The sequence below is a fragment of the Microbulbifer elongatus genome, from assembly GCF_021165935.1.
Taxonomy (GTDB): Bacteria; Pseudomonadota; Gammaproteobacteria; order Pseudomonadales; family Cellvibrionaceae; genus Microbulbifer; species Microbulbifer elongatus.
Genome location: NZ_CP088953.1, coordinates 287154 through 344824 on the forward strand (window position 1 = coordinate 287154; position 57671 = coordinate 344824).

The 57671-nt window shown below is 55.5% G+C and carries 38 protein-coding genes and 1 pseudogene (2 of these 39 cut by a window edge); 20 read left to right on the forward strand and 19 right to left on the reverse strand.

The window, feature by feature from the left end:
• From xylB to LRR79_RS01260, 5 genes are all read left to right on the forward strand, one after another.
• Nucleotides 1–1205, forward strand: partial view of a xylulokinase gene (gene xylB, locus LRR79_RS01240; RefSeq protein ID WP_231758627.1) — the 3' portion only. It extends 289 nt beyond the left edge of the window; only the last 1205 of its 1494 coding nucleotides appear in the window; its start codon lies off the left edge, out of view; the stop codon is at nucleotides 1203–1205.
• A gap of 39 nt (nucleotides 1206–1244) precedes the next feature.
• Complete coding sequence (gene xylA, locus LRR79_RS01245) at nucleotides 1245–2579, forward strand: xylose isomerase (protein ID WP_231758628.1); 1335 nt, start codon at nucleotides 1245–1247, stop codon at nucleotides 2577–2579.
• A 249-nt stretch (nucleotides 2580–2828) separates the two neighbouring features.
• Nucleotides 2829–3347 carry an RNA polymerase sigma factor gene (locus LRR79_RS01250; RefSeq protein WP_231758629.1) on the forward strand — a complete coding sequence of 173 codons (519 nt, stop codon included), beginning with the start codon at nucleotides 2829–2831 and terminating at the stop codon, nucleotides 3345–3347.
• Nucleotides 3348–3452: 105 nt separating this feature from the next.
• Entirely contained in the window at nucleotides 3453–4460 is a 1008-nt protein-coding gene (locus LRR79_RS01255) for a FecR family protein (RefSeq protein WP_231758630.1), read from the forward strand.
• A gap of 241 nt (nucleotides 4461–4701) precedes the next feature.
• A complete protein-coding gene (locus LRR79_RS01260; protein ID WP_231758631.1) occupies nucleotides 4702–7524 on the forward strand; it encodes a TonB-dependent receptor in 2823 nt (940 codons plus the stop codon).
• Between the two features lie 25 nt (nucleotides 7525–7549).
• On the opposite strand, the gene LRR79_RS01265 is transcribed toward LRR79_RS01260, so the two are convergent.
• A complete protein-coding gene (locus LRR79_RS01265; RefSeq protein WP_231758632.1) occupies nucleotides 7550–8365 on the reverse strand; it encodes a hypothetical protein in 816 nt (271 codons plus the stop codon).
• 249 nt (nucleotides 8366–8614) lie between these two features.
• Nucleotides 8615–11341 (reverse strand): TonB-dependent receptor, encoded by a 2727-nt coding sequence (locus LRR79_RS01270; RefSeq protein WP_231758633.1) that lies wholly within the window; start codon nucleotides 11339–11341, stop codon nucleotides 8615–8617.
• A 429-nt stretch (nucleotides 11342–11770) separates the two neighbouring features.
• On the opposite strand from LRR79_RS01270, the gene LRR79_RS01275 reads away from it, so the two are divergent.
• The 4 genes from LRR79_RS01275 to LRR79_RS01290 all read left to right on the forward strand — a co-directional run bounded on the left by LRR79_RS01275 (nucleotide 11771) and on the right by LRR79_RS01290 (nucleotide 15806).
• The gene (locus LRR79_RS01275; RefSeq protein ID WP_231758634.1) at nucleotides 11771–13510 is read left to right on the forward strand and encodes a metallophosphoesterase family protein; all 1740 of its coding nucleotides are present in this window, start codon (nucleotides 11771–11773) and stop codon (nucleotides 13508–13510) included.
• Between the two features lie 243 nt (nucleotides 13511–13753).
• Complete coding sequence (locus LRR79_RS01280; protein ID WP_231758635.1) at nucleotides 13754–14770, forward strand: LacI family DNA-binding transcriptional regulator; 1017 nt, start codon at nucleotides 13754–13756, stop codon at nucleotides 14768–14770.
• A gap of 217 nt (nucleotides 14771–14987) precedes the next feature.
• Nucleotides 14988–15167, forward strand: coding sequence for a hypothetical protein (locus LRR79_RS01285; protein ID WP_231758636.1), 180 nt, complete (start codon nucleotides 14988–14990; stop codon nucleotides 15165–15167).
• 78 nt (nucleotides 15168–15245) lie between these two features.
• Complete coding sequence (locus LRR79_RS01290; protein WP_231758637.1) at nucleotides 15246–15806, forward strand: NADPH-dependent FMN reductase; 561 nt, start codon at nucleotides 15246–15248, stop codon at nucleotides 15804–15806.
• 14 nt (nucleotides 15807–15820) lie between these two features.
• Here LRR79_RS01290 and LRR79_RS01295 read toward each other — a convergent pair whose 3' ends face one another.
• The 13 genes from LRR79_RS01295 to uxuA all read right to left on the reverse strand — a co-directional run bounded on the left by LRR79_RS01295 (nucleotide 15821) and on the right by uxuA (nucleotide 36929).
• On the reverse strand, nucleotides 15821–16297 hold the full coding sequence (locus tag LRR79_RS01295) for an MgtC/SapB family protein (RefSeq protein WP_231758638.1): 477 nt from the start codon (nucleotides 16295–16297) through the stop codon (nucleotides 15821–15823).
• 61 nt (nucleotides 16298–16358) lie between these two features.
• Entirely contained in the window at nucleotides 16359–16559 is a 201-nt protein-coding gene (locus LRR79_RS01300; RefSeq protein ID WP_231758639.1) for a DUF2061 domain-containing protein, read from the reverse strand.
• Nucleotides 16560–16710: 151 nt separating this feature from the next.
• The gene (locus tag LRR79_RS01305; RefSeq protein ID WP_231758640.1) at nucleotides 16711–17385 is read right to left on the reverse strand and encodes a rhamnogalacturonan acetylesterase; all 675 of its coding nucleotides are present in this window, start codon (nucleotides 17383–17385) and stop codon (nucleotides 16711–16713) included.
• A gap of 105 nt (nucleotides 17386–17490) precedes the next feature.
• Nucleotides 17491–18726: a pectate lyase gene (gene pelA / locus LRR79_RS01310; RefSeq protein WP_231758641.1), complete on the reverse strand. Its 1236-nt coding sequence runs from the start codon at nucleotides 18724–18726 to the stop codon at nucleotides 17491–17493.
• A gap of 100 nt (nucleotides 18727–18826) precedes the next feature.
• Nucleotides 18827–21829: a TonB-dependent receptor gene (locus LRR79_RS01315; RefSeq protein WP_231758642.1), complete on the reverse strand. Its 3003-nt coding sequence runs from the start codon at nucleotides 21827–21829 to the stop codon at nucleotides 18827–18829.
• A 111-nt stretch (nucleotides 21830–21940) separates the two neighbouring features.
• Nucleotides 21941–24478 (reverse strand): fibronectin type III domain-containing protein, encoded by a 2538-nt coding sequence (locus LRR79_RS01320; protein WP_231758643.1) that lies wholly within the window; start codon nucleotides 24476–24478, stop codon nucleotides 21941–21943.
• A gap of 473 nt (nucleotides 24479–24951) precedes the next feature.
• A complete protein-coding gene (ltrA, locus tag LRR79_RS01325) occupies nucleotides 24952–26445 on the reverse strand; it encodes a group II intron reverse transcriptase/maturase (protein ID WP_231758644.1) in 1494 nt (497 codons plus the stop codon).
• 429 nt (nucleotides 26446–26874) lie between these two features.
• Nucleotides 26875–30759, reverse strand: a complete 3885-nt coding sequence (locus tag LRR79_RS01330; RefSeq protein WP_231758645.1) for a pectate lyase family protein — start codon at nucleotides 30757–30759, stop codon at nucleotides 26875–26877.
• A gap of 438 nt (nucleotides 30760–31197) precedes the next feature.
• Nucleotides 31198–32499 carry a TRAP transporter large permease gene (locus tag LRR79_RS01335; RefSeq protein WP_231758646.1) on the reverse strand — a complete coding sequence of 434 codons (1302 nt, stop codon included), beginning with the start codon at nucleotides 32497–32499 and terminating at the stop codon, nucleotides 31198–31200.
• A gap of 15 nt (nucleotides 32500–32514) precedes the next feature.
• Nucleotides 32515–33096, reverse strand: a complete 582-nt coding sequence (locus tag LRR79_RS01340; RefSeq protein WP_407665235.1) for a TRAP transporter small permease — start codon at nucleotides 33094–33096, stop codon at nucleotides 32515–32517.
• Between the two features lie 48 nt (nucleotides 33097–33144).
• A complete protein-coding gene (locus LRR79_RS01345; RefSeq protein WP_407665224.1) occupies nucleotides 33145–34143 on the reverse strand; it encodes a TRAP transporter substrate-binding protein in 999 nt (332 codons plus the stop codon).
• Between the two features lie 256 nt (nucleotides 34144–34399).
• Nucleotides 34400–35749, reverse strand: a complete 1350-nt coding sequence (locus LRR79_RS01350) for a sugar porter family MFS transporter (RefSeq protein ID WP_231758647.1) — start codon at nucleotides 35747–35749, stop codon at nucleotides 34400–34402.
• A 22-nt stretch (nucleotides 35750–35771) separates the two neighbouring features.
• Entirely contained in the window at nucleotides 35772–36929 is a 1158-nt protein-coding gene (gene uxuA / locus LRR79_RS01355; RefSeq protein ID WP_231758648.1) for a mannonate dehydratase, read from the reverse strand.
• A 533-nt stretch (nucleotides 36930–37462) separates the two neighbouring features.
• On the opposite strand from uxuA, the gene LRR79_RS01360 reads away from it, so the two are divergent.
• The 9 genes and pseudogenes from LRR79_RS01360 to LRR79_RS01400 all read left to right on the forward strand — a co-directional run bounded on the left by LRR79_RS01360 (nucleotide 37463) and on the right by LRR79_RS01400 (nucleotide 50762).
• Nucleotides 37463–40234 carry a TonB-dependent receptor gene (locus tag LRR79_RS01360; RefSeq protein WP_231758649.1) on the forward strand — a complete coding sequence of 924 codons (2772 nt, stop codon included), beginning with the start codon at nucleotides 37463–37465 and terminating at the stop codon, nucleotides 40232–40234.
• Between the two features lie 162 nt (nucleotides 40235–40396).
• Nucleotides 40397–41101, forward strand: a complete 705-nt coding sequence (locus LRR79_RS01365; RefSeq protein WP_231758650.1) for a FadR/GntR family transcriptional regulator — start codon at nucleotides 40397–40399, stop codon at nucleotides 41099–41101.
• A 188-nt stretch (nucleotides 41102–41289) separates the two neighbouring features.
• Nucleotides 41290–43596 carry a GH92 family glycosyl hydrolase gene (locus LRR79_RS01370; RefSeq protein WP_231758651.1) on the forward strand — a complete coding sequence of 769 codons (2307 nt, stop codon included), beginning with the start codon at nucleotides 41290–41292 and terminating at the stop codon, nucleotides 43594–43596.
• Nucleotides 43597–43606: 10 nt separating this feature from the next.
• Nucleotides 43607–44929, forward strand: coding sequence for a Gfo/Idh/MocA family oxidoreductase (locus LRR79_RS01375; RefSeq protein ID WP_231758652.1), 1323 nt, complete (start codon nucleotides 43607–43609; stop codon nucleotides 44927–44929).
• A 74-nt stretch (nucleotides 44930–45003) separates the two neighbouring features.
• Entirely contained in the window at nucleotides 45004–45828 is an 825-nt protein-coding gene (locus LRR79_RS01380) for an FAD:protein FMN transferase (protein ID WP_231759960.1), read from the forward strand.
• On the forward strand, nucleotides 45821–47143 hold the full coding sequence (locus LRR79_RS01385) for a Gfo/Idh/MocA family protein (protein ID WP_231758653.1): 1323 nt from the start codon (nucleotides 45821–45823) through the stop codon (nucleotides 47141–47143). Before LRR79_RS01380 ends, LRR79_RS01385 begins: the two co-directional genes overlap by 8 nt.
• A gap of 29 nt (nucleotides 47144–47172) precedes the next feature.
• A complete protein-coding gene (locus tag LRR79_RS01390) occupies nucleotides 47173–48552 on the forward strand; it encodes a 3-keto-disaccharide hydrolase (RefSeq protein WP_231758654.1) in 1380 nt (459 codons plus the stop codon).
• A gap of 76 nt (nucleotides 48553–48628) precedes the next feature.
• Nucleotides 48629–49594: pseudogene (locus tag LRR79_RS01395) on the forward strand (carbohydrate kinase family protein).
• Complete coding sequence (locus LRR79_RS01400) at nucleotides 49494–50762, forward strand: AGE family epimerase/isomerase (RefSeq protein WP_231759961.1); 1269 nt, start codon at nucleotides 49494–49496, stop codon at nucleotides 50760–50762. Before LRR79_RS01395 ends, LRR79_RS01400 begins: the two are co-directional and overlap by 101 nt.
• Before the next feature lie 92 nt (nucleotides 50763–50854).
• Here LRR79_RS01400 and LRR79_RS01405 read toward each other — a convergent pair whose 3' ends face one another.
• On the reverse strand, nucleotides 50855–51814 hold the full coding sequence (locus LRR79_RS01405; protein ID WP_231758655.1) for a sugar kinase: 960 nt from the start codon (nucleotides 51812–51814) through the stop codon (nucleotides 50855–50857).
• A 488-nt stretch (nucleotides 51815–52302) separates the two neighbouring features.
• Between LRR79_RS01405 and uxaC the strand changes: the two genes are divergently transcribed.
• Together uxaC and LRR79_RS01415 are read left to right on the forward strand one after the other, a co-directional pair.
• Nucleotides 52303–53718 (forward strand): glucuronate isomerase, encoded by a 1416-nt coding sequence (gene uxaC / locus LRR79_RS01410; protein ID WP_231758656.1) that lies wholly within the window; start codon nucleotides 52303–52305, stop codon nucleotides 53716–53718.
• 212 nt (nucleotides 53719–53930) lie between these two features.
• Nucleotides 53931–55433 (forward strand): mannitol dehydrogenase family protein, encoded by a 1503-nt coding sequence (locus LRR79_RS01415; RefSeq protein ID WP_231758657.1) that lies wholly within the window; start codon nucleotides 53931–53933, stop codon nucleotides 55431–55433.
• 150 nt (nucleotides 55434–55583) lie between these two features.
• Here the strand turns inward: LRR79_RS01415 and LRR79_RS01420 are convergent, their stop codons facing one another.
• The 3 genes from LRR79_RS01420 to LRR79_RS01430 all read right to left on the reverse strand — a co-directional run.
• The gene (locus LRR79_RS01420; RefSeq protein WP_231758658.1) at nucleotides 55584–56375 is read right to left on the reverse strand and encodes a gluconate 5-dehydrogenase; all 792 of its coding nucleotides are present in this window, start codon (nucleotides 56373–56375) and stop codon (nucleotides 55584–55586) included.
• Between the two features lie 149 nt (nucleotides 56376–56524).
• The gene (gene kduI / locus LRR79_RS01425) at nucleotides 56525–57367 is read right to left on the reverse strand and encodes a 5-dehydro-4-deoxy-D-glucuronate isomerase (protein ID WP_231758659.1); all 843 of its coding nucleotides are present in this window, start codon (nucleotides 57365–57367) and stop codon (nucleotides 56525–56527) included.
• 210 nt (nucleotides 57368–57577) lie between these two features.
• A protein-coding gene (locus LRR79_RS01430; protein WP_231758660.1) for a glycoside hydrolase family 88 protein crosses the window boundary here: on the reverse strand, nucleotides 57578–57671 show its final stretch. The gene runs 2411 nt beyond the window's last position; 94 of the gene's 2505 nt are visible here — the last part of the coding sequence; its start codon lies beyond the right edge, outside the window; it ends in the stop codon at nucleotides 57578–57580.

Below are 57671 nucleotides of genomic sequence, written 5' to 3' on the forward strand. Positions count from 1 at the left end.
TTGCGCCGGTAAAGCTGTGGTGTGATACCAGCACCATTGCCGAGTGCGATGAAATCACCGGACGTTTTGGCGGCGTTGATCGTTGCATCGACACGGTGGGCAATCCGATCCTGCCCGGCTACACGGCCCCCAAAATTCTATGGCTAAAAAAGAATAATCCGGAGGCCTACGCAACCCTGGCGCATATTCTTCTGCCCCACGACTACCTGAATTTTTTCCTGACCGGAAAAATCTTCACCGAGTACGGCGATGCCTCCGGCACCGGCTATCTGAATATTCTGCGCCGGGAATACGATCGCGACATGCTTGCGGCGATAGACCCGGATCGCGATCTGCTGCCGCTGCTTCCACCACTGGTAGAAGCCCACAACACCATCGCGCTGGCCGAGAACATTGCGCGGGAGTTTGACCTCCCTGCCGACGTTATGGTCTCCAGCGGCGGCGGCGACAATATGATGGCGGCCTTCGGTACCGGCTCCGTGACCCCTGGTGTACTGACCATGAGTCTCGGCACCTCGGGCACGCTATTCGCCTACAGCGACAAGCCGGCCATCGACCCCAACGGCGAACTCGCCGCTTTCTGTTCCTCCAGCGGTGGCTGGCTGCCCCTGCAGTGCACCATGAACTGCACCGTGGCCACGGAGCGCACCCGCATGGCCCTGGGCAAATCCATTCCGGAGTGTGAACAGTTGCTGGCGGATTCAGCCCCCGGCGCGGACGGCCTGGTGAGCCTGCCGTTCTATAACGGCGAGCGAACCCCCAACCTGCCCCATGCCCGCGCCAGCCTGCACGGCATGAACGACAGCAATACCACCGCGGCCAATCTTTACCGCGCGGCCATGGAAGGGGCGACCTTCACCCTGCGCCGCGGCCTGGATGCCTTCAATCGCGCCGGCCAACAATTTACCGCCATTCGCCTTACCGGCGGCGGAGCAAAAAGCCCCCACTGGCGGCAAATGGTGGCCGACGTATTCAACCTGCCGGTAGAAGTGCCGGCACAACAGGAAGGCGCGGCGTTTGGTGCGGCCATGCAGACGCTGTGGGCCTGCAGCGATGCCGGTGATCTCAACGCACTGATTGCGCAACACCTTGCGGTGGACGAGTCCCTCGGCTGCACACCGGACAGGGAAACCGCGGCAGCCTATCAAACCCACTATCAAAATTTTCTGGATCTGCTCAGTCAGCAGTATCCCCAACTTCAATAAAAATTGATCGCACAAGTTAGCGAATACTGGAGAGAAAACATGAGCAGAAACCTGTTTATCGGCGATAAAGAATACTTCCCGGAAGTCAGCCAGATTCAATTTGAGGGCCGCGAATCCGACAATCCGCTGGCATTCAAATTCTACGATGCCAAAAAAGTCATCGGCGGCAAGACCATGGAAGAGCACCTGCGCTACGCGGTGTGCTACTGGCACACCTTCTGCGGCAAAGGCGCTGATCCGTTCGGCCGCGATACCCAGACCTTTGCCTGGGACGACGCCCCCAATCCCATGGCCGCAGCACAACAGCGTATGGATGCTGTATTCGAGTTTGCCACCAAACTGGGCGTGCCCTACTACTGCTTCCACGATGTCGACATGTCCCCGGAAGGCAGCACCGTTGCCGAAAGCGAAAGCAACCTGTCCAAACTGGTAGAGCTGGCCGCAGAGCGCCAGAAAGCCTCCGGCATGAAATTGCTGTGGGGCACCGCCAACCTGTTCAGCAACCCACGCTACATGAACGGCGGCGCCACCAACCCGGACTTCAATGTGGTTTCCTACGCGGCAAGCCAGGTCAAGGCTGCACTGGATGCCACCGTGGCACTGGGCGGTGAAAACTATGTATTCTGGGGCGGCCGCGAAGGCTATATCTGCCTGCAAAACGCCAATACAAAACTGGAACAGGAAAACCTCGCGCGCTTCCTGACCATGGCACGGGATTACGGCCGCTCCATCGGCTTCAAGGGCACCTTCCTGATCGAGCCCAAGCCCATGGAACCCACCAAGCACCAGTACGACTTCGACGCCCAGACCGTGATCGGCTTCCTGCGCCACTATGGCCTGGACAAGGATTTCGCGCTCAATATCGAAGCCAACCACGCCACCCTCGCCGGCCACACCTTTGCCCACGAACTGCAGATGTGTGCTGATGCCAACATGCTGGGCTCCATCGATGCCAACCGCGGTGATTATCAGAACGGCTGGGATACCGACCAGTTCCCCACCGACATCTACGATGCGGTACACGGCATGATGGTGGTTCTGGAAAACGGCGGTTTCAAAACCGGCGGTCTAAACTTTGATGCCAAGGTACGCCGTGAATCCATTGATATGGAGGATATCTTCCTGGGCCACATCGGCGGCATGGACACCTTCGCCCGCGGCCTGGAAATCGCCAACCGAATTCTCACCGAATCTCCCTACAAAAACTGGAAAGCACAGCGTTATGCCAGCTTCGATAGGGGGAACGGCAAGGCGTTTACCGAAGGTAAATTGAGCCTGACAGACCTGCGTAACCTGGCCGCCGAGAATGGTGAGCCCCCCGCCACCAGTGGCAAGCAGGAGCTGTATGAGAACCTGATTAATCAATACATCTGAGTAACGCTTTAAAACTACTGCGCGGGCGCCTGGCGGCGTTCGGCAGTACTGGAACGCCAGGCCGTTCGGGGTATACATATACCCGAGTACACGACAGTCCCCGCGCGCTGGTGGCCATCACCAGTAACCCGCTTGCTACTCTACCCCGCCTGACCTTTCACATCCTTTTCACAATTCGCTGATAACCTCGGTTGGACACCGCCAGTTAAACGAGGCGGACATAGGTTGGCGCTGGCGAGGATTGTGCCCATGAATGCTGAGGGGTTGGAAAAGGCGGAACAGATCACCACCTGCGACAGTGTGGTAGACCTGATGCCACGCCTGCGCTCCTATGTCGCAGCGCGCACGCCCACTCCCGATCTGGCGGATGACGTAGTGCAGGAGACTTGCCTGCGCACACTCAAACACAAAGATTTATCCCGTGTTACCCACCCCTTCGCCTACATGATTAAGGTCGCGCGCTCGGTGATGTACGAGCACTGGAAAGCGACCCCGGTTACGGATGTGGATATTTCCGCGCTTGAGGTCGAGGACGAGCGCACATCTCTTGAGGAGCAGCACCTGCACCGCGAAAAACTCGCAGCCATGGCTGAAGCGCTGGCGAAGATGCCGCCCCTACGCCGACGTGTGTTTGAGATGCGCCGTGTGCAAGGAATGAGTCGCCAGGACATTGCGGCGGCGCTGGATCTCAACCTTGAGGCGATAAAAAAACACATCAACCGGGCGATGGTGGACATCACCCTGCATGTTGAACAACAGGGTTGGTAGCGCGATTGATGTCCCCGTTAGCGCTTTCGTTACGTCTCTCTACCGGTAAACGTGGCAACGAGGTGCCTGCCCATAAGATTTCCACCCCCGCAAGACATGGTGTTAATGGACAGTAAGATCCTGGAGCAGGCCGCCGACTGGTTGGACCTGGAAGATGAAATGACCAGCGCACAGCAGGAGGCATTTGCGCGCTGGTACGCTGTGCCCACGCACGCTGAAGCCTACCGCGCTGTACGCAGTTGCACCGGGCGAGATGATCTTGCGAAGGCCTTAGCGCTTGCGCAGATGCCCGATTCGCAGGCACCCTCCCGTTCTTCGAAAGCACGTATTTTGCAAACTTCTCAAACGCCTACCAACCGGTGGCCGGAGATAAAAATATCGCTTGCCGCCGCCGCTTGTCTGTTGCTAACGCTATTGCTAATCCATGCGACCAGCGGCCGGGACGTTCCGAACACCGGCACACACATCGCCGCCAGTCCAGAGGATATGTCCACTCGCACGCTGGCGGCTCCAGTAGGAGCCCCCGCTTCCGAGGTACTGGCAGACGGCTCCCTTGTGCACCTCAACGCCGACAGCGCGCTGGATTTCAGCCAGAGCGCCAACGAGCGCCACGTCAGTCTGACCCGCGGACAGGTGTTTTTTCGTGTTGCCCCCGACCGTGCGCGCCCCTTCACCATCGACAGTGGCACTGCCAGTATCCGCGTAGTGGGCACTGCGTTCGACGTGGAGCGCCTGGGAGATTCGGTATTGGTAGCCGTATACGAGGGTATAGTGCAGGTGCGTGGCGACCGTATGGTGGAAATGCGCAGTGGTGAGCGCGTGCAGATACATGCCGGCGTCCTCGGTCCGGTAACACAAAGTGTGAAGGATGTTTCACCGGATTGGCGCTCAGGCTGGCTCGAGGTACGCGGCGAACCGCTGGGACAAGTATTGGCGCGCTTCCAGCGCTATAGCGAGCGCCTTCTACTTCTCGAGGGCGATATCGGCAACGACGTTCGCGTCAGCGGGCGCTTTCGACTGAATGCGCCAGAGGCCTCGCTGCGGTTATTGGCAGAGGCCCACGGGCTCACGCTGTCGTCCTCTGGGGAGGCTTTGCGCTTGCGGTCCCGCTAAGGCACAGCTCTCGCACCGACACCATCGACCGCCGCCAGATTCATCTCCCGGTTATAACGCCGCCCTAGCATGCAAGCTTGGAAATCCGGGCGGCCCGCGTCCTTCTTTAGTGTGAAAGATCATGCCACGGAAACAAACAGGACTGCGCAGGCCGCACCGCGCGGCGCGACGAAACTCAGCTGCCGGCCTTCTTCTCGCAGCGGTGTTACAGATTAACCCCTGCCTCGGCGCCGCACCGATAGTGCGACCGATATCTATCCCTGCCGGCCCTCTGGCAGCAGCACTGGAATCCCTGTCGCAACGTTATGAAACCCCTTTTGCGGTAGACAGCCGCGTGATCGACGCCCGTATTTCCGCCCCACTGAAAGGCTACTTCACTCTGGAGGCAGCGCTGGCGCAGCTGCTTGCGGGCTCCGGCCTAAGGTTCAAACTGTCGCCAGCCGGGGTGATCATTACTGAAGCTGCGCAAGACACTGCGGACTCAGAAATCATTGAGGAGTTCGAGGTCACCGGCATCAGCCACAGGGTGGATACCGGCCATGCGCTCAAACACCAGGCACTGGAAGTGACGGAGATAGTGACCGCGTGGGATATGGCGCACTATCCTGACAGCACTGCGGTCGCGGCGCTGCAGCGAGTGCCCGGGGTGGCGATCCAGCGGGAGTCCGGTGAAGGGCGCCAAGTAAGCCTGCGCGGACTGCGCCCCGACTTTACGCAAGTCACAGTAAATGGCATGCCGGTGCTGGTGGATTCCGACTCCCCGATGGATAGCCGCACCCAGAAGCAACGGGACCGGGCCTTCGATCTAAATGTGTTTTCCGCCGGTCTGTTCGATCGCGCTACAGTACGCAAGTCCTATTCCTCCCGGGAGGCGCCGGGAGGCATCGCCGGCACGGTGGCACTGGAGACAGTGCGGCCATTAGAGGACGGCCCCCACCCTCTGTACCTGTCCGCGAGTGGTGGCTGGAATGAATACGTGGAGGGTGGCGACCAGCAGTGGGCTGCGCAGTGGCGCGAACGCTGGCCACTCGGTGAGGAACAGGAATGGGGACTGGCTCTGGCGTTGTCTCATGATCAACGCGCTCTCGAAGAACGGGGCACCAATACCTTCCGCTGGCAACAAAGCGCAGCGAACGGCGCGGACCTCAGCGCCCTGCCTGACGACGTCCGCGTCGCCTGGGAACGCGGCGACCTGGTGGTGCCTCGCGGCAACCGCCACTCTCTCTGGCGTAATCATCAGGAGCGATATGGCGCGGCGCTAGCGTTGCTATATCAGCGGCAACGGCAGCGGCTGGAGTTGGACCTGCTTTACGGTCGTCTGGACAGCGACCGCGACGAATTCCATCTATATCCCCGAGGCGAGCATTCGACACCGGTGATCCCCGGGCACACTAAAATCACCCAGGCAGAAGTCAGCGACAGCGGTGAACTGCTGTTCGCAGATTATACCCAGGCAGAGATCGCCACCGAGAGCCGCTACCAACATACCTCTACGGATTACCGCCAGGTGGTACTGAGTGGCGACCATGGCCTGAGCGAGCTACTGGCACTTCACTGGCGAGTCGGCTGGCAGGCCTCGGACTTCGATATTCCCGTCAGTCACAAAGCGTACTTGCAGAGGGTGGGGGATGTATCCATCGATTACCGCAGCGACCGCTTCTGGCCCACGATCAAGTATGCCGATGATCTCATGGACCTGAACTTCTGGGCCTTGACGGAAATAGACCTGGAAACCTACAGAGCAGCCGCCGAGTACCAAGACCTTGAGCTGGTTCTTACCCATCGCCCAGCAAATACCTGGACAATAGAGTTCGGCCTGCGCCAGACCCGTTTCCACAGCCGCAGCGATCTACTAAGGCGTAACAACCTGCCCATCGATGGACTGCCCATCTCTTTACACGCAAGCCACCCCACGTGGATCCGAGAGGTCGATGCCCACCCCGCCGCCACCTGGCCCGCTGTCGACGACAACCTTGCGCTGGCTGGAATCGACCTGACACCCTATCAGGGCTTCCGTGGCGAGGGTATTACTGAAGACGACCGCGACGGGGTTTTGGAGCTGCAGCGTGCGGCCTTCACCGCGCTGACATTTAACGGCGGACGGGTACACGCCAGCGCGGCGCTTCGCGCGCTTACTCTAGACACCCGCGTGTACGCCACCACCCGACTTGTCACCGGCGGCATAGAAAAAGTGGATAGCGCCACCGGCGACAACGCTTATAACACTCTACTGCCGAGCGCGAACCTGTCTATAGAGCTCAGCGATACCTGGCAGTTGCGCACCGGTCTATCGCGTAATATTGCGTATCCTTTGCTGGATGATCTTACCGGTACTCCCACGGCGCAGGAAGAGTACGGCACCCTTTTCCTCCCGAACCCGACTCTCTCCCCCTACACATCCGATAATATGGATCTGGAGTTGACCGGCAGTCATGGCGCCGCCGACATCCTCTCTGTGGGTCTATTTCACAAGTCTATTTCCGACTTTATCGTGGCGAGGCAGTTCAACTACGGCGCTGTTGTCGACGACACCACCCCTTTGAACGCACCCCCGACCGAGCCGGTACTCGCGGCGGTGCGTATGGAGAATGCCGAAAACGCGACACTGGCGGGACTGGAGGCCGCTGCAACCCTACGTTATGGCGAGCTCGGAGTCAGCGGGCACTACACCTTCACTGACGGCGAAGTCGACTACTATGATGCGCGCACCGGTACGCGCCTGTTTGCCAAGCCCTTTCCGCACCTGTCGCGACACACCGCGCACGCCGCTCTGTTCTACGAGGGGCGGCGACTCAACGCCAGACTCGCTGCCACCTATCGCGCAGGGCATATTCTGCGAGTCGACAGCCAGACGCTCGCCCAGGAGGATGAAACCGGCTTTCACCCCACTACCCACGTGGACGCTCTACTGGCCTACAAAGCAGGGGCTCACTGGGAGTGGCGGCTGGAAGGCACGAATCTCACCAACACGCGGGTCGAGCAGTACAGTGACTCTAGCGACCGCCTGTACAACACCACCACAACCGGCCGCAGCCTGCGCTTGGCGGTGGTCTACCGCCGCTGATAACTGCGCTAACGGCGTCCCCGCCTCAATACACGTCCAGATAAAAAAGGTCCTGCAGGGTGAGCGCGGGATCCTGCAGATAATCCGGGTTACGGGCACAGGTATTTTCGGTCGCATCGATCACACCGCCAATCACTTGGCCACCATCGACCCGGCATACTGTGCGCTGATGTGGGCGCAATTCACGGGTCAAGGGGTTTTGCGAACCGGGAAACACACTGGCCATCCCCACTTCCGCAAGATCCCTGGTCTGAGGTGACCAGGTTTCACCCGGTCCGCGAGGGTCTTTCCAGTAAAAGCAGTAGTCCCCGCTAAAAAACGCCCAGGCGTCGGCGGAGGCGCGGGCACGCTGATCGTGGTAACTGCCGTGGGAATATTTACCCACATATACCAGCGGATGGTTACCATCCATTTCCGCCATATCCGGCGTGATGGTATAGCGGCCATTGTGCTGGCTATAGGTGATGTGGCGGAGGTTGCCGTCAACGAGATGTACCGATACGTTTTCCCAGTCGTCCACATGGGCACCGCCGAAAGTGGAGCAGGCATTCTGGTTTCCGTAATAAGCCCAGTAAGTGATCAACTGGTGCTCGCGGCCATTCACAGTCTCACCGTAGGTTTCGGTAAATACCGGTGGAGCACTCGCGATGAATGCAGACTTGCTGACACAATCGCCGCTATTGCCACCAGCGGCAGGCCACGTTGGCCAGCACTGCAAGTCGCTACGGAGTTTGAACAATGGGCGGAAATCTTCAACCGTATTACCCGCGGCGGATGCCGCTGTGCCAGCGAGCGAGAGTAGCACTAACAGACAAGACGAAATTAATTGCTGTAGTTTCATGAGGTTTCCTCAAAGATTGGGCTTTATATTTCACGTTTGAGCACCATCGTGCTCAGCATAAAAGACGTCGACAACCCGTGAGAGGTGACACTCCGTTACATGAACTTTTCGCGAATAAAATAAAACACTGGATGAGTCGTCCCCGATTCCCGCACCACTGAAATGCTCGAAAACAAAGGACTCTACTAGAAAATTTGAAAAAAGCCGGCGACACGTTACCGTGCGCCGGCCAAGGAAGGGAGAGACCAATCAGAAATCATAGGTGGCGCCGAGGTAGAGGGTGCGGCCATTGACCGTAGTGTTGTACAGACGATCACTGGAGTCAGAATACTGTTCTTCCCGTTCGTCAGTCAGGTTATTACCCTCGAAGGTCAGTTTCAGCTGCTCTGATACCTGATAAAACGCCGAGAAATCCACGTAGGTCGTGCCGTGGAAACCACGCTCATCTTCTTCGCTGTTACCCGCTTCCACCGTGCTAATGTAGTCACTACGATAAGCCGAAGCCACGCGCGCGCCCCAGCTATCGGCCTCGTAGTAAACTGTAAAATTGCCAGAGTGCTCAGATAAACCGGGAAAATTTTTAAACACATCCTCACCACTGTTGGCGACATTGCGGTACAGAGCCTGGCCATCAGCGTATGTGTAGTTAGTGATTATACCCAGGTTGCTGAACGGCTCAGGCAGAAAATCCAGATCGCGCTGGAACGACAACTCCCACCCACTGATATCACTCTTATCCATGTTCTGCGGCTGGATCACGGTATAGAGGGTATCCGCGGTCTGTGGGCTTCCATTTTCGTCTACAGTGCCGAGAAAGTTGAGTGGATAACCGGTGTCACCATAGCGAATAAGGTAGGTTTCGGTGAGGATAAAGTTGTCGATCGATTTGTCGAAATAACTGATCGCCGCATAGCCGATATTATCGAAATAGTACTCCAGCGAAGTTTCGAAATTAATTGACTCGAATGGCTCCAGGCCCGGATTACCCGCGACGATGCTGAGACCGCGCACGCTGGCGGGATCATTTGTCACTGTACCCGTTGCGCTCAGCGCCCCGAGGGACGGTCGAGTGAGGTTTTTACTGACGCTCGCGCGCCATAACAACTGGTCATTTAACTCCCAGGCAAGATTCACGCTGGGCAGAGTTCCCGAATACTGCTTCGTCACCGCTACGGGTTCGTCATTGAGAGTGCCGTAGGAAGTGATGTCGGTGTCGTAGTGGCGCACACCGGCGTTACCCCGCAGCCACGTTTGCCCGAAGGCAAGCGCGAAATCGTACTGCACGTATGCACCCAGGGTTTCTTCTTCCACGCGATTAACAATATCTTCCCCCGGAATGCTTCTGCTGATTTTGTAATAATCGAGCACATCGTCCACATCAACCGATACCCAGTTCTGGCGCCTGTGCGCGGAATTGGTGTAGACAAAATCTGGATCTACGAGGTCACTCACCGAACCTTCCGACCACTCGTTCTGCAACAGATTGTTGAGCTTGTCGCTGGCTGATCGGTTGCCGAATTCCTTCAGAGAAATACCACTTCGTAGTGTTCCGCCATGATCGAGTGCGTACTCAAGGTCGAACTTGACCGTGTCAAAAGTATTCTCAACCGCATCCTGTGACAGATCGATCTCATGGTAGCGGAAGAGCGAGGCATCTGTGGGGTCGAACCCGTAAGTGTTACTGCCGTAGAAACGGTCGTTGCGGTAGTCGATGGTCATGTCGCCAAAGGTTTCCAGGTAGACCTTGGCGCTGTCGGTTTCGAAATCGCTACTCTGAGAGCCGAGCATGCCTTTCACCAGCAGCACGTCCGAAGCCTGCCAGGTCCCATTCACAACCACCTGGTCGACCGTAGTATCGGCAAACTGATTGCGGCTTTCCGAGTGGATCGCGGTATCTTCAAAACGCGAGAAAATCACCTCGTCACCCGCGTTGTACTCGATCTCAGTGAGACGTGCGCAGGTCGGTTCACCGGCATAGGCGGGACCGGCACAGCCGAGCGCGGTAGAACCATAACCACGGCTCTGTAGGTGAAACTCACCTCTGTCATTTTCCAGTTTACCGTGCAGCACATCCAAGCCGAGATCGATGGTGTCGCCCTTATACTGCAATGCCAGGGTCGTGCCCAGGCGACGCTGGTCATTCTCGAACACGGAGTAGCGACTGCCACGGGAAAATCGCAAGTCTTTATTGTTGATCATATCCTGTTCGTCCGCCGGTAGTGCAGACAGGTCCGAACCGGCAGCGTCCAGCTGGCGCCAACGATAGGTGTTGTACCCTTGCTCGTTAATCGCGCGCTCGCTGGCGGCGATAGAAAACAGCGCACCGAAATCACCCCAGGTATTGGAAACCAGGCCGGCAAAGCGCGGACTGGTACCGTCGCTCAGGGAGTTCTGACCCAACTGACCGCTCCCCACCACTCTGAACTCACCGTAATCAAAAGGTTTGGCGGTAACCAGGTTTACCGTACCGCCAATACCCCCTTCATCCATGCTTGCGGCGAAGGACTTTTTCACGTCTACCTGGTTGAACAGCTCCGCAGCGAAAATATTGAAATCAAACGCTCGGCTGCGGTTGATCGATCCGCGGCTATCCATGGGTGACGACGAAGTACCTAGTGCCTCCATACCATTGAGTTGCACCTGGGTAAAACCCGGACCCAGACCGCGCAGAGAGATCTGCCGTCCCTCACCGCCTTCTCGAGTGATCGCGACTCCCGGAATACGCTGCAGTGCATCCGCCAGGTTAAGGTCCGGGAAATCAGCGATGTCCTCTGCAATAATTGAATCCTGAGTGCCCACCGCTTCTCGTTTCAGATCTTTGGCACGAATCAGACTACCGCGAAAGCCTTCCACTACAATTTCTTCCAGCAGCGCGTCACCACGGCTCGGGGAATCGGACTCCGCCACAGCGCTGGCCGGTGGTAGGCTCGCGAGGACCGCAAGTGCCAGCGCGCTTTTCACAAATTCTTGTCCCATGAATATCTCCGTCAGTTATTGCAAATCTTGTTACTTGATTGACTGCAGTTCATTACACCCAAATAAACTTATGCCCAGGTTGGTTTCACTCTTTTGGATTACGGGCGTGTGCGCTCTGCGCTGTTCGATCGCCCACTAAGAGGGTGGAACGCTGAGAGAGGGGACAGATACTTTTTCCGATTTAGTGAAATTTAACGAAAGCTTCACAGTCTTCCGTCACCGAACGGTGACGTACAGCATCTCCACTTTTGTCCCCTCTTACACAAAAACTCCGTCTGTTATCAATTCAGCCTTACTACTATGGAGGTGAATGGAGGTGAGATGGGAATGATGCGAACCAAGAGAGTGTGCGTAGTACTGGCAGCTATCGCGGTTTATTTGACCGTGTTGATACCACACACGATCGCCGCTGATAACGACGAGATCGAAATGAATAATGCTGGCGTTCCACGTGCATCCGAAACGCAGCAGATCGCCTTTCTCGCTGACATCCACTTGCACGATATCTATGCGGCCCCGGACTCAAGCAACGAAAAATATGAGTGGCCCGTGGATGGCAACAACGGTCGTCACCTGCTGATACGCAGCATGCGTGCGCAACTGCGGTCCACGCGCCTCTTCAATGAAAACTATTTTGTAGTGCGCGCGGCACTGGACGATATTGCGGCACGCGGCATCCACCTGGTGGCTGTGCCGGGCGACTTTAGTGATGACGGTCAGCCGGCAAATGTACGCGCTTTTGCCAGATTGCTAGATGAGTACCGCCATCGCCACGGGATTCGCTTCTTCGTTATCACAGGCAATCACGACCCGGTGCGCCCCTATGCGACTCCCGGAGGCAAGCCGGATTTCCTGAGTGCTTCTGGCTCCGAGATCGCAGTCTACAGTCGAAATCACCCGAGCTGCAGCAGCGCGGATTCTCAGACGGTGGCTTGCGACGATGCACTCGCACAGTGGGGTTACGAGGAAATTATGCATACGCTTTCCCGCCACGGCTTCGCTAAAGATACACAGGACAAGTGGTATGAAACTCCGTTCCCACAACGTGGCTTTGACTGGTGCCACGAAGCATCGGTGAACGAATGTGTCTGGATGCCCGACGCCAGTTATCTGGTAGAGCCGGTGGCCGGGCTTTGGTTGCTGGCCATCGATGCGAACGTTTACGTACCGGCTTGGCAGCGGGGTGTTGATGGCTCTATGGAATTCGCCGGCTCGTCCAACGCCGGCTATGACCTCATGCGACGCTTCAAGCAGCCGGTGCTGGATTGGGTAGCCGATGTCGTGCGCCGGGCAGAGCAACAAGGTAAGCAACTGGTTGCCTTCAGCCATTTCCCTATGACCGGGTTTCACGATGAAGCTGACCCTGACATCCGCGCACTGGTAGGTGAAGACGTGCTCCAGTCGCGCCGAATTCCTTCTCTGTCGGTTACCCAGGCGCTGGCACATTCCGGCTTGCGACTCCATTTCGCCGGCCACATGCACCTGAATGATCTGGCGCAGGTGCGCGCGCAGGATGGAGGTCGACTGGTCAACGTGCAGGTACCAAGCCTGGCGGCGTACCGCCCCGCGTATACACTCCTACAGCTGGAACCATCGGGCCGTGCCAGGGTCCGCACTGTGGCTGTGGATCGTGTGCCCGGTTTCGGCCGTCTGTTCGCCCACTACCGGCGCGAGCGACAGCACCTGTCCGATTCCGGGCAGAAGCCCTGGGATACCAGTATTCTAGCGGCGAAAAGTTACCTCACCTTCACGGAAATGCATCTGCGGGCATTAGTGGAAGACCGCTACCTGCCCCAGTGGCCGAAACCCCTGGTGGCACTACTGGGCACGCATAACATCGGCGCGGCACTGGAAAAAGCGGGCTGCAACCCCGCGCAGCTGGCGGGAGGGATACCGAATCAGATTGCCAAGCTGAAGGGGCAAGAGCTGATCCACGATGTCTACCGTTTGCGCAACGCGGGCCCCCTGGCGAGAATACCGACGCAGCGGCGCCGCTGGTACGTTAGGCTGGCCGGTTCTGTGGAAAACTGCGGCACGGATACCGCCGGGCATAACGTTGCAAATTTGCTCGTCGTACTCTCGCGATTGGCGGCGCCGGAGGCCGACGATTTTCAGATGGACCTACACAGCGGCCAACTCTCGCCGCCCGATCAGCGAACAGTGAAGTAATCCCGCCCCGCTGTCCGAGATGATGTTGCTGACTTAAATTGAGATTCGCGAAATCTCTTAGCCACCTCCGCAAATTCATTGCGGTGTACAGATCGATGGCTTGTCATGTTGTCTGTTGTGGACCTGTCATTACAGGTCCATTTTTATACCACCAATACCATTCCTCGGGCGTAAGCGCTAACATCTGCGACCAGGTTACCCGTCTCCTGAACCGTCAGATCCATCGCCCCGAGGACAATCCCGTTGTCGATCAAAAAAGTCGCCAAGCTTGCCGGAGTCTCCATCGCCACCGTCTCCCGCTATCTCAACAGCCCGGAACAGGTAAAGGAAAAAACCCGCAACAAGGTCCAGGCGGCAATAGCTGAAACCGGCTATGCGCCCAATGCACTGGCGCGCAACTTCCGTCGCGGTAAGACCAGCCTGATCGTGGTGGTGTTACCAGCCATCGGCGACCCGTTTCTGGAGAAGGTAATGCGGGGTATCTGGCGGGTGGCGGACGAGCAAGGCTATAGCATTCTGATCCGCGATACCCGGTCCAACTCCCACGACTTCGATGATTACACCGAAATGGTGTTCTCCAAACAGGCCGACGGTATCCTGCTACTGGCGAGTATCTCACCGTTCAAGGAGGCAGCGGCCATTCGCGACGCCGAGCGCGCCCACCCGCCGCTGGTACTCGGGCTGGAAAGTGTGAACGAAGACCTGAGCCACTTCCCCAGTGTGCGTGTGGACAATATTGCGGCCGCTGCGGACGGTACCGATTACCTGATTCAGCTGGGCCACCAGCGCATCGGCTTTATCAATGGCAAACGCGACTCGCTGCTGACCAAGGATCGGGAGAAAGGCTTTCGCAAGGCAATGCGCAAGGCAAAACTGCCCGTTTCCGGTGACTGGTTTGTAGAGGGCGAGCAGTCCATCGACGGGGCCCGCCGCGCCACCCGCCGCCTACTGGATCTCGAAAGACGCCCTACCGCCATCTTCTGTGCCAACGATGAAATGGCTCTGGGTGCCATACACGAAATCAAGAGTGCAGGGCTGAAGGTGCCCCGGGATATATCCGTTATCGGCTTCGACGACATCCGCTATGCGGAGATCGCCGACCCGCCGCTGACCACCATTGCCCAGCCGGCAGAAGAAATCGGCGAGCGCAGTATGCGCCGTCTGTGTCAGGCCATTGATGGCAGTGAAGAAAGCGGTGTGGCAGAAACCGTGCCCCACCAGCTGATAGTGCGGAAATCCGCCGGCAGGGCGCCCGCCTGAAGGCACTTGAGACGCGCTAACCGGGCGCTCTCACACGGAAAACCGGCACTGCGTCGCATGCTGATTGGGAATATCGCGAAAATTGCACTAAGTACGGTGGATTTACTGCGTTTTACACTACAGTTAAATGGTAACTATCCCGCCCCGGCCCTGCCTGGGGCCAGTATCACGCAGCAGGGAAGAGACGCAGCGTATAACGCAGATTGAGGTCGCTACCATGAATACCCACTTGCCGGTAAAACCCCAGAGTTCCCGTAAATCCGCCATGCTGACCACCCAGCACAAGGCGGAAACTACGCGACAGAGCTCTCCGGCCAAGATCGGCAAAAGCATCGACAACCTCAGCCTTCGGTACCCGAAAGAGCTGGAGCATTGTTTTGTGCTTGGCAACAACTGATCCCGGGTAACATCGCCACCGCGACTTTCCGAATGGGCTGCTATCTTGAAGGTCACCCTCTGACCGAAAGGAGCAGCCATGGCCGCAAGTCCTCTGAAGATCCTCGCCATTTCCGGCAGCCTGCGTAAAAGCTCGTTCAACAGTGCCGCACTGGAAACCGCCGCCGAGATTGCCGGCGAAAAGGCCGAGTTCACATTTGCCAACCTCGCTGGTATCCCCCTTTACGATCAGGATCTGCGCGACCTGGGTGTGCCGGAGGCTGTAGAGGCTCTGCAACAACAGGTACTGGAAGCGGATGCCATTCTTTTTTCCACCCCCGAATACAATTACTCGGTTTCCGGCGTACTAAAAAACGCCATCGATTGGCTGTCGCGGGTGGACCCACAGCCGTTTGCCGACAAGCCTGTGGCAGTAATGAGTGCCAGCATGAGCGCCTTCGGCGGCGCGCGGGCACAATACGACCTGCGCCGCATCCTGATTTACCTGAATGCGCACTTTGTGAATAGACCAGAGGTGATGATCAGCTTTGCCCACAAGAAGTTTGATGAGAGTGGCAAGCTTACGGATGCGGACACACGGACTTTTATTGGCAACCTGGTGCAGTCTCTGGAGCAGTGGACACGGCGGATAACCGAGTAAATTCACGGCCCTGCTTACTCGTTGTCGCCCTTATCCATGCCATCAAAGTGGGATTTGGCGGAGTGCATTACCCGCAAGGTCAGGAAGGTGAGCAGGCTGATCACGATCGCCACTTCCAGCCGGTTGGTCGCCACCGCGAGTCCGATCGCACCGGTGGCCCACAGGCTCGCTGCGGTGGCCGTGCCCTGCACCCGCCCGGACTTTCCCCCATCGGTTACGCTTTTCAGGATGGCGCCGCCACCGATAAAGCCCATACCGGTAATCAGGCCTTCGATCACGCGGCCTTCCGCGTCGGTGGACGTCAGAACATCAAAACCCACCAGGGTATAACCGCAAGCGGCCACGGCCACCAGAGGAAACGTTCTCAGGCCCGCGGTGCGCTCGTGCTTTTCCCGATCCCAGCCAATGGGCAACGCCAACAGATACGCGACCGCCATATAGATGATGTGGTCCAGCACCAGCAGCCAGTCAACATCCTTGAAGAGTTCCATCCATGATCCTGCTCAGTACCGGCGACCCGCCTGTTCAGACGGTGCCAACCGGTTCTCCGTGTCAGGCAGTCACCGGGACCCGCTGCTCGCCGCCGCGGCTACCGCGATTCCACCACTTCTCATGGAAATAATAGGCCACGGTATTACAGGCGGGTTCCACCAGCGCCAGCGCACTGCCGACCCAGAAGTCACCAGTCAGCACGAAGCCAACGGTGAAAGCGACAAGCATATGTATGATCGCGAAGCTACAGGTCTTTTTCATTGGAACCTTCCTCAATTCAGACTGATCATTTTTTAATCAGAACAATCAATATGCCTATTATTGAGAACGATTCCTATTTTTAAAATACAACCAGATCGATGGCCCTGATTAGAATGACCAATGGGTTAAAAAGCCGAACCCGGCACGCCCCTTATTCCGCGTAGCGGAAGGTGCGGTGTTTGGGCAATGGTGCCCGCAGACTATCGACCAGAGGGTGCTCCATGGTCTTGAGCGCCTGTAAAACCAATTGCGCCACCTCCCGCGCCCCCAGTTGATTCAGGTGCGTGTCGTCGCGCACACCGTTGGGGTAGTTGGGGTGGGTATCCGGCTTGATATGCAGAAACCGCAACGCCGAATCCCTATCCCCCTGCTGCTGGAAGTGCGCGCGCGTGATCGCGTCCATATCGATAAAGTCCACTTCCTCTTCGCTCGCCACCTCCCGGCTCAACGGCGTATAGGGGTGGGTCTGGCGAATGGCTCCTTCTGCGTCGAAGTAGCGCCGCGTGATGGGGCTCATCAGCAGCGGATACGCACCTTTCGCGCGGGTGTCGCGAATAAAGCGCGCCAGGTTGGCTTTGTACTGCGCCGGTGTGGTGTAGCGATCTTTTTTGTGCTGCGACTCATCATTGTGACCAAACTGGATAATGACAAAGTCCCCGGGTGTTAGCGCCTGTTCGATCTTTTGCCAGCGCCCCTCTTCGATAAAGGTCCGGGTGCTGCGACCGTTCATCGCATGGTTTTCCACCTGGAGGGCCTCGTCAAAGAAAAGCGCAAAGGGCACTCCCCAGCCCGTTTCGGGAAAATCCTCCCCCGATTTGATCGACATGGTGGAGTCTCCGGCCATATACAGAGTTTGCCCGCTGACGGAACAGGAAAAGACCACAGCCAGCCACGTAAACCATGTCCTCATGGGAATACACCTCTACCTTTCTCAGAAGTAATCGACACTGTCCGCGTAGCGGATCAATTCACTGCCGTAGTTTCCGCCCCACTCGTAACCGTAGCGGCGCTCGGGGTCGATCATCATTATGTCGTACTGTTTAATGCCAGAGCGATCGGCAAAGAATCCTACATCCTGCCCCAGGTCGTAGAAGCGATACCACAGGGTGCTGCCGCTTCGGGGCTGGATAGGGTTGTAATTCTCATCGTCGCTAGCGCTGGAGCGTTTGACGTAAGCGGTATCCGCAACCTGAACCACCGGGCTGCGGTACCAGGCCAGTGCGGCGCGCACAGCGGCTTCCACTTGTTCGGTCTGCGGCTGCGACATCAGGAAGGCCGTCACCAGCATGGATTCCTTGCCGCTCTTGGAGGGCAATTCGTAATCCCGCGCACCGCGAGGCTCGTAGGTCACCGGATCGTGCTGGGCGCACCATACGGTTTTCGCACCCGCCTGTACGATCTGTGCCTTCAGGATAAATGCCACACCTTTATCGATCGCCGCCTGCATACGGGCGCGCTGCTCGTCAGTGAACAGGTCGCCACCCAGCGGGGTTTCCTGACGGGTTGCGCGATCGAGCAGGATCAGTACCCGCGCCATGGCCCCGTCATTGAAGGTCACATAATTGGAATAGGTAGTGCCGGTGCGCGCCGGGTAAACCTGGGGCCAGCCACCGCTCTCGTATTGCATGGTGAGCAGGAATTCCAGAGCATTGTGGGCGGCTTCGCGATACTTGCTATATCCACTGCGCTGGTACACATCGGCGAGAAACATCAGCTCGGTTACCGTGGCATCGTTATCGATGGTGCCCAGTTCCACTCCACCGGCACCGGTCCACCCGGAGCGGGCCTTGCTGCCATCCCAGGGCGCGTCGTAAGTGGATTCGTCATTCTTGTAAAAACCACCGTGGTCCATCTGCCAGGTAAGCATATTGTCCGCGCGGGTCTGATCCGCGGACAGGCTGCTGCCCAGCCAGGATTTGTAATTGTCCAGCTCACCGTACATCGGGTTGCCGGATTGCGGCAGCATCGGTGCTTCGCCGCCAGAGGAGGAGCCACTGGATGCGCTGCCACTGGAAGAACTGGAAGAAGAACCGGAACTTGATGACGAGCTACTGGAAGAATTGAACACCGGCGGATCTGCTTCGGAACCACTGCTGCCGCCACCGCAGGCGCTCAACATGAGCGATAGGGCCATCGCCGCGACAGGGAAGAGAATTTTCATTGGCATGGATTCACCTTTAAAGCCTGCGGGCAGTGGTAATCCCAGTACCCACGGCAAAAAAAGCCCCGCAAGCGGGGCAAGAATGGCAAATTGATTGAGGGGATCTTTAGAACTGCACGTTTACACCCAGCTGGTAGGTGGGGCCGTAAGTCTCGCTCAGGAACATCATGTGTCCGTTCGAGAACTCGTTGCCTTCAAAGTACTGGATGTTGCTCTCGTCGGTGATATTCACCGCATCGAGGTACAACTTCATGTTGTCGTTGACGTTGTAGGTGGCCTTGATGTCGTAAGTCACCCCGGCATCCTGATACACATCAGACCAGGCGGCGCAGTTCTGGGAATAGCCCAGAGCCGCGTCCGCAGCAATATCGTCAGCGGTACAGGAACCGATGCGCTTGAGGATCTCACTGCGGTAGTTGGTGATGAAACGCACGGAGAAGTCATTGTTCTCCCAACCCAGCGTGGTGTTGACGGTAACGTCCGCCTGCTCCGGCATGCGGATGCTTTCTGCGCGCACGGAGTCACCCACGTCTGCCTCGGAGTGCAGCAGAGTGAAGTTGGACTGGATGAAGAAGTTTGCCAGCAGACCTTCAACAAAGTACTGGTTGTAGGTCACTTCCAGGCCGTAAACCTCTGCTCTGTCACCATTCAGGTAAGTCTGGGCGTTGGTCAGCTGCAGGTCGGATGGGATGTTGAACATAGTGACGTGATCCACCGGCAGGGTATACGGCAGGTCTGACAGATTCAGGTTGGCACCGGCAACTTCAACGATGAAATCATCAATCTGCTTGTAGAACGCTGCGCCCTGAATAAACAGGTTTTCACTGGCGTACCAGCCCAATGACACGTCGAAGTTAGTCGCGGTCATCGCATCCAGCTTCGGGTTGCCGATCTCCAGCACGTTATCCGCGGACATTGTCATGTTCTGGGATTTGTACGCATCGGTGAAGTCGGCATCGGCGATTTCACCCTGCAGATCCGCCGGGCGGTCAGAACAGTTGTCGTCACCCAGGTTGGCTGCCGCATCGTAGTTACAGAAAATCACCCGATCGCGAACCTGCGCGTAAGCGCGCGCTTCGTCGAAGGACGGACGGGTGAACGAGGTCCAGATGGATGCACGCAGTAACAGGTCTTCACGCAGTTCGTCGCGGTAATACAGGCTGGGGAAGAAGCCGTCGTAGGCGTTGGCGGTATCGTCCAGCGGTACCGCGATATCGAAAGATTCCAGCTGATCGGCACTCTCTTCGCGGTCGTTGCGGATAGAGAGGTAACCGGTGGAATTGAAATCGGTTTTCTCATAACGTACACCGGCAATCAGCGCCCCGGTTTCCGTTACCTGGAACTCACTCATGATGTAGGCCGCTGCAGTATCTTCGGTGATCTCGTAGTCATTGCGGGTACTTTCCAGCTCGCGCTGTTGTGGGTCATAGCTGTCACCGATCTGCCGCGTGGCGGCAATCAGGCGCTCGGCCTCCGCTGCGGTAATAAACGCGTGGTCGAACAGAGGGTTGTCCGGCATGAAGGTTTCGAAGTCGCCGAGGCGCGCACCCGCATTTTCGAGGCAGACCTCATTACCGGCACAACCAGCCACGCGCTTGTCGTTGGGAACAATACTCACGCGGTTCTTGTCGCGATTGCGCTCGCGGTTTTTGATGCGGAACCCGGTCTTGATGTAATTCACCGGCCCCAGGTCAAAATCTTTGCGCAGGTTGGCCATGGCCTGGTCGATGGTATCTTCACGGAAGCTTTCTTCCATAAAGAGGTTGTCGTACAGCATGTAGGGCTGCACGGTTTCACCATACTGGTAGCCAGACGGACCGAAACCACCAACGTCCGGCACATCACCACCACCGATTAGATCACTCAGCTGATCCGGGTGTACGATCTGGCCGTTCAGGTAGTCCTCGCCGGTGGCACCAAGCGCACTCAGCTTGCGCGCGCGGAACTGTACCCGGCGGCCGTCCGGGGAATCCTGGGTGGCGTTGGAGTGGGACAGTTCATAATCCAGCGTCCAGTTGTTACCAAACAGATTTTCACCACCCAGGGAGAACACCTTGGTGTCGCTCTCCGATTCCTGGATAAAGAACTGCTGCTGCAGATCCATACCGCCGGTGCCAAACACATTGTTGGCCGGATCCAGATAGACCACCTCACTATCGCTGGCCTGCCCCCAACGGTAGTATTCGCGCAGCGCGGTATCCTCGTCAGTGAAGACTGTATTACTGAAGCGCGCGTAGTAGTTGCTGTTGTCGTTTGGACGGTACTCCAGATCGAAAATACCTGCGATACGCTCACGCTCGGCATTTTCCTGACGATTCTGCAGTTCAAACGGAATCAGCATCGGGCTGTCAGCGCCATCCAAAGTGATGTAACGCGGCAGACTGGCATCGTGCGCGCGGGACTCGTAACCTTCCGTCACACGGTTCTCGTAAGACAGGGAGTAACTGAAACCAATGGTTTCATCGGCGAAGATATTGGTGCCCTGTAACGTAAGCTTGGGCGAGGACTCGCCGCTCTGCTCCTGAAACGCGCCCTGTGCGCGTAGCTTGATGGTGTCTTCACCGCGATCCAACGCAGAAATGGTGGTGACGTTTACGCTACCGCCAATGGAGTTCAGATCCATATCCGGGGTCAGGGATTTCAGAACTTCAATCGACTGCAGAACGTCCGCGGGCAGTGCGTCCAGAGAGAAGCCACGGCTCTCGCTATCCGCTGCACCGCCACCACTGTTCGCCATTTCGGAGCCGTTCATCTGTACGGATACGAAGCCCGGGCCGAGACCACGCAGGTTGATGAATTTACCTTCACCCTCGGAGCTCTGCAGGGTAATACCCGGCAGGCGCTGCAGGGATTCCGCCACGTTCTGGTCGGCGAAGTTACCGGAATCATCCTGGGTAATTACGGAACTGAATACGTTCTTGTCGCGCTCTGCCTGACGGGCATTGAGTTCCGCGCTTTTAACGCCTTCTACATAGACTTCTTCAATAGAAAAATCCGAGGACTCTTCCGCTTTCTTTTCTTCCGCTTGCTGATTTGCTTCTTGAGCCATCAGGCTGGTGGAAGCTGCCATGGCGATGGCCACGGCGAGAATCTGTTTTTTATAAGTCATTTTGACTCTCCCATCGGATTTATGCGGCCTGCCAACTTTTACGGTCAGGCCGTTCGATGTTTTTTATCGCGGGCCGCATCAAACCTGCGACCCGCGAGTTCCCCTGTTGGATTACTGGTAGCTCACCTTGAAGTTATCGATGACAACAGCTTTGTCTTCCGTTCCGCTGTCGCAGCGAATTTGCAGGAAGGAGTTGGCTGTACCGATATGTGCATCAGGGTCGCTGGTAATGGTGACGGTGCCGATAGGTTGTTCGCCGTCGGCCATTACCGCCGCGTAGGCTTCAAACACTTTAGAGTCACCACCGTGCATGGACTTGCCGGAACTGGAGGTGTTGTTATCCACATACACCTGGCACTTACCGCTATCCAGTGACACGTTGGGGTTTTCCACCACGTCGAAGCTGATTACGTAAGGTTTGCTAGGGTCCAGGTCACCGCGGCCTGCGGTATCAGTGTCCGCCGTATCGGTACCGTGCAGGGCATCACCAATGGAGAAGCGTGCGTTGTGCAGCGCGAGGGTGCCGCCGGCAACAGTGATCCGAGAGCTGCCACTGGTGACGTTGAACATCGGCTTGCTGTCGTCGCCAGACTGGGCACGATAGGCCGCGTCGAAAAAGTTGGTGTCCTCGGTATCGGAGTCCTCAACCAGACCGACACCGTTGAAGTTCTCTTCGAATGCAGCGGAAGCATCGGCACCGGCGTACACATCCAGCTCACCGATTCCGCCAGGCAGTTCGCCAACCAGCTGATCCGCCGCGACTGCCGCCGCCGCATTGTCACTCCAAACCAGCCAGTCAAGATTGGCATGGAAGGCACTACCGGATCCTTCACCAATACGGAACAGGCTTGCAGAGCCGCCAGAGCGACCCGGGCCAGTGAAGTTACCCACTTCGACACCATCGCGGTAAACAACCGCATTGATGTTGTCAGCGTCCGCTGCCGGATCATTCACGATAAAGTTGATCTGGTAGGTGTGGTAGCCATCGGTGAAATCCAGATCGCTCACCTCTGCGGTTTCTTCACCGGGGAGGAATTTCTCGATCTGAAGTTTTCCGGAATCCGGACGCAGAATCGCCTTCATGCGACGGTCGTCAATGTGGGTCTCGATTTCGAAACCGCGTGCGCCCTGGCTTTCTGCCTTGGCATTATCGATGCGCGCAATCCAAGTGAAGTGCTTCGGATAGGCGCCATCGGCGACGATGCCATCCAGGTCACCCACCGGCTTGGTATCGCCGTCGCCATCCAGGGTATCCAGCTCCATGATTCCCTGCGGGCTCACCTCGAACCATTCCAGTTCATTATCGCCGAAGGAAAAATTGGTCTGCTCGCTACCGTTGATAACAACAGCACCCAGCTCACCCGGGTGAGTACAACCGTCGTAAACACTCCAGATAATGGCATTGGTTGCGGAAGGATCAACAGAGGTGGTCGGGGTACAGTTGTCGCCAACCGGTGCTTCCGGAGTTCCGGTCGCAGAGGCACTCCATTCGCTCGGGCCAACATTGTTTACACCGCGCACCCACACATAGTAGGTAGTGCCATTATCCAGCTCGGTCAGAGTGGTCGAGGTCTCGGTCAGGCCAGACATTACTTCTGCCGCTGACACGTCATCGGTGGTGCCATAAGCCAGATCATAGCTTGCCGCACCCAGCACAGAACCCCAGCTCACGGCCATCTGCGCGTCGGTGGCGAAGGTGGTCGGCGCTTCCGGCGCATCTGGAGCCACGGCGGGCTCAAATACGGTACAGGCCGGCAGATCAGCCTGCCCGTCTTCGGTCTGCTTCTCGATCAGCAGGTCATCGATAATTGCGGTACCGCCGCTGGAAACACGCACTTGCAGGAATGAGTTTTCGGTGCCGATCACAGCATCCTTGATGTCGACAACATCGCCGCCGGCCTGCAGGTAAGTATCTCCAGGAATATTGATCACCACACGCTCACCAGCAACCAGAGAGCCGGTCTCGACATCGAAAATTCGCGAGCCCAGGGACCCGCCGCCGTGAATGGAGTCGGCTTCGGAGCTGGTGTTGTTGTTCACATAAATCTGGGTTTTGGAGCCGGAACCGCTGGCAGATGACACACAGAAAGAAATGCGGTAAGGCTCGGACAGATCAAGTTCGCCCCAGCCGGAGCCGCCATCGGAACCAGGGGTGGAGTCTTTCTTGGGGTCTTTCCCATCTGCAGCCATATCGGACAGAGTCTGGCCGATACTGAAACGCGCGTTGCTGATCAGCAGGGAAGCGTCGCCTGCATCGCTGACAATGCCCAGACGCTCTTTATTGTCGACGGTGATCTCCATATTGGGATCATCCTGGTCGAAGAAGCAGCAGGTGGGGTAGTAGAACGCGGGGCGTGTATCGACATACTCACTGCTATCCGCAGTGGCCAGCGCCTTGTAGTTCCGGCTGAAGAAGTCGATGGTGTCGCTCTGGTCGAAACCGGTGTATTCACCGAAATTTTCCAGCACCGGGAGGGGAGTATTGATAATCCCGCTCTCTTCCGGCGGTACAACAACCACGGGTGGTGGTTCAGGCAGGTCGGCGATATCGCCCTCCCCTGCAGAACTGCTACCACCGCCGCCACAGGCGGTCAGTGTCCCCATAATGCACAGCGCGAGTGCGGACTTTGCCCAAGGTAAAGGTTTCATGCTCACCCCTTCTCTCTCATTGTTAGTCGTTATTCTTATGAGTCCGGATACTTCAGTCGGATGCCGCGCCGTTAGAATTGTTGTGCGCGGTAGCCACCCAGACTCAGCCAGATATTTATTGGTTAGACAATGAAAGCAGATTGGTTAGGCATATACAACCATTTGTACCAACTAAGCGCTGCAGTTATTGACATACCTGCCTGACCGGAAGAATTTGGCGCTATGGCGCATGTTTTTTGAGCAAATCTGGCGGATTAACGGGTATGTAAGTTTTCACACTTACCGCAAATTGGGAGGTTAATAGGGGCAATGGCGACCTGGAACCTGAGAATTGGCTTGTCCAAAAAGGTAGCCTTTTCGCCATTCTTTGGTTGATTGAAGCTGACTTCTCTGTACCGCTAAATCGGGTAGGAGGCGCGGTCACCCGCGCCGTCCTCCCACACCACCGTACGTACGGATCCGTATACGGCGGTTCATGTTGTACTTAAGAGCCGGTGGTACTGAGCAACCACGGACATCAGACCAGCTCGAGCAAAGAAACGATTTGGCAGTGCATGTCGCAGGTGCATTGCGCCTGCATTCCACCAAGCTCCCCGGCCGTTCACTGAGCTTTTCCACGCACGCTCCACACTTAATCCCAACCGAACCAGCATCCGCATCCGGGTAGACGGACGTTTCCACTGACGCCATAGGATTTTGCGTATGTGGCGGCGTATCCAGATATCCAGTTCTCGCAAGATTCCTGTCACTCGCGTGTGGCGGTAGTAGTTCATCCAACCACGCAGCACTGGATTAAGGCTCTTCACCAGCTTCAGCAGGCTTAGCCCTCTTCCACGCCTGAACCGCTCTTTCAGGTTACCCTTGAGCCGCACTATCGACTTCGGCGCAATCTTTAGCCGCGCGTTTGAGTTGCTCCCGTACACGGTGTACCCCAAGAAGGTACGTCGGCTCGGGCGCGCAACATCACTTTTGCTCGGGTTTATCTTGAGCTTCAGTCGGCGCGACAGAAAGCGACTGACAGACTCGAGCACCCTCTTACCTGCGCGTTCGCTTTTGACGTAGATATTGCAGTCATCAGCATAACGACAGAAGCGGTGCCCTCGGGCTTCCAGTTCCTGATCCAATTCATCCAGCAGGATATTGGATAGCAATGGAGAGAGAGGTCCGCCTTGAGGCATGCCCTGGTAGCGAGCGGTTTCCAGTCCGCCGATCATCATACCCGCCTCGAGATAACGGCGGATCAGTTTGAGCAGCCGCTTGTCCTTGATTCTCCGTGCCAGCCGCGACATCAAGATGTCGTGATTGACCCGGTCAAAGAACTTCTCGAGATCCAGATCCACGACCCAGCCACAGCCTGCGGCAATGTGTTTGCGCGCTTGCCTGACGGCGTCTCCGGCGCTGCGCCCCGGGCGATAGCCGTAGCTGTGCTCGGAGAACACTGGATCGTAGAGAGGGTTGAGCACTTGATGTATGGCCTGCTGGATCAGCCGATCCATTACCGTGGGGATGCCCAGGGTTCTGGTTCCGCCATCGGGCTTGGGGATATCCACCGCCCTGATGGTCTGCGGCCGATAATCACCTGCCAATAAAGCTTCTCTGGTCTTTGGCCAATGTGTCTGTAGCTGAGCTTTCAGCTTGTCGACGGTTACACCGTCTACACCCGGAGCGCCTTTGTTGCGCATGACCCGTTTGTAGGCGGCGTGCATGTTGGCTCGCACCACCACGTCCGTCATCAGGTCACCGGTCTCTTCTGGAAACGGGTCTTCATCCACCGTGACGTCTGGCACCACCGACGGCTTGCCCATCGGGTACCACCCTCTGGGATAGATGTCGGCAACAAGCTGTTCTTGTTTTGCGGTGTTTGCGTCCGTCATCGAGAACTCGGGGTTTCCAATTTCCAACATGTTCCGCCCTTCAACCTGCGGTGACAGATCTACTATGGCTTCTGCTGACTTCTGTCGTCCCATCCCGATACCTCACAGCATCGGTAGCCATTGGCAGGACGGCAGACCTCCCAGGGTAATGCGCGTGACCTTCACACTTATACCCGCCGCATTTACGTCCGCAGTGTTCGTGCAAGTATTGGGCTTTGAAGAATTGTGCCTTCTTACCCGCTGCGACCGCCTAATATGCGATTTCTGTTCGTCGGGTCAGTGTTTTGCCTTCGGCTTCCTTCAGATTCCACCTCGCGGTGGACACCCTTGCCGTTCAGCTAATCGTTCCCCTTGCCGGGCCGATAGTGGACTTTCACCACCAAGTCATCCGGCCACCACCACGCGTACCGGAACAGCGCCAGTCACGGCGCTACGCGCCATGCCTGGCGCACACAGAAAAACCCACCCGCCCTGAAGAGCGGATGGGTTTTGGTTCTGTGTGATCGAGTTACATCAGCGCCGTCACTGACAACTTGCGCCACCGAGACCAATCACATAATTCTGATCATTGGCCAGCGGAGAGTTGAACGGGATATGTCCGTCTTTACCTGCAGTAGCAATAATGTAATCCGCCTGCGCCTGGCCCGCCGGGCGACCTTGTGCAGCGATCACATTGCGAGAGGCCTGTGAGTAGTTCTGCGAAAGATCCGATACGGAACCGGAGCTGTCGCTGATGGTATACACCAGGGACGAATCCAGGTTACATGCGGCATCGGAGAACCACACCTTGCTGCCTTCGCTGCGGAAGTTTCCACCGTCCACATCGCGGGCCAGCTGCTCACCGCGCTCATTCAACGCCTGTACCACGTCATCCTTTTCCTGGAAGTCGCGGTTCATCATGAAGGTGTTGTCTTCCCAGAGTACCGTCGCCCCTACACGCACACTCAGGATGTCCTTGCGATAGTTCATAAAGAAGTTATCAAACATGTGCGAGGTGCCGCGACGGATCAGCGGGATACGACGCAGGGTGTTACCCAGGCTGTCGTAGTGATCGTCGGTGGTGATAAACGCATTGTGGTGCATGGTGGTGGTGATCTGCTCGTTGATGGTCCGAGAGTCACTGGAACCGTGCAGGGATGCGCGCTTCACATTAATCAGTTTGTTGAAGGAAATGGTGATGTCGTAGGCACCCACTTTCACATCAAACGCCGCGTCACCGGTGGTGTCGAAGGTGTTTTTGTGAATCCAGATGTCGTGGGACGCACCAGTGTTTCGGATCATATCCGGATCGAGGCCGTGGTCCTCAACGTGACCGGCACCGCGGAAATCCAGGTGAGTCAGGATCACGCTCTGCTCGGTTTCCACCGGCTGACCGCTGCTGTCGGAACCGATGGCAAAACCGTTGAAGCGGAAGTAGCCGTTACTGAAACGTCCATCGAGGGTTTTGAGGGAGCCGATCTTGGCGTTGCGGATCGGCAGATCCTTGTCGTCCAGGCGATCGTTGAAGAACTCTGACAGACAGGAGTCACCGGACAGGCCATTGCTGGAACACCAACTGCGGAAATCGCGACACTGGGCTTCGCTGCCGTTGATGGCAGACTGCACGGAAGAGTCGCCACAGAAGTTGCGGTGCATGGAGATTTCGGTTTCCTCTCCGCTATTAACGGAGAAATCGAATTTGTCGAACACGATCCAGTTGTGCTCGTCGCCGGTGATGGCATCGAGGATCTGCTGCTCAACCGGCACGCTGCTGTTCTTGGTGATCACCGTCAGCTTGCTGTTGCCATTGGGGTCGTAACCGCCCATGGCGTTTTCACCGTAACCCACCGGACGGCCGAGGGTATCATACAGACACTGGACGATCTTCTGGTCGGTATCCAGCACGGAAGAATCGCGCCAGTTTACGTTCGGGTCAGTCGCTAGCGTATAGCACGCGTTGCTGATGCCACCGGAGGACGACCCGCCGGATCCGGAACCAGAACCACTGCCTGAGCTGCTACTGGAGCTACTCGACGAAGAACTGCTACCACCGGAGGAGCCGGAACCGCTGCCACCGGAAGAAGAGCTTGAAGAAGAACTGCTGGAGCCGCCACCACTGGATGAGGAGCTGCCGCCACCATTACAGTCGCCTGCACTCGGGGCGGCACCAGAAATGGAAAGGCTGTCGATATTCGCGAGGCCACTGCTACCGGTCGCTTGCAGGCGGATTTCGTTGTAGCCCGCATTCAGCCACACGGTCACGGAACCGCTGTCAGCGTAGTTACCCCAGGCACCGGTGCCTGGCAGACTAACGTTAGTCTGCGCACCGTTATTCACCAGCACAGATCCCGGGCGGTCGCTACCGCCGTTAGCGTAGCGCCACTGCAACGCGTAATTTCCCGCAGCCGGCACCACCACAGACCAGTTTACCCCCTTGCTAGTTTCGTTATCAGTGTTGGCATAACCACTACCGGTGTAACCACTGTGTTCCGATTCCACCACACCATCAACGGAGCAATACCCGACTTCGGATTCCTGCAGTACCAGTGTGCTCGGTGCAGTGCTGATTACTGCATCGTCACCATTGGAGTTGTACACCACCAGATTCTGGTCAGTAACCTTGATCCAGTAATAGTAAGTTCCATCCGCCAGGTTGGTATCGGTGTAGCTGTTACCCAGAACACTGGTAGCAATACGCAAGCGACCGGAGGGGTCCGGATCGGTATCCCGGTAGATTTCCTGATTCCGCACATCGATACCGCCGGTGTTCCAGCTCAATTGTGCGTCATGGCCGGAAGTACCCACGCTCAGGGTTATGCCGTCACCGCCGGAAGAACTGGAAGAGCCGCCGGAAGATCCACCCGAGGAAGAGGAACTGGAGGAGGAAGACGAGCTGCCACCGGAAGAGGATCCACTGCTGCTCGCGTTATAGACTTCAAACTCGGCAATCTGCGGCGCACTGCTGGCACTATCAATCATCAAGTTGACTTTATCCATGCTGACATCGCCAACATAAACCTGCAGCGCGGAACCAATGCCATTTCCAGAGGCAAGCTCAGCACCGCTATCGTTATTTACCAGACGCCAGCTCTGCACATTGCTACCGATTTCGCGGATTACGACCGTATTGAAATCGCCGCCGAAGTTCTTCACCGAGATCCGCTCGCCACTTGTGGAGCTCGGTTGCCAGTAGCTGCCCAGATCGCCGTCCACAGCGTTACCGTAGCTGCTGCCACCGCCTTTACTGGACCCGTCGGCGTCGCCCGATAACGCGAGGTTTGGCCCCAGATCTCCGCCACCGGAACTGGACCCGCTGCCACCGGAAGAGCTGGAGCTGCTGGAACTGGAGGAGCTGACCGAACAGCTGCTGTCCGCTACCAGGTTCCCCTTGTTCGCGCCCGCAGTAGAGGCAACCACTTGCGGCACTAGGTTGCCATTACATAGTTGATAACTGTATGGAATGTTGATGGAGGTGGTGGACGTCGGATTCGGGCCGGCCGGGTGGTTGTCATCGCCGTCTTCAGTCCAGGTAATATTGGACCAGATGTTGCCACTGACTTCCCAGTAACCCATATCATTGGTATAGAAAGTACCGAGCGGATCCTTCGAGTCCTCGAAGTAATTATTTTCTGCTTTTATTTTGCCGCCGATACGAGGGTTCATACCGGATTTATTGATGCCCAGATAGTGATTGTTATAGGCATGCGCAGTTGCGCCGCGTAATAACGGGGTACGGGAATCAATGTTCTGGTAGAGATTGTGGTGGAAGGTAACCGGGCCATTATTGGTATCGCCATCGCTGGAACCAACGAGACCACCGCGACCAGAATTCCGCAGAATACTGTAAGAAAGGGTCACGTATTTTGTGTCCGCTTTCATATCGAACAGAGCATCGTAACCATCACTCTCGCCACCCTGCGCTTCGAGGGTCAGGTGATCCGCCCAAACATTGTAAACGCCACTTTCCATACCAATAGCATCACCACCGTTGGAGGTGGGAGAACCGGATTTTTTCACGTTCCGCACATGCAAGTTCTGCAGAATGATGTTGGATGCGTTGCGCAGGTGAATTCCCAGCTCATCGAACAGCGCGCCGTTGCCAACACCGATGATGGAGATATTACTGACGTCCTTGATTTCAATCTTGTCGTCGGCGGTGTTACAGCTATCGCCGGACACCTTGCTGGTGTTGCCGTGATTGATGGTGCCTTCGACGTGGATGATGACGGGGGTGTCGTCGGATGCCCGGTTACAAAGGGCTTCGTGAATCTCGGTGCCGGTGGTGGCGTACACCACATTTCCGCCGGCACCACCAGTGGTGCCGCCGTTAAGCGTGGCGTACCCCGTGGCCTGAGCGGAGACATCCGCGGCCGCGACGCTGCCCAACAATGCGCCGAGCACTGCTGTTCTCTTCAGCTTGATTTGCATGTGACCTTCCGTTGTTATTTTTACTGTTGATCAAGACGATCGGTCACTGAGTGAACCCCGGGGATACTGCGAGCAGGGAGGAACGGACCAATCATCATCGCTGTGGGCGGCAGATACTGCGGGGTCCGCCCGATATTTGGCCAAATCGGCTTGTTTAGCCAAAGCTCTATATTCTCATAAATTGGCAATACCAAACATCAAGATAAGGTTACCACGCAATTCCCACCTGTAAAGCCCATTCATGAATGTGTTAGACCAATTTATGGGAAATGTGCACTGTCGCAAGTCGTCGGCGGGGGCACTGGGTATCGGCAGGCAAAAAAAAGCCGGGCTAAAAAGCCCGGCAATGCCATCCTGATGATGATGCGAGGAAATCAATGAAACAAAATGCCGCCTACTTGGATTGAGTAACTGGTGAGGAGAACCTCACCACTGAGGTTACTCGATCAATCCCAGCGCGCGCGGCAGGAACTCGCTGATTGCCGGCACCAGAGTGACCAGCGCCAGTACCGCGAACATCATGAGGTACATGGGCAACAGCGGGCGTATCAACGCTGTGATTGAAGTTTTGGAAATACTCGCCCCGACAAACAGCACACTGCCCACCGGCGGTGTACACAGGCCGATACACAGGTTAAGGATCATCACGATACCGAACTGCAGCGGGGACATACCCAGCTCCATCACTACCGGCAGGAAGATGGGGGTAAAGATCAGCACCGCAGGAGTCATATCCATAAAGGCTCCCACAGCGAGAAGAATCAGGTTGATGGTCAGCAGGATCAGCAGCGGGTTGTCACTGAGGGTGATCAGCGCCTGGCTGATGGTCTGCGGAATATTCTGGTAAGACATGATCCAGGACATGGCCGAAGACGCGGCGATCAGGAACATCACAATCGCAGTGGTCTCAACGGACTTGGTCAGCAATGCCGGCAGCTGATCCAGCTTCACCTCCTTGTACACCACACAGGACAGCAGCAGGGAGTAAAGCACCGCAATGGCACTGGCTTCGGTCGCGGTGAAGAAGCCGCTAATGATGCCGCCGATCACGATAAAGATCAGGAACAGGCTGGGCACCGCATCCACGGTTTTCTGCACCGCTTCTTTCATGGTGGGCTTTTCACCCACCGGGTAGCCTTTGGCTTTCGCCCACAGCCCGCACACCATCATCAGACCAAGCGCCAGCAACAGACCCGGCAGGTAACCGGCGATAAACAGCGCGGCGATGGAAACACCACCGGAGGCCAGGGAGAAGACGATGAGAATATTGCTCGGCGGAATCAACAGGCCGGTGGTGGACGATGCCACGGTCACCGCGGTGTTGAAGTTTTTATCGTAACCCGCCTTGGTCATGGACGGAATCATGAAACCGCCGATGGCCGAAGTGGCCGCCACGGCGGAGCCGGAAATGGAACCGAACAGGGTACAGCTGATGATGTTCACGAACGCCAGGCCGCCGGGGAGCATACCCACCAACACCTTGGCGAAGTCGATAATGCGCCGGGCGATACCGCCGCTGCCCATCAACATACCCGAGAAAATAAAGAACGGAATGGCGAGCAGCGCGAAACTGTCGATGCCGCTGGCCATACGCTGGGCCATGGTGATCATGGCCGGATCAAGATCGATGGTACACAGCATGGTGAGCACGGTGGCCGCACCAATACTGATGGAAATGGGCACATTCAGGGCGAGAAGGATCAGAAAACTGACCAGCAATACCAGAACTGCAACTTCCACGATGACTCTCCTCGCTTAGGCTTCGACGGCAGCTTCGGGCTGCTTTTGTTTTTGTTTGGCTTCCGCATCGGCCGAAGAGGCTTCTGCGTCATCGGTATAGGGATGCACTTCGGAATCGAAGTCGCTGGGCAGCTCTTCTTTCGCCGTCACCAGCTCGATCAGATGATCGATGGAGAAGAGGCAGATCAGCAGACCGGAAAGCGGCAGTACGCTGTACACGTAACCCATGGGCAGGTTCAGTGCCGCGGAGGTCTGCTCCAGCTCGAAGGTGAGCAGCATCAGCTTGGCACCGCCGTAAACCATCGCCAGCGCGGCGAAGGCAAAACACACCAGCACCACAAAAATCTGCAGCGCGCGGCGCTTGGCACCGTGCAGGGCATTGCTCAACAAGTCGATACCCAGGTGGGATTTTTTACGATAGGCGTAGGCACCGCCGAGCAAGCCAATCCACACCAGCAGATAACGTGCAACTTCTTCGGTGTAGGAGCTTGGCTGCATGGGCAGGAAGCGAGTGAGGATCTGCCAGGTCACGTCCAGCACCATCAGTGCCAGCAGCGTACCGAGCACAAAGCCCAAGGCCTTTTCAATTTTCTGCATCATCTTTGCCTTCCACTGTTATTTTTTTAGTGGGCTTTTCTTCAGGAATTAATTAACGGCTTTGATCTGATCCAGCAGATCGCCAACATCGGTGCCCTTGTAGCTGTCGTGCAGCGGCTTCACCGCGTCGATGAAGGGCTGCTTGTCCGGGTAGATCACTTCCACACCGGCGGCCTTCACCGCAGCCAGGGATTCCTCGGTGGATTCCTGCCACAGCTTGCGCTGGTAGGCCACCGCTTCATCGACCGCCTTGTTCAGCCATTCCTGCTGCAGCGGCGTGAGCTTGTTCCACACCTCGGTGCTGATCAGCAGCAGGTCGGGCACGTAGGTGTGCTCGTCCAGGGTGTAGTACTTGGACACTTCGTAGTGTTTGGAGAGATAAAAGCTCGGCGGGTTGTTCTCGGCACCGTTGACCACGCCTTGCTGCAGCGCGGTGTACAGTTCTCCCCAGCTCACCGGGGTAGCGGCGCCGCCCAGGGTGTTGACCATCTTGATTGCGGTCTGGCTGTTCTGAACACGGATCTTCTGGCCGTTCAGGTCTTTCGGGGACTGCACGGCGATATCGTTCATGTAGAAAGAGCGGCTGCCCGCATCCAGGTAACCCAGGCCGCGCAGGCGCGCGCGCTCACAAGCCAGCAGCAAATCCTTGCCAATGGGGCTCTGCAGTACATTCCAGAAGTGTTCGGAATCGCGGAATACGTAGGGAAGGTTGAAGACCTTCATCTCCGGCACGAAGCCCTCCATGGGGCTGGCGGAGACCTTGGTCATGGCCAGGCTACCGATCTGCAGCAGCTCGATCAGCTCGCGCTCGCTGCCCAGCTGGCCGCCGGAATAGATATCGATCCGCATGGTATCGCCGGACAGTTTGCGCAGGCGCTTATCCATATACACCATGGCTCGGTGTACGGAGTGCTGCTGATCCAGTGAGTGAGCCAGCTTCAGTGCCACCTGCTCATCTTTGAATCCGCAGCTGGCCAGCGCCAATGCCGCGGTCGACAACGCGATCGCCGCGAGGGTACGCAGCGCCTTTCTCTTTATTATCATCATTGCTACCTGTGGGCTTTTGGTACTTGGTACAGGTTCTATCTATTTATTTATTGTTCTGATTTGCCGCTTGGCCCTGTGGCTTGCCCACAAAGCTATTATGGCAGACCAAATTGGTCATACCATGTTACCGATATCGGTAAGGGGGCGCAACGGGCAATCTCTGCCAACCCCCGCAGCACCTCACGCCATATCCGCGGGATTTGGCGCGAGATACCACATTACACGTTACCTCCAAGAAAGAAAGCCTGTTTTTTGATCAAGCCGAAGGAGCCCCCTGCACCGGAGCAGTAACACCGCGCTTGCCGCTCAATTCCGCGAGCTGCTCCAGTGTTTTCCCTTTCGTTTCCGGCATCAGCTTCACGGTAAATAACAGCTGCAGCACCATCATGAAGGCAAAAAACATGAAGATCTGGCCAGGCTCAAACTGCGTCAGGAAGTACGGCATCAGCAAAGTAATCGCCGCAGCCAGCACCCAGTGTGTACCGGTTCCCACCGACGTCCCCTTAGACCGAACCGAATTGGGGAACACTTCTGCAATAAATACCCAGATCACCGCGCCCTGGCCAATTGCATGGGAGGCAATAAAGGCAAACACAAAGAACACCACGAGCATTCCACCTGTTCCCGTGGAAAATGCCCAGGACACAACGGACAGGGAAAGGATGTAACCCAAGGAACCAATAAACATCAGGGTTTTCCGCCCCGCCTTATCAATCAGGTAGAGCCCCGCCATGGTAAACACGAGATTAACCAGCCCCACACCAGCGGTGGACAGCAGCGACGTACTCGCGTCCAGCCCTGCCAATTCAAACACCCGTGGCGCGTAGTAGATAATGAAGTTGATTCCGGAAATCTGGTTAAATGCCGCAAGCAGAAACACCAGTAGAATTGGAAACAGGTAGGTGCGAGAGAACAGGTTGTCTTTACTCGCGGTCTGCGCTTCGGCTTCGATCTCACGCACCAGTGCGCTACTGTCTTTTTCGCCAAGCTCATCGAATATCACTTTGGCTTTGGCCGTTTCGCCGCGGTACAAGATCAGCCAGCGAGGACTCTCAGGCATTCTGAAAACCATCAACAGATAGATAAGGGCAGGGATCGCCTCTACGCCCAACATGATCCGCCAATCGTGTTCACCAATACCGGACAGAAGATAATTGGATAAAAACGCCACAAGTATCCCGAACACAAGCTGGAACTGATAGGTCGCAACAAGGCGACCACGGCTTTCGGCCGGTGCTATCTCCGAGATGTAAGCCGGCACGGCAACCGATGAGATGCCCACACCTATCCCACCAATAAAACGAAGTACAGCGAAGCTATAAGGGTCCGGGGCAACGGCTGAGCCAAGGGCCGATACAAAATACAGAGCTCCGATCAAAATCAGCGTCGCCTTTCGCCCGAATTTATCGCACGGGTAATTGCCGGCCAAAGCGCCAATCACAGTCCCCCACAGGGCCGATGACATAATGAACAAACCATGGAAGAGCGGGCTGGTATCCCAAACACGCTGAATGGGCTGGTCAGCACCGGAAATGACTGCAGTATCAAAACCGAAAAGAAACCCTGCGACTGCTACCGTAATCGACCAAAATGTTATTTTTTTCATCGCCGAATCCTTATTATAAATATTATAAATTTTTCAGGGCATAGATTACGCCGCGTAACTCCGCCAGCCCCTTTAGTCGTCCCATATAGGAATACCCCGGCTTGACCCCCTCCTTTTCTGCCTCATCAAGCAGCAAGTGACCATGGTCGGGGCGCATTGGAATCTGAATCCCGTGTGCACGCTCGGCATCAAGCAGCACCTTGATCAGGCCGACCATGTCGTTGTCACCATTCAAATGGTCAGATTCATAGAATGAGCCGTCCGGCTCACGAATCACATTGCGCAGGTGCACGAAATAAACCCGGTTTGCAAACTCATCCACCATACCGGGTAAATCGTTGTCCTCTCGCGCGCCGTATGAACCTGCACACATGGTCAGCCCATTGGACGGGCTTGGCACTGCCTGGAGCAGTTTGCGCGCATCATCCTGGGTTGAGACAACCCGCGGGAGGCCAAAAAGACTGAAGGGGGGATCGTCGGGGTGGATACAGAGTTTGACACCATACTGCTCAGCGACCGGGATCACCGCTTCCAAGAACTGGAACAGGTTGTTGCGCATCCCTTCATTGCCGAGCTTGATGAACTCGTCAATCGCCAGCCGAATACCTTCACGATCATAAGAGCCTTCGCCACCGGGCAATCCAGCTATGATATTCGCCTCAAGCTGCGTCTGCTCATACGGGCTCATTCTGTCGAGACGAGCCTTCGCCTGTTCGATCAGTTCGGGGCGGTAGTCACTTCGAGCATTCTGACGCTGCAATATAAAAACGTCGTAAGCCACAAAGTCGGTCATTTCAAACCGCAGCGCGTAGGCTTTATTGGGAAGCTGGTAGCTGAGGTTCGTTCTTGTCCAGTCGACCACAGGCATAAAGTTGTAACAGATCGTTTTCACTCCGGCCTTACCGGCATTGGCGATCGACTGCTTGTAATTTTCGATATGCTGCCGGTAGTTACCGGTTCGCGTCTTGATATCGTTGTGTACAGGGATACTTTCGATGACGGTCCATTCCAGGCCCGCACCCTCGATCAGCGCCTTTCGCTGCTCAATCGCTTCCAGCGGCCACAACTCACCTGCGGGAATATGGTGCAACGCCGTAACTATCCCGCTGGCTCCCGCTTGGGCGATCTTTTCCAAACTGATGGAATCATCAGGCCCAAACCAACGCCACGTCTCAATCATATACCCACCTTACTTAACTTCCGTTTATTTTTTATTCAATTTTGGCCTTACCGGACATCCGAGATAGTAGAGTAAAGGGGTTGGGCTGGCAACAAAGTGGCTATTTTGACCGTCAAACGAGACATACGGCGCCAAAATGATGAAAAAACACACAAAACACTCGACTTTCCAACGCGGTCCGGCAGCTTTTCTTCAGTAACTCCCGAGAGAAACCCTTTACCAAACGCCATTTAACGGCCGGTTTCTGCAAAGCACCCTACCTAAGTGGCACTCCCCCAATCGAATCGGACAAGCCAAAACTGAACAAATCATAAGCAAACTTGCAAGACTTGCGAACACCCGGATCACCGGCATGACCAAACAGTGGCATTTTGCGCCAAAAGCTCGGAAAAATGTCCAATTACGGTTGACTATCTAGCATCTGGCTGGGTAGCCTCCTTATCCGGTCATGCCAGATATGTAGCGGTGCGTAGTTTCAGGGCAGGCTCCAATAAACCTATAAAGGGATAAAAATAATGAGAGAGAAACTAACCATGACGACCAAAGGGTCGCTTTCAATCCTCGCGCTGGCGGTCACATGCGGGCTCCCTTCTCTTGCGACGGCACAAACCGACAAGGAAGAGCAAGGCGGCCAGGGAGCGTCATCTGAGATCGAAGAGGTTGTGGTCCAGGGGTTTCGCAAGAGCCTGAATGACTCACTGAATGCCAAACGAGACTCGACTGAGCTAAAAGACGAAATCCACTCTGAAGATATCGGCAAATTCCCCGACCTCAACCTCGCCGAAGCAATACAGCGAGTGGCCGGTGTCGCTATTCGCAGAGATAATGGCGAAGGGGTAGAAGTAGAGTTACGCGGGCTCGGATCGCAATACACCAATACCATGCTGAATGGCCTGCCCGTCGCCACCGCGTGGAATGACAATCGTGGCGCCGCCCTGGATAATTTTGCCTCAGAATTGTTTTCTCGTGTTTCCATTGAAAAAACTGCCTCGGCCAAGCAGGTAGAAGGTGGCATCTCGGGCGTTGTCAATATGCGGAATGCACGCCCCTTCGATTTCGATGAAGGCCTCTCAATCACGACGAGCGCACAGGGCGGCTACAACACCCAGGCCGAAGAGTTTGATCCTCGCGGCACCTTCATGGTCAGCAACACATTCGACACCAATAATGGGCGCATCGGTGTACTTGTTGGAGCATCCTACTCTGAGCGCAGTGTTCGAATTGATGGCTGGGAAACCCAGGACTGGGGTTCGCGGGCGGCGAATACCATTCGCGGTTTTGAATTTGCCGACGGTAACCGCTCGGGTATGCAAAGTAGTACCTGGGACACTATTGCCAATGATCCCGACGACCTGATTCCAGACGACACCACAAGCGGAGAACTGGAACAGGTAATCTTCCCCCGCCTACAGCGCACAGACTTGATCTACGGCGATCGCGAACGATTGGGCACGGTACTTTCCCTCCAGTGGGAAGCGAACGCAGATATGATTGCCAGTTTTGACTGGCTCCACTCTGAACTGGACGATCTACTCTACCGCGAGAACATTGACGCCGAAGTACGCAATGCAACAACACTGGACCCAGTCAATATTGTCGCGGACTCCGCGGGTTACCTGATCACCGGCACCTTGGAAAATGTGAACCGACGCAGTGAAAGCCGTCGCTTTTTCGATTTCCAGGAATTCGACCAGTATGTGGGTGAGCTGAACTGGCAAGCCACTGAAAACCTGAATTTGAATTTCAAGGCGGCGTATAACGAATCAAAGTACGAGCAGCGTCATTTAACCTTTCTGTCTTCAGCAAACGGTACTACCGCCACGTTTGATTACTCAGCCAACTCGGATATTCCCAGCGTTATTTCCAGTGTCGACCTTACGGATCCGGCGAATTTTGAGTTAAGTTCCATTCGCGCCGAACCACAGGACCGGGGCACGACAAATACCAGCTTCCACTTTGATGGGGAATGGGGAGATGACAGCTCGCGCCTCGACTTTGGTATGGCCTGGGACGAGTTCACCTACTACAACATCCGCTACCGCCGCAATGCTTCCGCTGATTCATTTACCGACCAGTGGGTAAACGGCAATACGCCAACTTCCGAGCAGGTCAATCACGTCCTTCCAATTAATGACTATGCATCTGATTTCAACAACCCTGATGGGGCCGTACTCTCTTGGGTGGTCACGGATTGGGCTGCGGCGGATGCGCTAACCCAGAACGGTCTCGACGCGATGTTAATGTCGGGCTGGCCTGAGGATGCCTATATTCCTGAGCTAAAAGAATCCAACTTGGCATTTTATACCCAATACAATGGGCGCTCTCAATTGGCCGGTCGTGAGCTTCGTTTCAATACCGGCATCCGTGCCATTAAAACCGATCAGGCGACCCGTAACATTTCAAATACCGGTGCACCGGTCGCGATTGACCGTGAGTATTGGGATTACCTCCCTTCCTTCAACCTCGCTTGGGATGCTCGCGAAGACGTAGTCGCACGGCTGTCTGCTGCACGCGCCATGACACGCCCGGATCTCGGACAGCTTGAGGGAACGACATCTATTACCAGTGACTTCCTGGTAAGCAATGACAACCCGCGACTGTCGCCGTTCTATTCAGACCAGATTGATGTAGGTGTGGAGTGGTACTTCGCTCCAGAATCAGTACTGTCTCTGAATCTTTTCCACAAGCAACTTAGCGGCTTCGTAGAACGTGATTTGGTGGAGGGGCCATTCCGGGATTCCGGAATCGCGATAAGCAGCCTTGACCCGGATATTTACCGTGGTCTGACACCAGACACCACGGTAACTTACTCCACATTCGTCAACTCTGACGAAACACGGGAAATGACCGGCTATGAATTCGCTTTTCAGATGCCGTTCGATGAACTTCTCCCGATCAACGGGTTTGGCACCATGGTCAACTACACCCACATCAAGTCATCCGATATTACCTACAACACCGCACTTGGAGAACTGGTGGACTCCATTGTCGGTCTGTCCCCGGATGTCGTGAATGTGCTTGCGTACTACGATCAGAATGACTGGGCGCTACGCGCATCCTACAACTACCGCTCCGCGTTTACTGAAGCCGGATGCTGCCGGAATAACCAGCCACTTCTACGTACTCGAGAAAGCCGGGAACAGGTGGACCTGACCGCGTTGTACCGCGTGAATGACAATATCTCAATCAGCCTTGAGGGACTGAACGTCACGGGTGAAAAGCAGTACACCGCATTTGGAGATCGACTGAATCGCTGGATCAGTTCTGGCACTCAGTACATGCTGAGTGTCAGAGCTAGTTTCTAGAGGTCGGATAGGCTCAGCCAATTAGTGTTGGCTGAGCCTATAAGTCTCAAATTAATTGCGCAGAGTTCGTGACTCGTAAACCACCGAAATCTCAATTTTTGCCACTGGGAAAGGCCGCTTCTACCGGGGTAGAATAGGTTTTTTACTTGACCTCAGTTACTCATGATTTCAACAAATTCTACTGAAAAACGACTTTACATTCAGATTGCCGAAGCGCTACTGGAACCCATCAAAAAGGGGAAGCTCAAGTTCGGGCAAAAATTGCCACCTGAGCGCCTCCTGGCCGAACAGTTCAACGTAAGCCGGCCCACCATTCGTGAGGCAATGATTGCCCTGGAAGTAAGTGGCATCGTAGAGATTCGGTCTAGCTCAGGAGTGTACGTGATCGGTTCCGCAGCGCGACTGGGCGAGAGCGTCAAGTCAAATATACCGGGGCCGTTTGAGATTTTGGAGGCAAGGCTTCATCTCGAGCCCGAAGCGGCCTATTTGGCGGCGCAGCGGATCAGTATGCAGGAAGTTCACGAACTAAAGACCATGCTGAAAAGAATGAAGGATCAGGAGAAACACGATTTATCGGGAACGCTGGACATCGATCGCAACTTCCACCTTCTGATCGCGACCGCCAGCCGCAATTCCACGATATTTGAGATGGTCGACTGGCTTTGGCAGTTGCGAGACCGATCGAAGATCAGTTCTGTTTTTGATTCGATCGTCAGAGACCGAGGCCCGGTAACCATTATTGATGAGCATCAAAATATTGTTGATGCTCTTCAGCGCCGGGACGCGACCGGATCGAAGGAAGCTATGGCGGAGCATATTCAGCGGGTGATTAATGAATTCTCTGAATGCGCTCTGTATGACGACTAAATCGTTTCTCGGAAAGTAACTGATTATAAGTAACTAGTGCTCTATTCACCGCCTTATAAAAAATTAAATTGGTAGAAGTTCGGCAGGTTTTTTCTTTTTAGATAATAAATAGAATCTTGCATGAGTGCCCCATCGCCTTGGAAACTCATACGGCATGAAAATTCAATAATAATTACGGAAGTCCGTTGATGAAGAAGTCAGCTTTCAAAGCCGCTGCGCTATTTGCGCTGGTACCTTTTCTCTCCAGTTGCGGCGATCAAACTGATTCGACTGCAACACAAAAGCCCTTATTGAAAGAACCGGTGGAATACGTCTGGCCATGGCTAGATTCCGCCAATTCTCGCTGGTTTTACTTTAACTCGGCAACCCGTCCATTTGGGCTAGTCAACTTGAGCCCGGATACAGAGCTGGAGGGCACTTGGGGAAGTGGGTACCGCTACAATACCCTCGAAGTGAAAGGGTTCAACCATGTACATGCATGGCAGCTTTCCGGCTTGTCAGTAATGCCCGTATCATCCCGGAAACCGCTTGAAGTACTTAAGGATGATTATTTTAGTCCTTTCAGTCACCAGGATGAAATTGTTGCTGCCGGCTACCACAAGTTATCTCTGCAACGCTTCAATATAGATGTCGAGCTGACCTCCACCACTCGCGTCGGCTTTCATCGCTATCAGTATGGTGACAACGAGCAACGTCAAGTTTTGTTGGATTTGCAGGGGAATTTTGGCCCGTCTGCTTTGAGGAAAGGATCCTTTTCTCAGGTGGATGCGAATACTTTTCAAGGGCATGTGATCAACGAACCGACCGTTCGACGACCACGGCCAACCCCTGTGTTCTTCCATATCGAATTAGATACACCTGTCAGCGGCATTGAGGAGTCTGGTGGCGAAATATTGTTGACCCTTGAAGAGGGCGCAAAGCCTGTCCTCATGAAAGTCGGCATTTCTTATGTAGATGAAGCCGGCGCAAAAAACAACGTGCAGGCGGAATTACCTCATTGGGACTTCGATAGAACAGCGGCGGAGTCCAGACAGGAGTGGAATAGTTGGCTGTCAAAAATTTCGGTAACTGGTGGCAGCGAACAAGACAAAATACGGTTTTACACAGATCTGTTTCACGCCTTACAGGGCCGCAGAATTGTATCTGATGTAGATGGACGCTACTCCGATCAGACTTCAGAGCAACGTAAGATTAAGCAGATTCCCTTGGATGAATCTGGCACACCCAAGTTCACCCATCATAATTCGGATTCATTCTGGGGCGCGCAGTGGACCATCCAGACTCTCTGGCCTCTCGCCTACCCGAAAGTGGCCTCGAATTTCGTTAACTCTATGCTACTCATGTACCAGGATGGCGGCTACATTCCTCGAGGACCATCTGGCGGCAATTATACCCATGTGATGACAGGTGCCTCGTCTACGCCCTTTATCGTTAGTGCGTATATGAAGGGGATTCGAGATTTTGATATTGAGCTGGCTTATGAGGGGCTCAAGAAAAACCACCTCCCGGGTGGCACCATGGGGCGCGCCGGTTACGAGCATTACAGCGCATACTCTGGCGGTCTCGAGTACTACATTAATGACGGCTACGTGCCCTATCCGCTACCCAAAAAGAATGAGGCCTTTCATCAGGACGGTGCAGGTCAAACTCTGGAGTACGCGTTTCAGGACTGGACACTTGCTCAACTAGCGTTGGAACTCGGCAAAGCTGATGATGCGGACTATTTTGGCAAGCGCAGTAAGAACTACATCAATCTCTTCGATGTTGAGACCGGGTTTATCCGCCCACGTGATACAAGCGGGAACTGGCTGACTGACTTTGACCCCTACGACTACCGGATTGGTTTCGTTGAGTCCAATTCCTCGCAAATGACCTGGTTCGTACCCCATGATTATTCCGGGCTGAGTGAGTTGATGGGAGGAAAGGAACAAGCTGCACTGAAGCTTAACCAAGCCTTTGAAACAGCATCCCAATCTGGCTTTACCTCAGGATCATCACATGATGAGGAAGGCCTCGCTCAAAATAGACGGGTTCCGATTAATTATGGAAATCAACCATCCATTCAGACTGCATTTGTTTTTAACGAACTAGGAAAGCCCCACCTCACTCAGCACTGGTCTCGTGAAGTTATTAAAGCTGTGTATTCCGATGTTTCCGAGAAGCAAGGTTTTAACGGTGACGAGGATCAGGGCCTGATGGGTTCTCTGTCGGTATTGATGAAAATTGGTTTATTCCAGCTTGATGGAGGGACAGGAAAAGATGCCATTTATCAGATAGGGAGCCCTATTTTTGACACGATCGAAATTAGCCTTGACGACCACTACTATCCTGGAAAGACCTTCACAATCGAGACAAAAAATAATTCTGACAGAAATCGGTACGTTCAATCGATCACACTTAACGGCGAACCTCTTGACCGTTTTTACCTGACACATGATGAAATCGTTTCCGGCGGGCTACTGCTTCTGGAGATGGGCGAAACACCCAACATTTGAGGATAATAAAATGACAACACGGCGAAATTTTCTGAAAGGGTCAGGCGCTCTTTTAGCCACCTCAGCTTTAGCAATGAGTGCTTCAAGCTATTCACGCATTATCGGTGCGAATGATCGAGTCAACATTGCCCTCATGGGAGCCAGAAGTCGCGGCAAGGCCCTACTGGATGGTTTTCTTAACAGTCCGAATTGTGCGATTACACACATATGCGACGTAGACCGACACGTACTCGCCTCAACCAGCGAAATGCTGGTGGGTCGCGGGCAGGTAAAGCCCACCCTCGAAGAGGATGTGCGCAAGACACTGGAAGACAAGGACCTTGATGTACTTGCCATTGCTACACCCGATCACTGGCATGCGCCAGCCTCAATTATGGCGATGCAAGCCGGCAAGCACGTCTATGTAGAGAAGCCCTGCGGTCACAACCCGGCCGAGGGGGAAATGCTTGTCGCGGCACAGAAAAAGTACAACAAGGTTGTCCAGATGGGTAACCAGCAGCGGTCGTCTAATGAAACCGCGGAACTGATCAACTTAGTTCATCAGGGCGGTCTCGGTGATATATACAAAGTCTATACGTGGTACGCGAACAACCGTAAGTCCATCGGCAGCGGTAAAGTGATAGCCCCGCAAGAGTGGCTTAATTGGGACCTCTGGCAGGGACCCGCACCGCGCCGGGACTACCATAGCAACTACGTGCACTACAACTGGCACTGGTTCTGGCATTGGGGCACTGGCGAAACCTGCAATAATGCGGCGCACGAGCTGGATATCGCGCGCTGGGCACTACAAGCTGACTTCCCCGAGAAAGTCGCGGTCGATGCATCTCGTAATTTTTTCAAGGAAGATGACTGGCAGATGTACGACACCATGAACGCAGAGTTCACCTTTTCTGGCGACAAAAAAGTAATCTGGGAAGGACACTCCTGTAACAAAGTGCTTAAGTTTGGCCGCGGTCGCGGAATCCTGATCTATGGCACCAAGGGTTACGCGCTCCTTGATCGCGGTGGTTACGAGATATATGACCTCGACAATACGCTCCTGAAGCAGAGCAAGGTCGATCAGAGTAATGACTCCGCAGATTTGATGGGTGGCGGCATCCTCACTCGCCAACACGTTCGTAATTTCATGGATACATTGCGCGGCGATGCCGTTCTGCAAGCATCTCCCATCGACGAAGGTCATAAGAGCACCCTGATGTGTCATTTGGCCAACCTTTCCTATCGTGCCGATGAAACACTCATTTGCGACTCCAAAACCGGACGACCCACATCGAAAACGGCCATGCAGTACTGGGGTCGTGAGTACGCACCTGGATGGGAACCAAAGGTCTGAGGCAACTGAAGTAACGAGAGATTCAGGTCATGGTGTATCAAAGCTGTTTTCATTCCATGGGAACCCGATTGCAGATGCTGTTGGTGAATGTCGATCAGATGTTCGGCGAGCACCTTCAGGCTCTCGTCAGTCACCGGGTTCTCGAAATTGAACAAGCTATCAGTGTATACCTGCCTGACTCTCCCCTGACTCGCGCAAATGACATCCTGACGAGCCAGGACTCGGTAGAGATCGACGATGCAGAGCTGCTTCTTGCACTACGCACTGCACAGCAGGGTCTCGAGGCCACGAAAGGTTTTTACAACGCATCCTGTGGCGAGTTAGTTCGACGGGTAAAGGAGGGGCGTCCTCTCGACGGAATTTATGCTCCGTCATTCTCAGTGGAAGATGAAAACCGGCTTGTGTGTAGCCACGTAGGTTTGGGATTCGATTTCGGCGGTTTGGGTAAAGGAATTGCGTTGGACTCCGTAAGAGGCATTCTCGTTGCCGAAGGCATTGAGAATGCCTTGATCTCCTTTGGCGAGAGTTCAATATTGGGAATTGGCAGCCATCCCCATGGCGATCACTGGCCCATCGCGGTGCCTGATCCGACTGATACCTCAACGAGCCTCATTGACATCAAGCTGCGCGATAGTGGACTCACGTTGTCTTCCACCCTTGGCAATGGATTGCAACACGGTGAAATCCGGCAGCACATTGTTAACCCGATCGCCGGCAAGGTCGTGCTAGATCCGATCACTACCGCAGTACACTGCGACTCCCTGGCCTGGGGAGAGATGCTGAGCACAGCATCGCTCGTTTCCGGCTTTTCCTTTTCTACAGGTTTGATTCCCGAAACGGCAGGCCTGAAACATACGCATATTTTCAAACACTTCAGCAGGGATTTTTCAGATGTTTAACCTGTTCGAAAACCAGGAATTTCAGCGGCGACGCCGCGAGTTTTTACGCGACATATCCTTCCTCGCAGGATCGACGGCTCTCCTGTCCGCTGCACCCTGGGCGCAAGCGCTGTCCGCAGAGAATTTCTCAGAGATCAAAAAAAATGGGCGCGCACGGCTCGCCGTGATCGGCGTCGGCTCTAGAGGGCGCGCACTGTTGCTGAATCTTCAGGCTGTCGCACACGCTGAAATTACGGCAGTGTGCGATAGCTACCAGCCGCATCTCGACCGTGCCCACGGGCTCACGCAGGGAAAAGCAGATTCCTATCTCGACTACCGGGAAATACTCGGCCGAAAAGATATTGATGGGGTAGTCATTGCTACACCACTACACCAGCATAAACACATCACTATCGACGCTCTGAACGCCGGTATGCACGTGTTTTGTGAAAAATCCATGGCGCGCACTCTGGAAGACTGCCGGGAAATGGTGATTGCACAGAAGGCTACTGGTCGCATCTTACAGATAGGCCACCAGCGCCTGTTTAATCCTATTTACCTTCACGCCATGGACAAGATACGCAAGGGCGAACTGGGTGAGGTACATCAAATGCGGGCCTTCTGGCACCGCAATGGCGATTGGCGTCGTTCACTGCCAAATAATGATGCTTCTTTTGAAAAACGCTTCAACTGGCGCCTGTATAAGGAATCATCTGCCGGTTTGATGACTGAGCTCGCAAGCCACCAGATCCAGGTAGCCAATTGGCTTTTTGATGAAGTTCCGGCTCAGGTCATGGGCTCAGGGAGTATCTGTTTCTGGAAGGATGGTCGTGAAGTCTACGACCACGTTGCGCTAATTTACGAGTACTCAAAAGGGCGCAAACTGATTTATGACAGCCTGATCAGCAATAAAAAATATGGTCTGGAAGAGCAGGTTATGGGACATCTTGGCACCATGGAGCTTGAGGTGAATCGCCAGTACAGCGAGAACCCAGCTACTTCCAAAAACGTTAAGCAGTTGGCTGCAGAGATAGAGCGAGGTGAATGTAAACCCATCCCTATTGGTGGCGCCACCTGGCAGCCTGAAACCGGAACTCAGGAAGTGGGCACACCCATCCTGACCGGAGAGTACGAGGATACATTGCTACAAATGGAAGCATTCGCTGCTGCGGTGCTGAAGAACGAAGCTTACCCGGGTGTACTACGCGAAGGGTATCACGCATCCATTGGCGCCCTGCTCGGAGAGAAGGCAATGGATACCGGCAAGCCCGTAAAATGGCATGAACGATACATAATGCCAAAAGAAGCGGAAATAGCGACGCTATCTTTGACCTAAAACATTTTAATGTACGAGAGGAAATAATAATGAAGAAATTCAATATGCTACTGGCACTCACGATGGGTGTTTCAATGCACGCTAGCGCTGCTCAATGGCAAACGCTGTTTAACGGAGAGACCCTCGAAGGCTGGAAACAGCTCGGCGGCAATGCGAAATACACCGTAGAGGACGGTGCCATTGTTGGAACCTCCGTTGCCAATTCACCAAATAGCTTCCTCGCAACGGAACAAAACTTTGGCAACTTTATTTTCGAGGCCGAAATCAAGATCGACAGCGGAATGAACTCTGGCATCCAGTTCAGAAGCCAGTCACTGGAAAGCTATCAGAATGGTCGCGTGCATGGGTACCAGGCCGAGATCGACACCAGTAGCCGAAAATGGAGCGGAGGGATTTACGAAGAAGGCCGCCGCGGATGGCTGTATAACCTGTCGCGCAACGAAAGGTGCCAGGAAGCGTTAAACCTGGACGGCTGGAATCACTATCGGATCGAAGCTCTGGACAATCATATCCGCACTTGGGTCAACACCGTGCCCTGTGCCGACCTCCTGGATAACACGGAGGGGCACTCAGAGGGATTTATCGCCCTGCAAGTGCACAGCATCAAGGACAAGTCCCTGGTTGGAACCCAGATCGCGATGCGCAATCCGCAGGTCCTCACCGAGGATCTGGTAAAAAACAGCTGGTACACGCCTTCCGATGTGCAACAAATCAATTACCAGCCAAATACGCTGTCTGCGAAAGAAATGCAGGAGGGCTGGAAGCTGCTCTGGGATGGCAAAACCACTCAGGGTTGGAAGAGCGCTCGGGCCGAGGGATTCCCCAAAAAAGGCTGGGGTATCGACAATGGTGAACTGATTGTTTACTCCTCCGGCGGCCAAGAATCCCGCAATGGTGGAGACATTATCACTGAAGAAGAATTCTCCGAGTTTGAGCTTGAAGTCGACTTCAAGATTACCAAGGGTGCAAATTCCGGGATCAAGTACTTTGTCGACCCCGACCTACTCAAGGGACAAGGTTCAGCAATTGGTCTGGAATTCCAGATTCTGCACGATGAAAAACATCCCGATGCCAAGAAGGGACATCAGGGCAACCGCACTATCGGTTCGCTCTACGACCTGATTCCAGCGTCCAATCTGAGTGAAGCCAATCGTACGACAAAGCGCGTCAACCCTGTAGGCAGCTGGAATCGTGCGCGAATTGTAGTGAAAGATGGAAACGTGGAGCACTGGCTCAACAACATTAAAGTCGTGGAATACCCGCGAGGCAGCCAGATTTTTCGCTCGCTGGTTCAAATGAGTAAGTACGCCAAATGGAAGAACTTCGGCGAGTGGGAAAAAGGCCCTATCCTGCTCCAGGATCATGGCGATGAAGTTCACTTCCGCTCAATTAAGATCCGGGCTATTTGATAACACTCTGGTCAAGGCCCGCTGCCTCAGAATGCATTGAGGCAGCGGACCGCCGCACCGCGCTGGAACCCCCTCGATGACTATTCCCATTCTCTGCTTTGGCGAAGCACTGATCGACTTTCTCAACACGGGGAAGCAAAAAAACGGTGAACTCGCGCTCAATCAATTCACCCAGTTCCCCGGAGGTGCCCCTGCGAATGCGGCTGTCGCCATTGCCAAACTGGGAGGCGCGGCACGCTTTTCTGGATAGGTAGGAAGTGACACTTTCGGTGAGTTCCTTGTACAGGCGCTCGAGCAATATGGGGTAGATACGAGGCACACCTACCATCACACCACTGCTCCCACTGCACTGGCGTTCGTATTTCTCGATGAGCAAGGCGAGCGCAGTTTTCTATTCCACCGGGACAATAGTGCGGATATGGTAATGGAGCCCTCTCAGGTTGAGGACAACTGGTTTACAGAGCAACCTATCCTGCACTTTTGCAGTAATACCCTGACGCATCCAGGCATTACTGAAACTACCCGTACAGTTTTACAGCGTGCGCGCGCAAGAAACTGCCTGATCAGTTTCGACGTGAATCTCAGGCACAATTTATGGCCGTCAGGTAGCGCAGATAGGGACTTGATCAACCAGTTTGTGATGCAAAGCCAGCTGGTGAAGTTTTCAGTCGATGAGCTCCAGTATCTAAGTAACGGCGATAACGACGTCTATCTAAGACGCTGCATTGAGAATGGTGTGCGGGCGATTGTGGTAACGGATGGCGGCAACCCGATCAACCTTTATGCGGAAGGAGTTCACCGGGTAATCCAGGCACCAAATACCAATGTTGTCGACACCACTGGCGGCGGTGATGCCTTTATTGGTGCGGTACTCTTCGGGTTAAGCCGAAGTGATCGGTCAGCCATTGGGAAGATCGATCATTTATCCGCGCTGGTGGCATTTGCCAGCCATTGTGGCTCTATCGCCGTATCCCGCCCTGGTGCCTTCCCGGCATTTCCCTCGTTTGATGAAGTTGAGGCATTCTATTGTGGACTTCACTAGCAAAGAATTTTTACGTAACCATATACAGTCGATTCTTGATTTTTATCTGCCGCATATCCTCGACGAGAGTGGCGGCTTTTTTCAGAACTTCAAGGATGATGGTGAAGTATTCAACCCTGGGCAGCGGCACCTGGTGTCAAGCTGCAGGATGGTATGGAATTTCTGTAAAGCCTACGAACTGTTCGGCGATCAAAAATACCAGCAGCTGGCCCAACACGGCGTTGACTACATTCGGGAAAAACATTGGGATGCATCCCGCCAGGGCTACAACTGGACGCTGCGCGAGAATCACCAGGCGGATGATCAAACCAACCACTGTTATGGCCTGGCCTTTGTCATTCTGTGCTTTTCGGCCGCGCATCAGGCGGGGGTGAGCGGCGCTCAGGAAGACATACAGCGAGCCTACCACATACTCGAAACAAGACTGTGGGATGAGCAGTTTGGACTGTACGCAGATGAAGCATCACCGGACTGGTCGAGGATTAGTGATTACCGTGGTCAGAACGCAAATATGCACTGCTGCGAAGCGCTGCTAGCCGCCTTCGAGGCGACCAGTGAGTCTACCTATTTGGATCGTGCCTATCGTCTCGCAAAAACCGTATCAGTAAATCTCGCTGAGGAATCAAACGGTCTGATCTGGGAGCATTTCACGAAAGACCTGCGCATTGATTGGGAGTACAACAAAGACGACCCAAAAAATCTGTACCGCCCCTGGGGTTTCCAGCCAGGCCATCAGACCGAGTGGACCAAACTGCTGTTAACTTTGCACCAGCACAAGCCGGAAGACTGGATGCTGGAGCGGGCAAAATTTCTGTTCGATGTCGCACTGGACGCGAGCTGGGATAGTGAACGTGGTGGTATTTACTACGGATTTTCCCCGGATGGGGCTATCTGCGATGACGAGAAATATTTCTGGGTACAGGCGGAAACATTCGCAGCCGCCGCACGCCTGCAGATACAGATCGATGATCCGCACTATAAAGAGTGGTACAACAAAATCTGGCAGTACTGCTGGGACAACATGATTGATCACAAGCATGGTGCCTGGTACCGAATACTGTCTGCCGACAACAAAAAGCTTTCCGACGAGAAGTCTATTGCAGGTGGAAAGTGCGACTACCACTCGATCGGCGCGTGTTGGGACGTACTCCGGGTACTGGATAGTTGATTACTCCCGGAACGCTAAGCGGTTGCGCTCGCGGTGGAAATACCGCGGCCCGAATTCGCAGCTTGCGCCTTCGGGCCCGGGCTATTCGCTGTTCAGCCGGGCTCCATCGCCCCAGCCGCGCGCCCCATATACTCCGCGCGGGGAATAATAGCTCCGCGATGACCGATCACCCGCGCCGCGCACTGGTTGCCCGCGGCAACCGACTGTGCCGGCGTGGCGCCCTGCAGTCGGGCTGCGAGATAACCCGCATTAAACGAATCCCCGGCACCCGTGGTATCAACCACACGGCTGACCGGGGGCACGTCGATCGCGTCAAGCTCGCCATTAACCTGCATCAGAACGGGCTCTGCTCCGCGTTTGACAATCAGCTCGCTGACGCCAGCTGCCGTGTTTCGCTGTACACACTCCTCAACACGCGTATCACCCCACAAAGCCTGTTCGTCTTCAAACGTCAGCAGTGCCATATCGGTCTGTTGCAAAAAGTCCATCACCGCAATCTTCGCGACCTCTGCAGAAGCCCACAGGCGCGGACGATAGTTGCTGTCAAAAGCAACGCGACCACCATTGGCACGGTACTCCTGCAGGAACACCAGCAGTTCGCCACGCGCTTCCGGGCTCATGATCGCCAGGGTGATTCCGGAGAGATACAGGCAATCCATCTGACGCAGGTGCGCCTTGAGTGCTTCGCGGCGATCCGCATCCGCAAACAGCTCGCGGGCCGGGGACTCCCCTCGCCAGTAGGTAAAATAGCGTTCGCCATCGGCGGTGTTCTGGATCAAATACAGGCCGGGATTACGCCCCGGGAGCTGAGGGATAGCGCTGGTGTCGATGCCCTCCTGCGTGAGGCAGGCAAGTACTTCCTTACTGTGGGGGTCGTCGCCCAGCAAGGTTACATAACTGACGTTGACGCCACCGCGGGCAATGTAGACCGCCGTATTGTAAGTATCCCCAGCGAAGGGCTGCATAAACTGCGGCTTACTCGCGTCTCCGCTGCCAACCGCAGATTGCGGTGCGAGCTCAACCATGACTTCTCCCAGTGCTGCCAGTTTCACTTCTCTCTCCCGTGCGCCACAGGCGCCAAATTTTTAGTTATTGATGGTTGTGGACTTGTATTCTACAACCACCAATCGGATTCCAACCAGCACAAAAATGTCTTACCAGAATGCTTGACTGGTATAACCAATTTTTGGCACCATGCTAACAATCGTTGCTCACAACAGGGTTCTGTAGCGAGCATCGAGGTTTTCTCCATCGCCTGGCGCATCGGGTATAGGAGCCTGGTTTGGACCCCTTTGCTAACACTTCGCGCATACCGCCCGCTCCCGCAGCAGCCAGTGCTGCGCGGTGAGCCGGGCCCTTTTCTTTTATGGGCTCCATTTAGGTTTCTATCTGGCCCAAATGAGTTTCCGGCGCTGGTGAAACCACACAACAATAAACGGATTCGGCCTCCTTCTTTTCTAGCGACAAGCCAAGCGAAAACCTCGCGAGAGACACGAGCCGCCGGTTCCAAATGGCAAACCCGAAATCTGGAAGCATCCACATGACACGCCCTCTGATCCTGCATCCCGACCGTCTATTTCCGGCCGACCAAGTAAGCCGGGATATCGCGCGCAATCTTTACCAGAGCGTGAAAGACCTGCCGATCATCAGCCCGCACGGTCACACCGACCCGTCCTGGTTCGCCGACAACCAGCCCTTCGGCAACCCAGCGGACCTGCTGATCCGCCCGGATCACTATGTGTTCCGCATGCTCTACTCCCAGGGCGTTCCCCTGGAGAGCCTGGGCATCCGCACTCAGGACGGCACCCCGGTAGAACAGGACCCGCGCAAGATCTGGCAACTGCTGGCGGACAACTACCACCTGTTCCGCGGCACTCCATCGCGCACCTGGCTGGATACGGTTTTCCACGATGTATTTGGGCTGGATGTTCAGCTCAACAGCGACACCGCCGAGCTGTACTACGACCGCATCGACAGCGCATTGAAAACACCGGAGTTCCTGCCGCGGGCGCTGTTCGAGCGCTTCAATATCGAGGTGATTGCCACCACTGAGTCCCCGCTGGACGACCTGCGTCACCACCAGAAGATTCTGGACAGCGGCTGGAAAGGTCGTGTGATCACCGCCTTTCGCCCGGACCCGGTGCTGGATCCGGATTTCGAGGGCTTTACCGATAACCTGGCGCAGCTGGCTGAGATCACCGGTGAAGACACTTCCACCTGGTCCGGTTACCTGGCGGCCCTGCGCAACCGGCGCGAATTCTTCAAAAAGATGGGCGCGACCTCTACCGACCACGGCCACCCCACTGCGACCACCGCGAACCTGTCTGCGGCGGAAGCCGAGGCGCTGTTCCTGAAGGTAGTTACCGGTAATGGCAGTGCGGCAGATGCGGAGCTGTTCCGCGGCCAGATGCTGACCGAGATGGCGCGCATGAGTATCGAGGATGGCCTGGTGATGCAGATTCACCCGGGCTCTTTGCGCAATCACAACAAGGTGGTGTTCGAGCGCTTCGGCCGCGACAAAGGCTGCGATATTCCGTCCCCGACCGAGTACGTCAGCGCACTGCAACCGCTGCTGGAAGCAGTGGGCAACGAGCCGGAGCTGAGCATTATTCTGTTCACCCTGGACGAGACCAGCTACAGCCGCGAACTGGCGCCGCTGGCGGGCCACTACCCAGCGCTGAAACTGGGCCCGAGCTGGTGGTTCCACGACAGCCCGGAAGGTATGCGACGCTTCCGCGAGCAGGTGACCGAGACTGCCGGTTTCTACAATACCGTGGGCTTTAACGATGACACCCGCGCGTTCCTGTCCATCCCAGCCCGTCACGATGTGGCGCGCCGCATGGATTGTGTATGGCTGGCGCAACTGGTCAGCGACCACCGCCTGCAGGAAGACGAAGCCTTCGAACTGGCTGCGGACCTCGCCTACAACCTGGCGAAGAAAGCTTACAAGCTCTGAACTCTGTAGCTTGGTGGTGCTCTGGTCTGCCTTTGTGGCGCCGGAGCACCGGGTATCTGTTTTCAGAACCGCTGTGAACCCATCCCTGGGCGCTGCGGCGCAAACATCCTGTTTGCGACGCTTCTGAAAACAGATCCCCGGCACTCCCGCTTAACGTTAGAGCCCAATACTTCGTAAGCGAATTCACATTCGCTCAACCGAGTAGAGAATTTATGAGCCAAGAAAGACTCAACAACAAACTTCTGGAAAACCTCCCCGCCGAGGTGATCAAGCCGGCCTACGACCGCAACGAAGTCACCACCGGCATCGTGCACCTGGGCATCGGCGCTTTCCACCGCGCGCACCAGGCGTGGTTCACGGAAAACCGAATTGCCGCCGGGGAAAAGGACTGGGGCATTGTGGGCGCGAGCCTGCGCTCCGCCGGTGTACGCGATCAGCTGGTGCCGCAGAACGGCCTCTATTCCGTGGTGGAGAAATCCAACGCGGGCACCAAGGTGCAGATCGTCGGTGCGGTGAGTGATGTGCTGGTGGGCCCGGAAAGCCCGCAGCAATTACTCGAGCTGCTGGCCCAGGAAAGCGTGCGTATCGTTTCCCTGACCATCACCGAGAAAGGCTACTGCCACGATCCGGCAAGCGGTGACCTGAACCCGCAGCACCCGGATGTGATTCACGATCTGGCGAATCCTTCACAGCCCAAGTCTGCTCTGGGTTACATCGTCGGCGCCCTGGCCCTGCGCAAAGAGCGCGGTCTGCCGGGCTTTACCGTGCTGACCTGTGACAACCTGCCGTCCAACGGCAAGCTGCTGGGCAACGTACTGGGTCAGTTCGCGGAGAAAGTCGACAGCGAACTGGCGGCGTGGATTGCGGAAAACACCACGACGCCGTCCACCATGGTGGACCGCATCGTGCCTGCGACGACCGACGCGGATCGCGCAGAGCTGGAAGCGCTGATCGGCTGCCGCGACGAGGCGGCGGTGATGGCGGAGCCCTTCGCCCAGTGGGTTGTGGAAGACAATTTCCTGCGCGGCCGCCCGGAGTGGGACAAGGCCGGGGCGACCTTTGTAGACGATGTGGAAGTCTACGAGCTGATCAAGCTGCGTCTGCTGAACGGCAGCCACTCCCTGCTGGCCTACAGCGGCTATCTGGCGGGCTGCGAGACAGTGGCAGACGTGATGGCGGTACCGGCCTTCAACAAGCTGGCGCTGCACTTTATGCAGTCCGAGGCCACTACCTCTATCGACGTGCCCGCCGAGTTTGATATTGCCGCTTACCAGGCACAACTGATCGAGCGCTTCGAGAACCGCGCTCTGCGCCACCGCACCTGGCAGATCGCCATGGACGGTTCGCAGAAAATTCCGCAGCGCTGGCTCGGCACCCTGCGCCACCAGCTGGCGAACAACGGGGCGATCAATGGGTCTATCGAAGTGCTGAGCTTTGCGCTGGCCAACTGGATCCGTTACGTAGCCGCGGTGGACGAGAAAGGCAATACTATTGAGGTTTCCGACCCGCTGGCGGAGGAATTGAAAGCTATCTGCGATCAGTACAAGCCGCAAGGGAATGAAGCACTGGCCGCAAGCTTCCTCTCATTTACCCCGGTGTTCGGTGACGACCTGAAGCAGAGCGCATCGCTGCAGGAGGCGGTGGTGGACTGGCTGAACAAACTGGATGCACAGGGCACACTGACCTGTGTGGAAGAAGCGTTCGCAAGCCTGTAAGACGGTAAGTTTTTTGTGATCTATCTGCCGGCGGCTGTTCACGCTTAGTGAACAGTGATGTCGGCCTTTCCTTAGGGAATCAAACGTTTGTCGTTTCAATCCCGCAGCCTGTGCTGCGGGATTTTTTATGCCATCCGAAATAAAAAACCATCACTCGTTCGACGGTTTACCTATTGTTGCCAGGATACCCCCATCCACGTAAACCACCTGACCGTTGACGAAGTTGCTCGCGTCACTGGACAGGAACACCGCGGCGCCCTGCAGGTCTTCCGGGTTACCCCAGCGGCCTGCCGGGGTACGGCCAATAATGAAATCGTTGAACGGGTGGCCGTCCACACGGATCGGCGCGGTCTGGCTGGTGGCGAAGTAGCCCGGGCCAATACCGTTCACCTGGATATTGTGACGCGCCCACTCGGTCGCCATATTCTGGGTCAGCATTTTCAGGCCGCCCTTGGAGGCTGCGTAAGCGGAAACGCTGTCGCGACCCAGCTCGCTCATCATGGAGCAGATGTTGATGATCTTGCCCGCGCCGCGCTCGATCATACGGCGCACCACCGGGCGGCTCATTACCATCACGCCGGTCAGGTTGGTTTCCAGAACTTTGTTCCACTCGGACAGTTCCATTTCCAGCAGCGGTACGCGGCGGATAATACCGGCGTTGTTGACCAGCACATCGATCGAACCCTGCTCCTGCTCGATTACCGGCACCATTTCGTTCACTTCGTCTTCGTTGGTGACGTTGAACAGGTAGCCGTGGGCGTCGTAGCCTTTTTCACGCAGTTGCGCGACGGCGCCGTCGAGCTTTTCCTGGGAGGAGTGACCGGTGATCACCAGTTTGGCACCCGCGTTGCCGAGGCCTTCCGCCATCGCCATGCCGAGGCCGTGGGTAGCGCCGGTTACCAGGGCGAGTTTTCCGGTTAAGTCAAACAGTGACTTTGACATTCTTTAACTCCAATTCTTTTGGTAGATGCGCCGCGCTTATCTACCCTACGGATGTTCGGTAATTTCTGGATACCGGCCTTCGCCGGTATGACGCTAAGAATAATTCTTCGTCATCCCGGACTTGATCCGGGATCCAGTTAGGAAAAGGATCAACGCAACTCGTGGGGCTGCACAAAATCCATATCGTCGTAATCCAGGTTTTCACCCGCCATCCCCCAGATAAAGGTGTAGTTGGCGGTACCTACGCCGGAGTGCAGTGACCAGGTAGGAGAGATCACCGCCTGCTCATTGTGCATCCAGATGGTACGGGTCTGCCGGGGCGGGCCCATAAAATGGCATACCGCTTGATCTTCCGGCACATTGAAATACATGTAGGCTTCCATGCGGCGGCTGTGGGTATGGGCCGGCATGGTATTCCAGACACTGCCCGGCGCCAGCTCGGTCATCCCCATCTGCAATTGGCAGGTCTCGATAACACCGTGTACCAGCAGCTGGTTGATCACACGCTGGTTGCAGGTTTCACTGGCGCCCCGCTCCATAACATTCGCGTCGGCCTTGCTGACTTTCACCGTTGGGTAGGCACGGTGTGCCGGCGCGGAGTTCAGGTAGAACTTAGCCGGATTGGATTTGTCCGCACTATTCAGTTTCACTTCGACGGAACCACGCCCCACGTAGAGCGCTTCCTTGTGACCGATCTCGTGTACCGTGCCATCGACCTCCACGGTCCCGGCGCCACCAATATTGATGAATCCAATCTCGCGGCGCTCTAGGAAATACTCGGAGCGCAGTTCCTCGACGGTTTCCAGTTGTACAGTTTTCTCCACCGGCATGATGCCGCCAACGATCATGCGATCTACATGGGTGTAGGTAAGGCGCACCGTATCCGCCTCGAAAAGTTTCGGTACCAGAAACTCTTTGCGCAGGCGGTCGGTATCGTACTTCACATAGTCACTCGGGTGACTGGCGTAGCGCTCTTCAAATAGAGTTGTCATGTTCATTCCCAGTAGTACTTCAACGATCCCATTGGTCACAGGAGTCAAATGCGAAGGCGCTGATGGCCGGGCCCCTTTCGCGAGACCTTCTAAAACAGGGACGTTTTAGAAGAGCCCCCAGGGATGGGTTCACGGCGTGTCTCGCGAAAGGGGACCGGACAGCAGTGCCGCCACGGTGCCATTTAATAGCACCCAATCGTTATGGGTTAATTAAGATTCAGATTCCAACAGCTTGTACATCTCGACGCCGGAAGTGATAAACGGCGCGGTGCCTTTGGGGTCGTCGTCATAAATTGGCTCGCTC

Excerpts from the sequence above, each read along its gene's own strand:
- xylA (WP_231758628.1), top strand. The coding sequence starts at position 1,245 with ATGAGCAGAAACCTGTTTATCGGCGATAAAGAATACTTCCCGGAAGTC.
- LRR79_RS01250 (WP_231758629.1), top strand. The coding sequence starts at position 2,829 with ATGAATGCTGAGGGGTTGGAAAAGGCGGAACAGATCACCACCTGCGAC.
- LRR79_RS01255 (WP_231758630.1), top strand. The coding sequence starts at position 3,453 with ATGGACAGTAAGATCCTGGAGCAGGCCGCCGACTGGTTGGACCTGGAA.
- LRR79_RS01265 (WP_231758632.1), bottom strand. The coding sequence starts at position 8,365 with ATGAAACTACAGCAATTAATTTCGTCTTGTCTGTTAGTGCTACTCTCG.
- LRR79_RS01270 (WP_231758633.1), bottom strand. The coding sequence starts at position 11,341 with ATGGGACAAGAATTTGTGAAAAGCGCGCTGGCACTTGCGGTCCTCGCG.
- LRR79_RS01275 (WP_231758634.1), top strand. The coding sequence starts at position 11,771 with ATGAATAATGCTGGCGTTCCACGTGCATCCGAAACGCAGCAGATCGCC.
- LRR79_RS01285 (WP_231758636.1), top strand. The coding sequence starts at position 14,988 with ATGAATACCCACTTGCCGGTAAAACCCCAGAGTTCCCGTAAATCCGCC.
- LRR79_RS01290 (WP_231758637.1), top strand. The coding sequence starts at position 15,246 with ATGGCCGCAAGTCCTCTGAAGATCCTCGCCATTTCCGGCAGCCTGCGT.
- LRR79_RS01295 (WP_231758638.1), bottom strand. The coding sequence starts at position 16,297 with ATGGAACTCTTCAAGGATGTTGACTGGCTGCTGGTGCTGGACCACATC.
- LRR79_RS01300 (WP_231758639.1), bottom strand. The coding sequence starts at position 16,559 with ATGAAAAAGACCTGTAGCTTCGCGATCATACATATGCTTGTCGCTTTC.
- LRR79_RS01305 (WP_231758640.1), bottom strand. The coding sequence starts at position 17,385 with ATGTCGATCAAATCGGGGGAGGATTTTCCCGAAACGGGCTGGGGAGTG.
- pelA (WP_231758641.1), bottom strand. The coding sequence starts at position 18,726 with ATGCCAATGAAAATTCTCTTCCCTGTCGCGGCGATGGCCCTATCGCTC.
- LRR79_RS01315 (WP_231758642.1), bottom strand. The coding sequence starts at position 21,829 with ATGACTTATAAAAAACAGATTCTCGCCGTGGCCATCGCCATGGCAGCT.
- LRR79_RS01320 (WP_231758643.1), bottom strand. The coding sequence starts at position 24,478 with ATGAAACCTTTACCTTGGGCAAAGTCCGCACTCGCGCTGTGCATTATG.
- ltrA (WP_231758644.1), bottom strand. The coding sequence starts at position 26,445 with ATGGGACGACAGAAGTCAGCAGAAGCCATAGTAGATCTGTCACCGCAG.
- LRR79_RS01330 (WP_231758645.1), bottom strand. The coding sequence starts at position 30,759 with ATGCAAATCAAGCTGAAGAGAACAGCAGTGCTCGGCGCATTGTTGGGC.
- LRR79_RS01340 (WP_407665235.1), bottom strand. The coding sequence starts at position 33,096 with ATGCAGAAAATTGAAAAGGCCTTGGGCTTTGTGCTCGGTACGCTGCTG.
- LRR79_RS01345 (WP_407665224.1), bottom strand. The coding sequence starts at position 34,143 with ATGATGATAATAAAGAGAAAGGCGCTGCGTACCCTCGCGGCGATCGCG.
- LRR79_RS01350 (WP_231758647.1), bottom strand. The coding sequence starts at position 35,749 with ATGAAAAAAATAACATTTTGGTCGATTACGGTAGCAGTCGCAGGGTTT.
- uxuA (WP_231758648.1), bottom strand. The coding sequence starts at position 36,929 with ATGATTGAGACGTGGCGTTGGTTTGGGCCTGATGATTCCATCAGTTTG.
- LRR79_RS01360 (WP_231758649.1), top strand. The coding sequence starts at position 37,463 with ATGACGACCAAAGGGTCGCTTTCAATCCTCGCGCTGGCGGTCACATGC.
- LRR79_RS01365 (WP_231758650.1), top strand. The coding sequence starts at position 40,397 with ATGATTTCAACAAATTCTACTGAAAAACGACTTTACATTCAGATTGCC.
- LRR79_RS01370 (WP_231758651.1), top strand. The coding sequence starts at position 41,290 with ATGAAGAAGTCAGCTTTCAAAGCCGCTGCGCTATTTGCGCTGGTACCT.
- LRR79_RS01375 (WP_231758652.1), top strand. The coding sequence starts at position 43,607 with ATGACAACACGGCGAAATTTTCTGAAAGGGTCAGGCGCTCTTTTAGCC.
- LRR79_RS01380 (WP_231759960.1), top strand. The coding sequence starts at position 45,004 with ATGCTGTTGGTGAATGTCGATCAGATGTTCGGCGAGCACCTTCAGGCT.
- LRR79_RS01385 (WP_231758653.1), top strand. The coding sequence starts at position 45,821 with ATGTTTAACCTGTTCGAAAACCAGGAATTTCAGCGGCGACGCCGCGAG.
- LRR79_RS01390 (WP_231758654.1), top strand. The coding sequence starts at position 47,173 with ATGAAGAAATTCAATATGCTACTGGCACTCACGATGGGTGTTTCAATG.
- uxaC (WP_231758656.1), top strand. The coding sequence starts at position 52,303 with ATGACACGCCCTCTGATCCTGCATCCCGACCGTCTATTTCCGGCCGAC.
- LRR79_RS01415 (WP_231758657.1), top strand. The coding sequence starts at position 53,931 with ATGAGCCAAGAAAGACTCAACAACAAACTTCTGGAAAACCTCCCCGCC.
- LRR79_RS01420 (WP_231758658.1), bottom strand. The coding sequence starts at position 56,375 with ATGTCAAAGTCACTGTTTGACTTAACCGGAAAACTCGCCCTGGTAACC.
- kduI (WP_231758659.1), bottom strand. The coding sequence starts at position 57,367 with ATGACAACTCTATTTGAAGAGCGCTACGCCAGTCACCCGAGTGACTAT.